Genomic DNA, 57671 nt, shown 5'->3' on the forward strand with positions numbered 1-57671 from the left:
AAAGGTGGACAAATACAGAAAGCTGAGTACCCACAGGTGCATTTGCTTCAACACTGGCAACTGTTTGCGTATCGATGCATTAGCCGTCGACAGATCGTTCATGCCAAACCAGGCAGCGGTTGCAGCAATAATCAAAAACGGTACCCACATCCAGGCAGCATGGTGCAGCCAAATCTGGTGACCGTCGGGCTGAACCACACCATTACTGGAGAAACCCAAAAGCGGCAGGAAGATCACCACTGGCACCAGCAGTTGCATCACGCTCACACCGAGGTTGCCCAATCCGCCGTTAATGCCTAACGCACTACCCTGACGTGCTTTGGGGAAGAAGAAGCTAATGTTCGCCATGCTGGACGCGAAATTTGCCCCCGCGAAACCACACAGCAGAGAAATCGTAACAAAAACGCGGTAAGGCGTTTGCGGATTCTGTACGACAAACCCGAGCCAGATACACGGGATAACCAGGATAAGGGTACTCAGCGTCGTCCAACGGCGGCCACCGACCAGCGGGATCACGAAGGAGTATGGAATCCGCAACAGCGCGCCAGAGACGGAAGGCAGCGCGGTAAGCAAAAATAACTGGTCTGTGGTAAAACTAAACCCGACCTTATTTAGGTTAACCGCCACGGTACTGAAAATCATCCAGACACAAAACGACAACAGCAGGCACGGTACGGAGATCCAAAGATTACGCTGTGCAATCCGTTGTCCACCAGATTGCCATAATGTTGCATTTTCAGGATTCCATTCCCTTATCAGCGTGCTTTGCGATACTTGTTCGGGTGATGAAGGCTGCGTCATAAAAACCTCGATAAATAAAAACGCGGTAGAATTAAGGCGCAACATTAGGGATTACACAGCAGGTAAAATTGATGCAAATCAACGTGCTGTGAGGTAAAAAAACCGGGTAAAAATAACCACACTCCTTAATGAGTAATAAAAATAGAAAAATAAGCAACGATAATTCAAGCGGTTATCTCTCTCTCTTTTCTTACTGCCATACCCACTTTCAAGGCATGGATATTCAGTGGTACTCACTAGTAGGTATAGGGTTATCACGTAGGATCGGGAAAAATGCCAAAAGGGTTATCCTTCTCGGTACTGGTTTTCTACTCCTCCAGCAGAGGTCGCTTTATTATGTTGAAACGTTTCCTGCTGCCGCTGTCGCTCGTCAATCAGGTTGCACTATTGATGCTGCTACTCGGTTTGCTGGGTATTGCTGGCATGTCGGTTTCCAGTTGGATGTCACAAAGCATCCAAGGGAACGCGCACGCCATTAATAAAGCAGGTTCACTGCGTATGCAAAGCTACCGTTTGCTATCGATGGTGCCGCTCTCTGCCGAGAATGAAATTTATCTGCAAGAACTGGAAGAAGACGAAACCAGTAGCGACCTTCAGCAGGCTGTGCGCCGGGAAGGGCTCAGTGAGCAATTCACTGCGTTGCGCGTTTTCTGGCTGGAAAGCCTGCAACCCCATCTGCGGCAAGCAACGCACTCCGCCGATGCCTCAGCCGATGTCGCCCGTTTTGTACAACAACTGGACGATCTGGTTTCCGCCATCGACCACAAAACCGAACAACGCCTGATGATGGTCACATTGGTGCAGCGCATCTTCATCGGCATCATGTTTATCCTGCTGGTCACCACATTCTTTTATTTGCGTCGTCGTCTATTAACCCCGTGGCAACGTCTGGTTTCGATGGCGCAGGCCATCGGACACGGCGATTTCACCCAGCGAGTGGCGATCAACGGTCACGATGAAATGAGCACGCTGGGACAGGTGCTTAACAGCATGTCGGATGAGCTTTCCGCGATGTACCACAGTCTGGAGCAGCGCGTAGCCGAGAAAACGGCTGACCTGCAACAAAAAAACGAGTTGCTCTCTTTTCTTTATCGCGCCAGCCGACACCTGCATACCGGTGCGCCGCTGTGCAGTCGATTGATGCCGATCCTGAACGAACTGCCCTCGTTAACACCGCTGCGCAATATTCAACTGCGACTGTATGAAGATAATAATCAGGAACAGTTTCATCAGTTTAGCGACGACAGTCAGTTACAGCCGGATCACTGCCCAGATAACAGTTGTCAGAGCTGCGGTGTGCAACATAAACAGGAAGAGCAGCCGGGTCACCCCCACTGCTGGGATCTGCACGATAAGCACGGCCAATATGGCGTCGTGTTGGCCACGTTGCCAGACCATACCGTGCTGAGCCACGATCAGAATCAGTTGCTAAACACGTTATTGGAACAGTTGACCAGCACGTTGGCGCTGGAGCGTCAGTCTACCCATCAACAACAGTTGATGCTGATGGAAGAGCGCGCCACCATTGCCCGCGAGCTGCACGACTCTATCGCACAGTCCCTCTCCTGCCTGAAAATTCAGGTGAGTTGTCTGCAAATGCAGGGCGGCGATTTGCCCCCTACGTCACAGCAGTTGCTGACAGAAATGCGCGAAGAGTTGAACACCGCCTACCGCCAACTGCGTGAACTGCTGACGACTTTCCGGCTGAAGCTTTCGGAATCCGGCTTACTTGCCGCGCTGCGGGCATCGGTCGATGAATTCGGTAAGCGGCTAGGGTATCCCATCGAGCTGCATTACCGTCTGCCGCCACAGTCGGTCTCTGCTCATCAAGGCATTCACGTTCTGCAAATTGTGCGTGAAGCCCTGAGTAATATTTATAAACACGCACAGGCCACGCAGGTCGATATCACGCTACAGCTGCGGCAGGGTTATATCGAACTTAGCGTGGCGGATAACGGCATCGGCATTCCTGATGATGCCAGCCGCGCCAACCACTATGGACTGATTATCATGCGCGACCGTGCTCGGGGTTTGCACGGCGAATGCATTGTTCGACGCCGGCCGCTGGGGGGAACAGAAGTGAACGTCAGCTTCCTCTCTGAATACCGTCACCGGCTACCATTAACAGGAGAAACACATGATTAACGAAGACGCCGCCACTCTACTGCTGATTGATGACCACCCCATGTTGCGCAATGGCGTTAAACAACTCATCAGTATGGACCCAGAATTACAGGTGGCTGGTGAAGCCAGTCACGGCGAACAGGGTGTCGAACTCGCGGAGCAGTTGGATCCGGATTTGATTCTGCTTGATTTGAATATGCCCGGCATGAACGGTCTGGAAACGTTAAATCGTCTGCGGGAAAAATCACTGTCCGGCCGCATTGTCGTTTTTAGCGTATCTAACCATGAAGATGATGTGGTCAATGCCTTAAAAAATGGTGCCGATGGTTATTTGCTAAAAGATATGGAGCCGGAGGATTTATTAGCCGCGCTGCATCAGGCGGCATCAGGGAAAATGGTGCTGAGTGAAACATTAACACCGATTCTGGCCGCCAGCCTGCGTGAAAGCCGCCACAGTAGTGACCGGGATATTCAGCAGCTCACCCCACGCGAACGCGATATTTTGAAATTGCTGGCTCAGGGACTCTCCAATAAAGTGATTGCCCGTAAACTCACCATTACCGAAAGTACCGTTAAAGTTCACGTCAAACACCTGTTGAAGAAAATGAAGCTAAAATCGCGCGTTGAAGCGGCCGTCTGGGTATTGCAAGAAAAAGTCATTTAATCAAAGCGTAAAATCGGCAGTGATGATCAGCGGTAAGGATAAGGCGCTCAGGCGCCCCTCCCATCGATATCATCCTCGAGCGAACGAGGGTGCAGCAGAAGTTGATGGAAATACCACCGCCATCTCACTAAGTTAAACAATTGTTAAACGACACCATCATTTATAGCTATTATCCTAATTAATATGACGTTACTCTCGTCTAAACTAGTTCGTAATCGCATTTTTCGGCTTTTACACCGAGTTTAACGTTGAGGAACAATATGAAGAAGGTCAGTAAGGAGCGATTTATCGGCCTGGAATGGTTACGATTTTTGCTCGGCTGCTATGTGATGATTTATCACACGGTTCACATTTATCCCCAGCGTGAACGTATTCCGTTCTTGAGCGAACTCACCAGTATGGGATTCTTCGCCACCAGCACGTTCTTTGTCCTGTCTGGCTTTTTGTTAGCGCATGTCTACATTAAGGACGGACGTCTACGTGAGCCTGTTCGCCAGTTCTGGGCTAAACGCTTCTTTAATATTTACCCTATCCATATCATTGCCCTGCTGTCTTCTATTGCCGTCGTCACGCTCATGCAGTGGCTGGCAGTGCCGCCAGAAGGACAAGTCGCCAGTGCGCGTTTCGTCATTTATGATACCAACGACCCCGCAGCCGACCCCGAAACGCTGCGCCATTACATGACAAATGCACAACTGGCATTCAACGGGTTATTGCAGGTACTGATGTTGCAGGCATGGAATCCTTACTTCCTCACCTTCAATGCCCCGTTATGGTCGCTTTCTACGCTGTTCTTTTTCTATCTGGCCTTTCCGCTGCTGGCTCCGCGTCTGTTGAACAGCCGTCATCCGTGGCTGTGGATGGGCATCGTCTGCTTGCTGTATCTGTTACCGCCGATTTGGGTGATCTGGCAGCAACAGTTCGGCATGCCGTACACCGGGCTGTTGCAACGTGGGCCGATCTTCCGTTTGCCGGAATTTTTGGCCGGGATTTTAGGCTATGCGCTGTTCCGTCATTATCGCCAGAAAGATCGCTCACCGTTAAGCAAGGGCCAACGTCACAGCGTTGCCCTGTTTATCGGTATAAATTTCCTCGTCGCGACCTGGCTATTCACGAAAGGTGACGCTTATTGGTATTTTCTGCTGCACAACGGTTTGCTGTTGCCCGCTCAGGTCGGTTTAGTGTGCCTCAGCGCATTGGCGCGTGAGCCTAACAGCGAGTGGCTGCGGCATTGGTCACCGCGACTGGGGGCGGCATCACTCTCCATCTTTGCGCTACATGTTCCGCTCTTCAATCTTTTCCGCACGTTGGAACAGCTGATACGCGGTAATCCGATGGCCTGTTTCAGCGATTGGGATCAGTGTATTGCCGCTGCCGGCCAAGTACAGCTGTCCATGACGGGCTATATCATTTTCCTGATCAGCACCGTGACGCTATGTGTTCTGTTCCAGGAACGAATCGTGTTCCGCGTAAGAACGTTCCTGACCTCACGTTTCCTTAGCAGTAAAACATCCCGCACGCAGCGTACCGCGTAGCACGATCATCGCACACGATCTCTGGCCTGAAATACGCGGGGCCAGAGATTTACCGCCCCACATCAACGTTCTCCGCTACTGCTAAAAACGTGACAGACATCGCGTTATAGCGGTTAATCATCAATAGCAACTTTTATAACTATTTACATTCTAATCAATTATCGTTTTCGGGTAGAGCATCACTCTAATTCCTGTTAATGTTTGCCGTTCCGGGCTAAACCGGTTCGTTATCAACGGCTGCACGTCTTTGTCTCTGACGGGCGTCTCACTACATGTCACCACGGTTTATTTGGCAATAATGACACTATCCAAACACGCAATCTCTTCCCTCAGCTTGGTCATCGCCCTCTCCGCAGGCATTACGCAAAGCCGCGCTGACACCATTTGGCTGAACAATGGCGACAAAGTCACCGGGAAAATCACGCTGCTTGACGGCGGCAAACTCTTTGTCAACACCGACTATGCTGGCTCCATCTCTGTAGCCTGGGATCAGGTGAAAACCTTTGAAAGCGATCACGGCCTAGTGATTCAGGGTGAACGCTACGAGAAAGGCGTACTGTACCCAGCGGTGAAAGCCGGAGAAAACCGCGCCATCGTCGCGAGCCCGTCGCTGGCTAACGAAGCAACAGGTCCGCAAACCTTGCCACTTTCCGAGATCACGTCCATCGTGGCGCAGAAGCCACTGGTGACCGATTTCGCCTGGAAAGGCAACATCGATGCTGGCATGTCACACAAGAAAAGTTCGACAGAAACCGATAATTACGATGTGGCGCTGAACACGAAAGCGCGTCACGATACGTGGCGACACAACCTTGATGCCAGCTACCATTTGGCAAAAGAGGATAAAGTCGAGAGCACCAAGAATGCGGCTGGCGAATATGCGCTGGATAAATTCGTGGATGAAAATTGGTTCTGGCAGGGTCGTTACCAGTACAAACGTGACTGGATTGAAAGCATTAAAATCAACCGCTCTTTCGGTCTCGGTCCTGGTTATCAGTTCTGGGATAACGACTTAGGCGCGTTCTCACTGACGTCGCTGGTCAACTCCCAAACCTTTGTGTACCGCGATCAGGGCGATGATAATTTCTACTCTGGCGCGATAAAGTGGGCATACAACCGCTATGTGTTCAGCAAAACCGTTGAAGCCTTCACCAACGGTGAATTGGGACGTTCATTTGATGGCACGGCACCCATCTATCTGAAAGCGGATGCGGGCCTGCGCTTCAAGCTGACCGACTGGTCTTCTATGACCATGAAAGTGTCACGTACCCGTATCGAAAGTAATCAGGGAAATGTTGACGACACGCTGTACACCATGGGTGTTGGCGTCGGCTGGTAATACGGTCACTTCCACATCATTTCACGGTGAATGGTGATATCGTCGTTCACCGTGAATCTCTCCACTTATTTACCGCTACTGACCATTCCCCGCTGACTCAGCACTCGATTGTTGTAGAATACGCACCCGCTGCGCCAATTCGCTCACGCGTTCATCTTCTGTTCCATGATTCTTCAGTTCTTGCTCAAGCGCAAAGAGATATTGCGCATTGGTGCCGAGTGGACCGCTAGCGCACGCAATCAGCGGTGCGACGCTCTGAATGCAGGTATCATTTTCGTTCAGAGGATGCTCCGGTTCGGAAACAAACACCAGCGCCGTCAGCGGTGCGCCGTTTTTGCGCTGTAATTCGCACCAGAGCGGACGATAGCAGCCCGTCAGCATTTCTCGCTTCCAGAGCAGTTCCAAATCTTCACGTAATGATGTTTCCGTCAGGCGGAAAGCCAACCCCGTCGTTTGGCCGCCGGGTTGCAACGCCAGCATCCGCCCTGGCTGTGTTGACGTGCCACGACCAATAGTGAGGCGCAGGCAAAAAGCACGCTGCCACCCCGCCAACGTTGCCAGACAGATTTCTTCAGCGTCAAAAATCGGGTTCCACATCAGTGAACCGTAGCCAAAGACCCAGACAGGACAGCTATTTGGTCGTAGCGCCAGCGTCCTATCCAGCGAATCAGCCCGCTGTTGCGGCGTGAGCAGTAAGGTTTCTTCAATACATCCAAAAGACGTTCTACAATCTGCTTTTTGCAAAAAATCGCGTGTTAACACTACTTACCACCCCCAGCCCTACTCTTTTTCTGCTCGTCAGATCGGCTCTCGCCCTGCGTTTAAAAACCTAACTGCTTTATCTGTTTAATTTTACAACACTATAGAACCTGAGGTTATTCATTTATGGCTTTGCGATCAAGCTTGATGCGGGTCACAAAACCGGAAAAAGTTCGTGATAATGTTTCATTCACACATCATGCAGCTTTTATATATACCAACTTAATCGGTAATACGACGTCAGACTTGACGTCTTGCTGATATAAACGCCATTTTTGTGACAAAAGCGGTCTACTTTATGCTTTTTGCGTAATGTAAAAGCCCCAACAACGTATTTATTTCGATAAAAACAACAACGAAGGGACGAAATGATAATAATTATCATCTCGTGTTACTATTATCCCTACACTGGAATTGACTACCACGGAGACACTGAATGGCAACGCCGCGTCAGCCTGTTTTAGTTCAGGTGAAACAAATTCACGATATTTCCCCTCATTTACGCTGTATTACATTCCATCATGACGCGTTGCGCGATTATCCAACCGAGCGATATGGCGCGCATATCAAACTGTTTCTGCCTCAGGATGGGCAGCAAAAACCGGCTTTGCCTGTCATCGGTGAACGCGGCCCGCTCTGGCCAGAAGGCGAAGCCCGCCCCATCGTTCGAACCTATAGCGTCCGGGCGTTGCGCCCAGAGGATGCAGAGCTGGATATCGTTTTCGCCCTGCATGAACACGTTGGCCCTGCCGTCAACTTTGCTCGTCAGGCCAAGCCCGGCAACTGGGTAGGTATTTCGCAACCCGGCAGCCCACTCCCGATGCTGCCTCCCGCCTCTGCATATTATCTGGCAGCTGACCCATCCTCACTCCCCGCGCTCATGGCGCTGTTGGAGAACCTGCCCGATGACGCTCAGGGACATGCCGTGATCCGTGTCGACAGCGAAGCAGATAAACTCGATATAGCGAAACCATCACAGCTTCAACTGCATTGGGTCATCGGTGGGACAGCAATGACCGACGCGCTGTTGCAGCATTTTCAGGCACTCCCAGTAGCTGATAATGCATTTTACTGGTTAGCCGGTGAGGATCGTATCGTGGTTCAGCTTCGTCGCTATGTGCGTCGCGAACGCGGGGGGGAAAGAAATCAGATGTATGCAGTACCTTATTGGCGAGAAGGGTTAAATGAAGAGGATTATCATCATAAACGTCACGATATCATGGATAACCCTGACGAATAACCGTAAAAAATACATTTGATATTATAATCATAGGGAGAAGATAGGCAGATTCTCCCTTTTCATTTAAATTTACGCTCAAAGCGTAAAAATCCGTAAACTCCCCCGTACCAATACAACAATCTGTTATCATATTGTTCGTTTTATTACGTTATAACTACTTTTTAGTCACCTTTTGCGATTTATTATTGTGTTACGGCCATGAATAACTGGCTTATGCGCTTAATAAATTGCTTTATGCCCCGAGTCATGCGAGTTATCCGTGCCTAGCTTGAAGTATGACAGGGATATTTTGCCGCATCATTCCTCTGGATAAGGAGAACACCCACAATGAAGTCTCATGCTGAGGTGGCCAAAACTCGCCATCATGAATACTCACTCATTTTTCCTGTTATTGCGTTGGCCGTACTCTACATGTGGGGCAGTTCACAAAATTTTGTCACTATTCTTGGTATCAATGCCGTCGCGTTAGCCGGTATTCTTTTCAGTGCATTTAGCGTAGTACGCCATGCTGACGTGCTCGCACATCGCTTGGGTGAACCTTACGGTTCATTGATTCTCAGCCTGTCCGTCGTGATTCTTGAAGTCAGCCTAATTTCGGCGCTGATGGCCACGGGCGACGCGGGTCCGGACCTGATGCGAGATACACTCTATTCCATCATCGTGATCGTCACTGGCGGCCTGGTGGGCTTTGCCCTCTTGCTCGGTGGCCGTAAATTCGCCACACAGTATGTCAACCTCAGTGGCATCAAACAGTATCTAATGGCGATATTCCCCTTGGCGGTGATTGTGCTGGTTTTCCCCAGCGCCTTACCCAACGGTAACTTCAGCGTAGCGCAATCGCTGATTATTGCTGCCATTTCTGCGGCGATGTACGGCGTTTTTCTGTTGATTCAAACGCGTACGCACCAAAGTCTGTTTGTCTATGAACATGAAGACGAAGGCGACGATCCACATCACGGTAAACCGTCCGCACACAGTTCGCTGTGGCACACCGGCTGGCTTCTGGTCCATCTGATTGCCGTTATTGCCGTGACCAAGACTAATTCAATGCCGCTGGAAACGCTGCTGACCGACATGAACGCACCGACACAGTTTACGGGTTTTCTGGTCGCACTATTAATTCTCTCACCTGAAGGGCTGGGAGCTATCCGTGCTGTCCTGAAAAATCAGGTACAGCGCGCCATGAACCTGTTCTTTGGTTCCGTATTGGCGACGATCTCACTGACAGTGCCTACCGTCACGATCATCGCGATGATAACGGGTCGCACGCTGAACTTCGGCCTGGATATACCGCATATCGTCGTGATGCTGTCTGTGTTGGTGCTGTGCCACATTACGTTCTCCACAGGGAGAACGAACGTATTGAGCGGCAGTGCGCATTTAGCACTCTTTGCCGCCTATCTGATCACCATCACGCTATAACCTCTCAGTTGACGCGGTTTTCGCCGCGTCAGCCTCACCAAACTGCACTTATCTTGATGTATCTCTGGATCTTCTGAGCGTCTCCAGCGTATCGTAAGGCTGTCGTCGACGGACCGGCAGGCCCGCCATGTTGATTTACTTCCTTACTTTGGTTTCTGCTTAGATGAAAACGCACGGAATTAACGGCGTCAGGCCGTTCAGCGCGCTGATTGACGCGTGCTGGCGCGAAAAATATACGCTACAACGTTTTATCCACGACATTATCGCTGGCGTTACCGTCGGCATCATCGCCATTCCGTTGGCGATGGCGCTGGCGATTGCCAGCGGCGTTCCCCCGCAGTACGGGTTATATACCTCGGCGATTGCCGGGATCGTCATTGCGGTCAGCGGCGGTTCACGCTACAGCGTATCGGGCCCGACAGCCGCTTTTGTCGTCATTCTCTATCCGGTGTCACAGCAGTTTGGATTATCCGGCCTACTGGTCGCCACCTTGCTTTCCGGCGTATTTCTACTGCTGATGGGGCTCTGCCGCTTCGGCCGACTGATTGAATATATTCCGCTCTCCGTAACGCTGGGGTTTACCTCAGGGATCGCCATCACCATCGGTACGATGCAAATCAAGGATTTCTTCGGCTTGCAGATGGCCGTAGTCCCCGAGCATTACGTCGAAAAAGTATCGGCACTCGCGCAATCACTGCCAACCTTCCATCTTGCCGATACGTTGATCGGCGCAACAACGCTGTTGGTTCTTATTGTGTGGCCCAGACTCGGTATCCGCTTACCCGGTCACTTGCCTGCACTGCTGGCAGGCGTCGCGGTGATGGGAATCATGTCGCTACTGGGTGAAAATGTGGCCACCATTGGTTCCCGCTTTAGCTACATGCTGGCGGATGGTTCGCAAGGGCAAGGTATTCCGCCCATTCTGCCGCAACTCATTTTACCGTGGGACATCCCGTCGCCGGATGGAAAGACGATGACGCTGGATTGGCAGAGCATTTCCGCTCTGCTGCCTGCCGCATTCTCGATGGCGATGCTGGGGGCAATTGAGTCACTGCTGTGCGCCGTCGTGTTGGACGGGATGACGGGCAAAAAACACAATTCTAATGCAGAGCTGGTGGGACAGGGTTTCGGTAATATCATTGCGCCATTCTTTGGCGGGATCACGGCGACCGCCGCGATTGCACGCTCTGCTGCCAACGTGCGTGCGGGGGCAAACTCGCCAATTTCCGCCGTGATCCACGCGCTGTTAGTGTTGTTGGCATTATTGATACTCGCGCCGTGGTTGTCTTATCTGCCGTTAGCCGCGATGGCATCACTATTGCTGATCGTCGCCTGGAATATGAGCGAAGCGCACAAGGTGGTGGATTTGCTACGTCACGGGCCAAAAGACGACATTATCGTGATGCTGCTCTGTATGTCGTTGACTGTGTTATTCGATATGGTGATCGCGATTACCGTCGGCATTGTGCTGGCATCGTTGCTCTTCATGCGACGCATCGCACAAATGACCCGACTGAGCGAATTGCCGGACACAAAAATACCCGATCATCTGGTGTTGCGCGTTAACGGTCCGTTGTTTTTCGCCGCAGCAGAACGTATCTTCAACGAGTTAACCTTGCGCAGCGAAGGCTATCAAAATATCATTTTGCAGTGGGATGCAGTGCCAGTGCTGGATGCTGGCGGGCTCAATGCGTTCCTGCGCTTTAGCGAAATGCTGCCCGAAGGCAAGCAACTTATCGTCACCGACATTCCCTTCCAGCCGCTAAAAACGCTGGCGCGGGCAAAAGTCCACCCGATTGAGGGACGACTGAGCTTCTACGGTTCATTGGCGCAGGCCATTGAGGCGACGACGCCCCCTTCTGCGTAGCAGAGAGGCCACGGGATATGTGGGTTCAGGGGATGTTTCCATCGTCCCCTTCTCTTTTTCGCCAATGATTTGCTACGCTCACCCTTGCCGGGTATAAAACCATACTCGGCAAGGTCGTTAATTCAGGTATATTGTCACGGTTCGCCCCCCTTTAACTAGCGTGTTGAGGAGACCTCATCGTGACAACGTTTTCTTCTGCTCCCGTGTTAATTACCGGCGGCGCGCGGCGTATTGGGCTGGCGCTGGCGCGTTCGTTTCTGGCACAGTCGACCCCGGTCATCATCAGCTACCGCACACCTTACCCCGAACTAGAGACGCTACGGCAAGACGGCGCAATTTGCCTGGCCGCTGATTTTTCCACCACGGAAAATATCTATGCGTTTGCGGAGCACGTTCAATCGCTTACGCCGCAGCTACGCGCCATTATTCACAACGCCAGCAGTTGGGCACCAGAAAAGCCCGGCACGCCATTAGAGCAGACACTGAGCGATATGCTGCAAATTCATGTTTATGCCCCCTATTTACTCAACCAACTGCTGGAACCTTGCCTGCGCGGGCAAGGTATTGCGGGAGCGGATATTATTCACCTGACAGATTACGTGGTAGAAAAAGGCAGCGAGAAACATATCGCTTATGCTGCCAGCAAAGCCGCGTTGGATAACATGACGCGATCATTTTCCCGCAAGCTGGCACCGGACGTGAAAGTAAACGCCATCGCCCCCAGTTTAATCCTGTTTCAGGAACAGGATGACAACGACTATCGCCAGCAGGCGCTGGAAAAATCCTTGATGAAAATTGCGCCCGGCGAAGAGGAAATAGTCCAACTAGTGGACTATTTGTTCAAGAGCCGCTATGTCACTGGGAAGACGCTGGGTGTTGATGGCGGGCGGGCCTTACGTTAAAGCCCCGCGACGTTCCCAGTGGAATAATCGATAATTATGGCGTGATCGTTCTCGATAAACAGCAAGAATCGCCTAAAAAAACACGCACCGCAGCTTATCTAATTTTGTAAAATAAACAAATAGTTAACACCCATTTACGCTTCGCTTCTCGTTTATCTTCTCCCATCAGGCTATGCTATCAACAGAGAGATAGGGATAACGTAGATACCATGCATAAGATTGTTTTTATAGAAGATGATACCGAGGTGGGAAAATTGATCGCGGCCTACCTCGGCAAGCATGACATTGATGTTCAGGTTGAAGCTCGCGGCGATCAGGCTCAAGCCTTCATTGAACAGCAGCAGCCCGACCTTGTGCTGCTGGACATTATGCTACCCGGCAAAGACGGGATGACCATCTGTCGGGAGTTGCGACCACAGTACAGTGGCCCGATTGTGCTGCTGACATCGCTGGACAGCGATATGAATCATATTCTGGCACTGGAAATGGGTGCCGATGATTACATTCTGAAAACCACGCCACCCGCCGTCTTGCTCGCCCGCCTGCGCCTGCATTTGCGGCAATATGCCACCGCGCCACAGCCTGTGGCAGAAAATACCGCGCCCGCAGCGTTGCAGGTGCATAAATCACTGCACTTCGGCCTGCTCTGTATCGACCCGGTCAACCGGGAAGTGACATTAGGACAAGAGCACATCGTGTTATCCACCGCAGATTTCGATCTCCTCTGGCAGTTGGCGACCCATGCTGGCCACATTATGGATCGGGATGCATTGCTGAAAAATCTGCGCGGCGTGACCTACGACGGCATGGATCGCAGTATTGATGTGGCAATTTCCCGCCTGCGTAAAAAACTATACGACAACCCGCTGGAGCCATTTCGTATCAAAACCGTGCGTAACAAAGGCTATCTGTTTGCCCCCAATACCTGGGAGAGCGTGACGCTATGAGAAAACTGTTCGTCCAGTTTTTTCTCTTGCTGTTCGCCTGCTTTGTCGTCATGACACTACTGGTCGGGCTGGTCTATAAAGTCACCGCTGAACGTGCCGGGCGTCAGTCCATGGACGACCTAATGAAAAGTTCGCTGTACCTCATTCGCAATGAGCTACGCGCGATCCCTCCCCGCGAGTGGCATAAAACCATCAGCCAGCTCGACTTAAACCTCTCGTTCAAGTTGCATATCGAACCCGTGAGCAAATATACGCTCAGCGCCAAGAATCGGCAGCGTCTGAATCAGGGGGAGATTATCGCGCTGGATGACGAGTACACATTCATCCAACGTATCCCCCGGAGCCACTACGTTCTCGCCGTCGGCCCTATTCCTTATTTGTTCTTCCTGCACGAAATGCGGCTGCTGGATTTGCTGCTGGTGATGCTGATCGGGCTGTCGCTAGCGTTGCCGGTTTTCTTGTGGATGCGGCCACATTGGCAAGCCATGCTAAAACTGGAAAATGCCGCGCAGCGTTTAGGGAATGGTCATCTGGAGGAACGTATTCACTTTGATAGCACGTCAAGCCTGTTTCGGCTCGGCGTCGCCTTCAACCGGATGGCTGATAACCTGAACCAACTCATCAACAGTAAAAAGCAATTGATTGACAATATCGCGCATGAACTGCGTACACCGCTGGTCAGGCTGCGCTATCGTCTGGCGATGAGCGACAACCTGACGGAAGACGAGCAGCAGGCATTAAATCGAGACATTGGTCAACTTGAAGCGCTGATTGACGAACTGCTGACGTATGCCAGGCTCGATCGCCCACAGGTCACGCTGCATCTTGCTGATATTGATATTCCTTCATGGTTACAGGCAAAAGTTGACGATTTTCGTCTTATTCATCCTGACAAACAGATTTCACTGGAAATGCCCCTTTCGGCACAAATTGGTGCGCTTGATTTACGCCTGATGGAACGAGTCCTGAATAACCTGATCGGCAATGGGTTACGCTTCTGCCACCGCCAACTGCGTATCAGCCTGACGTCCGATGCCGCACATATCGCCTGTCTGCAAGTCGAAGATGACGGACCGGGTATTGCACCAGAAAGCCGCGAAAGCATTTTTGAGCCGTTTATTCGTCTGGAAGCGGGGATCGAGAACAGCAGCGGTGGATGTGGGCTCGGATTAGCGATTGTTCATGCCATCGCGCGGGCTTACGAAGGCAGCATTACCGTGGATGAAAGCGCGCTCGGCGGTGCCCGTTTCCGTTTTTGCTGGCCGGTAAAAACCGCGACAACACAGGCCGCCATCGCCATTCAGCCTTAACACCAAAACCGCGGTGCTTCCGCTGTCTTTCAATTGGTTCTTCGCTTTCCCCCGGCTTGTACATTAAGTTACACGCCGAAACCAATCACTCACTGAAGCCCCCCGCTGTTTCTTCTATTCTCTTTTCACCGGCCCAACCGAGGGCTACGAAACGTGAATGAGATAACGAGGAAATGATGATGAATAAAGTATTAGTGATGATCGCAGGTGCAGCTCTGGGTCTGTCCTCTGTCGCATTTGCTGCGGATACCGTCACCAGCGCACCAACTCAACCTTCTGTGGCGGCCACCACCTCAGCTCCAGCTAAAGCAGTGCACCATAAAAAGCAGGTGAAGAAAGCGAAGCCAGCAGCTGAACAGAAAGCGCAAGCAGCCAAGAAACAGGTGAAGAAAGCAAAATCCGCTCCTGCACAGAAAGCGCAGGCGGCCAAGAAACATGTGAAAAAAGCGAAACCCGCTCCTGCACAGAAAGCACAAGCGGCTAAGAAACATGTGAAGAAAGCAAAATCCGCTCCTGCACAGAAAGCACAAGCGGCTAAGAAACACGTGAAGAAAGCGAAAACGGTAAAACCCGCTGATACCACGCCAGCGGCGTAATTGACCAGTCCGGTTTAACTCTCGCCACGAAAAGCCGCTGTAGAGTCATCATCAAACACCCGGTTCCCCGGGTGTTTATTTCATGGGGGAAAGGGAACATGATGCGACGCTACTCATTCGAAATTATGCTATCCCTCGTTCTACTCTGTGGAATGATCACTCTGAGTTTTTTTCTCTAGTTATCAACATTTCTCAGCCACACCGCTACCTACGCATTCTCGCGATGAGTAAACACCTCAACCTATCCGCCAAACACGGCCACCCGAAGATAGGCGTAATAATCTGATTTAAAAATAACTATTTAATAATCTCTCGGATTGCTAAACCAAGGTTTAGGCACAGTAAAGTTTTATCACGCGATGCCGTTTATATCATTACACACCAGGCAACACCGAGATAATCATAATGATAAAAATCCTGCAACCATCAGCCCTATTGCTCTGCATGATGGCTGCCACACCATATACCTTCGCCTCATCATCTTCATCGACAGGTATCATTCGCTTTGTGGGTGCCATCGTCGAACCCGTCTGCGATGTTACCGCACTGTCAAGCAATGTGACCGTCAGTTGCGCACGACAAGGGGAAGTGCAAACGCTGCAAGTTAAAAACGGTTTGCATACGTTGCCACAAGGCATCGGTTCTGTGAGTTCAAAGAACCTGAGTTCACAGGTACGTATCGTGACGGTGAGTTACGAATAAAACCGATGAAACGAAAGCGCTCACCACAATGCTTCGTTTATGCTGGTTCAAGGGCGCGATGCCACGCAAGATCGCGGCGCCGCACTCATCACATAGCGAACAGGGCTAATCATCCATAAAATAGACACCTTTTACACTCGATAACATTTTAATTTCCCGCGCCACACCAACAATTACATCTATAGTTAAGGCAACACGCTATATTTAGCGCCTCAGAATGACGTTCATCATAAGGTCCATTGACGACATGCGCCTATCAGCCTGGTTGCTATGTTCATTATCCTTCATTGCCCCATTAAGTTGGGCTGAATCAGTATCAACAGACGCCGCAACACAGCAAAAAATTTTATTTTTTAACCACGACGATCGGGATATCGTTCCCGACACGACAGTCTGGCCATGGCAAGCCATTGGGCAATTGGAAACCGCCAGTGGCAATCTCTGTACCGCTACGCTTATTTCCCCCCATTTGGCGCTGACAGCGGGGCATTGCGTGGTTACGCCTCCGGCCGGCGAAATAGATAAACCCATCGCGCTGCGCTTTCTCGCGACAAAAAATGGATGGCGTTATGAAACAACGGAAATTGAAGCGCTGGCGAATAAAACGCTCGCCAAAAAATTGAAAGCTGACGGCGAGGGATGGATCGTTCCGCCGTCAGCCGCACCGCTGGATTACGCCCTGATTCGGCTAAAGCAAACACCGCCAGGAATTCGCCCGCTTCCCCTATGGCAAGGTAGCCGTCAGGCATTAATGCAGGCATTGCGAGACAGCGGTCAGCACGTCACACAAGCGGGTTACCCAGAGGATCACCAGGACACACTTTATCGTCATCAGGATTGCTTAATCACCGGTTGGGTTCAAGCTGCCGTTCTGGCACATCAGTGCGATACGCTGCCTGGCGATAGCGGTTCCCCGCTCATGTTAAACTCAGCGACAGGTTGGGTGTTGATGGGAATCCAAAGCTCAGCCCCCGACGCCAGTGAACGCGATCGGGCCGATAATCGTGCGGTTTCCGTTACTGCCATTCGCCAACAGTTAGAAACGCTGGCAAAACAGCGCTAACGTCCATGGCGTAAAGGCCTCCGTCAGGGGAAACACGATTCAGGATACCGTCTGACACCGTCATTTCCCCGCCTGCTTTATGGTATAAAAAATATCTGTTCTATTCTTATCAGAGTAAATAAGAGAAGCTAACGCACATGGGGTTTGAAAGTATGACGGGAATATCATCCATATTGTTGTGATCCACAGCAGGCATGACAATTATCAACATTCTATTTTTACCCCATGGAAAATGTCTTTTTTATAATTAGATTATTATTTATTCGCAGAGCACGTCCTCAGTTAACACGCTCATTCCCCGTTCAATCCATTGAAAAAAATCAAAAATTTATACTGTGCACTAGGCGTCGAAAACAGCGATTAAGTCAAATAATCCTTAGGATCTTAACTGAAAGATAAAAGTGGTATAATAAGTTACCTCAACTTTTAACCTCTATGTTATTGTGTCGCCGTTAAATTAAATTGATGTCGTCGCGATTATTATTGCGGAAAGGAAGAGTTTACATGTTAAAACATTTGAACCACGATGAAAAAAAACGCATGCAGACTCTCGACGAATTACAGAAATCCGATATATCTCAAGATGATATTCTTCATAAACTCACGAAACTCGCCTGCGAACTGCTCGAAACCCCGACAGCGCTTGTGACGCTCACTGGCACTCATTCTCTACATATTAAAGCAAAAAACCATTTTCCTCTGGATGATATGGATAAAATCGGTTCTTTTGATCATTTCATCGTACAAACAGGACAACATTTCGTCTGCCCCGATGCCACTCAAGACAACCGCTTTAACGATAGTCCCTATGTAACCGGAAAGCCTTTTATCCGTTTCTATGCTGGCGTTCCACTTAAGACTAAAGAAGGCTATTCCATCGGTACGTTCTGCGTCATTGATTATGTTCCGCGCACGTTCAGTAAGATTCAACTGCGTTTACTGCATGACTTAGCCGCGATTGCCTTGGTTTTAATCGAATACCGTAACGCGATTGGGCTGATTGATGGCGTCACCCTATTACCCAACCGCCAGCGTCTGATTGACGACATTAGCCACATTACCGACATTCACGAACGCTACCTGCTTATCCTGATTGATACTATCGATATTTCTTACGCCTATGAAATGGGATGTGCGCTAGGTATGCCGACCGTAGAAGGCCTACTAAAAGATATCGGCACCTTCCTGCGTCTCAGTTTAAGTTCATCAGATAGCCTTTACTGTGCAGCCGTGGGCCGATTCGCTCTGCTAGTGAAGGCAGATAAAAAAGCACAGATTCTGGCAGAGCTCGATGCCTGCGCAGAGCGGATTCATGAAAGCATCGCCAGCCATATCCCGCTTAAACTGGAATTTTTCGTCGGGTACACTGAATTCCAGGTTCCGACCAGCGAACCGCAACGTATTTTGCGTGAATCCATGAGTGCCCTACGCGTCGCCATAACCAAAAACATTCGCCAGTTCGCTTATGAACCCGAGGCCGATAAAGCCCAACAAATCGCGTTTACCCTGCTCAATGAGTTAGCCGACGTGGTACAGAATAATAAGCCGGGTCTTTATTTGGTGTACCAGCCGAAGTTGAGTATTAAAACCAATACCGTTATTGGTGCCGAAGCGCTGATTCGCTGGCGTCATCCCGAACTGGGCGAAATTTACCCCGACCAGTTTATTCCGCTCGCGGAAGGAACGACATTGATGCGCCCATTAACTGACTGGGTTACCCGACAGGCAGCAAGCCAGGTGAAACAGTGGCGTCAAGAGGGAGTAAACTTCCCGGTATCAATAAATGTCTCTGCCAGAAATTTTTCTGAGAATGACTTCATCCCACGTCTTGTCGCCATTCTGGACAGCCACGGACTCACTCCTCAGGATATTGACATCGAGTGTGTCGAAACGCAGAAAATCATTGAAAGTGCGGAAACACTCGCCACCATCCAAACGCTGAAACAGATGGGGTTTACGATCGCTCTCGATGATTTTGGCACGGGGTATAGCAACTTAAGCTACCTGCGCAATATCCCCTCGACGGTGATAAAGTTAGATAAGTCACTGATTAAAGATATAAAAACTGACCGTAAAAGCCGCGTCATTGTGCAATCTATTATCAGCATGTTGCACAAACTGGATTATATCGTGCTGGCTGAAGGCGTGGAGAATAAGGAAACGCTCGAACACCTGGCTCGTTTTGGCTGTGATGAAGTACAAGGTTATTATTTTTCCCGACCGATCCTACCAGAAGCCTTCATTACCTGGATGGATGAGTACGCCTCACGCACGTCAGAATAGCATCATCCGTACTAATAACATCGCCGCCAAAGCAAGATGTTGCAGTCGGCAGCCAATGCCGCCGACCTGCACACCAGAGACATTACCCTTCCACCTGCTCCATCGCCTGTAATACGCGCTTATCCGAGATCGGGAATGGTGTCCCTAGCTGTTGAGCAAAGTAACTGACGCGCAGTTCCTCAAGCATCCAGCGCACCGCTTTCACATCATCATCGTCGCGTCGCTCCGCAGGCAATTTATTCGACCACTGCTGCCATGCCTGTTGAACCAGTTCAACTTTCAACATTTGCGCTCTGTCACGGTGGACATCCTGCGCCAATTTCTCCAGACGGCGCTCTATCGCATGCAGATAACGCAACACATCCGGCAGACGTTGCCAACCGTTTTGGGTCACAAAACCACGGAACACTAAACCGCTCATTTGGTTCTTGATATCACTTAATGCCAGTGCCATCGCCATGTCTACACGCCCTTTCAGACGCTTGTTGATGGCGAAGACCGCCGTTAAGATTTGCTCAACCTGCTTGGCGATCTCTACCACCGTTTCGTTCAACTCTGCGCGTACTTTTTCATGCAACTGCTGGAAAGCGTCTTCCTGCCAGACCGGACCGCCTGATGACTCAATCAGTTTGTCTACCGCACAGGCGATACAATCATCGATGAGATCCAGCACTTTGCCGTACGGATTGAAATAGAGACCGAGCTTTGCCTTGTTTGGTAATTTTTCATGCAAATATTTGATCGGCGATGGAATATTCAGCAGTAACAGACGGCGTAACCCGTGCCGCATAACCTGTTGCTGCTGGTGTGGCGTATCAAATAAGCGAATCGCCACGCTATCTTTTTCATCCACTAATGCAGGATAAGCTTTGACAGAGTAGCCGCCTCGTTTCTGCTCATAACAATCCGGCAGCGCACCGAAGCTCCAGACGTGCAGACCGTGCTGCTCCAAACCATCATCCACCACGGATGACAGCGTTTGCTGGACTTTATCCTTGAGCTGATCTTTCAGCGCGTTGAGGTCTTTACCTTCGCGCTGCGTACGATTCTTGTCATCGATGACACGGAACGTGATTTTCAGATGATCGGGCACCTGATCCCACTGCCACGCCTCACGCGGCACCGTCACACCCGTCATCAACCGCAGTTCTCGTTCCAGCGCATCCAATAACCCTTTCTCTAAGGGCGTGGTACGCGCCAGAAACGCCTCGGCATAGTTCGGCGCAGGGACAAAGTTACGGCGTAACGGCTTGGGCAACGATTTAATCAGCGCAATCGTCAGTTCGCGTCGCACGCCGGGAATCTGCCATTCAAAGCCCTCTTCACGTACCTGATTGAGAATAGGCAGCGGAATGTGCACCGTTACGCCATCCGCATCCGCGCCCGGTTCAAACTGATAGGACAAGCGTAATTTCAGGCTGCCCTGATGCCAGAAATTCGGGTAATCCAGCGCACTCACCTTCTCCGCGCCGTCTTTGATCAACATGCTCTTTTCAAAATTAAGCAGGTCGGCGTTATCCCGGCTGGCCGTTTTCCACCATGTATCAAAATGACGTGACGACACTACATCGTGCGGCAAGCGCTGGTCATAGAAAGCGAACAGTGTTTCGTCATCCACCAAAATGTCGCGGCGGCGTGATTTATGTTCTAAATCTTCCACCTCCGCTAACAGTTTGAGGTTGGCGCGGAAAAAAGCGTGATGCGTTTGCCAATCGCCTTCCACCAGCGCGTGGCGGATGAACATCTCTCGTGCCAGCGTCGGATCGATTTGGCTGTAATTCACCTTGCGTGCCGCGACAATCGGCAGCCCGAAGAGCGTCACCTTCTCCTGCGCCATCACCGTGCCCTGCGCTTTCTCCCAGTGAGGATCGCTGTAGCTCCGCTTAATCAGGTGCTGAGCCAGCGGCTCGATCCATTCGGGTTCAATACGCGCGGCAATGCGTCCCCACAGGCGGCTGGTTTCCACCAGTTCAGCCACCATCGTCCATTTTGGCGGTTTTTTGAATAACCCAGAGCCAGGGAAAATCGCAAACCGGGCGTTACGCGCACCGCTGAATTCTTGTTTCTCAATATCTTTCTGTCCGATATGCGACAACAAGCCAGTGAGCAACGAGCAGTGAATGCTCAGATAATCGGCCGGTTCACTGTTGACCGGCAGCCCTAATTCTTTCACTACCTGACGCAGCTGCGTGTAGATATCCTGCCATTCACGCACGCGCAGGTAGTTAAGAAAATCGGTACGACACTGACGGCGGAATTGGCTGGAAGACAGCGCCTTCTGCTGTTCACGCAGATAGTCCCACAGATTGACGAAGGCCAGAAAATCAGAGTCTTTATCGGCAAAGCGACGATGTTTTTCATCCGACGCCTGCTTCTTATCCATCGGCCTTTCACGCGGGTCCTGAATCGACAGCGCGGCAGTGATCACCATCACCTCACGCACACAGCCGGTTTTACGCGCTTCCAGCACCATTCGCGCCAAACGTGGATCGATCGGCAATTGCGCCAGCTGTTGCCCCTGCGGCGTCAGGCGATAATGTCCATTCTCCGCCAGATTAATTGCGCCTAACTCTTCCAGCAACCGCACGCCGTCCTGAATATTGCGCTTATCCGGTGCTTCAACAAACGGGAACGCGGCGATATCACCTAGCCCCAACGACGTCATTTGCAAAATAACGGAAGCCAGATTGGTGCGAAGAATTTCGGGATCGGTAAATTCAGGTCGAGACAGGAAATCCTGTTCGGAATAGAGGCGGATACACACCCCAGCGGCGACACGGCCACAGCGTCCTTTACGCTGATTCGCCGACGCCTGAGAGACAGGTTCAATCGGCAAGCGCTGTACCTTGGTGCGGAAGCTATAGCGGCTGATACGCGCCGTACCTGGATCGATCACGTAACGAATCCCTGGGACGGTGAGTGAGGTTTCCGCCACGTTGGTCGCCAGCACAATGCGGCGCCCATGGTGTGACTGAAAGACGCGGTTCTGTTCCTGATTCGACAAACGGGCATACAACGGCAAAATTTCGGTATGCGGCAAATCCAGACGGGTCAGCGCCTCTGCGGTATCGCGGATTTCACGTTCGCCGCTCATGAAGACCAGAATATCACCCGGCCCTTCGCGCGTCAGTTCATCGACCGCATCAAAAATGGCCTGTAGCTGATCGCGCTCGCTGTCGTCAGCGTCTTCCACCACCGGACGGTAACGGACATCTACCGGATACGTCCTGCCGGACACTTCGATGATCGGTGCATTATTAAAGTGGCGAGAGAAACGCTGCGGATCGATGGTTGCCGACGTAATAATTACTTTTAAATCAGGGCGTTTTGGCAACAGCTGTCGCAAATAACCCATGATAAAATCGATATTCAGGCTGCGCTCGTGCGCCTCATCGATAATCAGCGTGTCGTACTGCATCAACAGGCGATCCTGCTGAATTTCTGCCAGCAGAATACCGTCGGTCATCAGTTTGACCAGCGTATTGTCACCGACCTGATCGTTAAACCGGACCTTATAACCCACGCTGCCACCCAGTGGCGTTTCCAGCTCGGCAGCAATGCGGTCAGCAACGGTTCTGGCTGCCAGACGACGCGGCTGCGTGTGACCGATCAGGCCGTGCACGCCGCGCCCCAGTTCGAGACAGATTTTCGGCAGTTGCGTGGTCTTACCCGATCCCGTTTCACCTGCGACGATAATCACCTGATGATGACGCAGCGCCTCCAGTATCTCGTCTTTTTTCTGGCTAACAGGAAGCTGTTCAGGATAGTGAATCGCCGGACAGCTTGCCCGCCGATTCTCGACTTTCTGGCGCGCCGCAACAATTTCCCCCTCAATTTCCTGAGCGATCGCCGCCTGAGCTTGCGGGCTGCTGACCTTCGCCGCGCCCTGCAAACGGCGGCGCAGACGTTGCCGATCGCGAAGCATTAGCTCACTTAACTGCGTAGATAATGCACTGAGAGGTGATTTCACGTTGCTCTTCCTTAATCGTTTCTCTAATTCTTCTCTGCCGGGACGAGACTCGCCGCCGAATCTGGCTCGATTGAGCCTAACCTGATTTAAGGTCTGGAATTTTTAAGTCGTGGATAGTAGCACATTGTCATAACTGGCTCTAATCGCGCGGTTTTGTCTTATTCAAGAAAATCGAATAAAGACCTCGAATATTTGCACTTTTCACTTTCCAAAGCACCGCATAAGATGTGACACATCAAAGGGCGTTATGTTGTCGCCCACTTCAATCACTAAAGGAATTGGCAATGAGCAAAGTATTGGTTCTGAAATCAAGTATTCTGGCAGGTTATTCTCAGTCAAACCAACTGGCCGACCACTTTACCGCACAGTGGCAATCTGCCCATCCAAACGATAGCATCACCGTACGCGACCTGGCCGCTCAACCGATTCCGGTTCTTGATGGTGAGTTAGTCGGCGCACTGCGTCCGTCTGATGCCGTCCTGACCCCACGCCAGCAGGAAGCGCTGAAATTGTCCGACGACTTAATCGCTGAATTGCAGGCACATGACGTGATCGTGATCGCTGCGCCAATGTATAATTTCAACATTCCTACCCAGTTGAAGAACTACTTCGACCTGGTGGCTCGTGCGGGTGTAACCTTCCGTTATACCGAGCAAGGTCCTGAAGGTCTGGTGAAAGGTAAACGCGCTATCGTATTAACCAGCCGTGGCGGTATTCACAAAGGCACACCAACCGACCTGCTGGAACCGTACCTGCGTGTGTTCCTGGGCTTCCTTGGTCTGACCGACCTTGAGTTCGTATTCGCAGAAGGCTACGGCTACGGTCCAGATGTGGCGCAGAAAGCAACCGAAGACGCGAAAACACAACTGTCTCAGTTGGTCACCGCATAACGAATCATCGTTACTACCCTTGCCATCTATATTGATTTAATTGGCTTAATTATTGCGCGCCCTCCGGCGCGCTTTTCTTTATCGCATCACCTGCGGCATTGTCCGCTCGTTCCAGCAGTTGCGTTGCTTCTTTATCGGCTTTGATGTGAATCTCATGCTCGATCTTCACATTCATATTGATGGTGATCGGCTCTTTGGGGGCAGCAACTTCGATACGCGGCACACATCCCGTCAGAAAGGCCACTGTGCAACACATCAGCACGGTCTGGTTTTTATTCATTATTCTGCCTTGAGTTTATTCATTCGCCTGCCGTTCCAGCGTATCCAGCACGTTATCGCCAAAGCGCAGACTTCGCCAGAGCTGGAAGATATTCTCCTGATGCCGATAGTTAAGAATGACCTGCCGCTTTGCACTGATCTGCGGATTTTTCCCCTGCACACGCGACGTTAATGTCAGTTCTCCCTGATTATTCAGGTCAAGTGTGGCATAGGAACGTCCGATCTCCAGATAACGCAGCCAGCCAATCGCCGCACCACCCGCCATATTTTTACTCGCTAACTCATCTGCCAGTTGATCATCCAGCCGCAGCGTCAGGAAGCCCTCGTTGGTAATACGTCCGCGTTCAATCAACATAGTCGGGTGATTGAAATTCAGCGGTAACGTACCACTCACGCGTCCTGACAGCGCGAACTGCTTTTGTTTCAACACCGTTGTCAGCTCGCTGAGTTCGACGCGCTTAACGGTGAACAACGCGGGCTCCCGCTGCGGCCAGCGTAGCGTAGACAGGCCGACATGCCCATTCAATACATCCATGTCAGCCTGAGACATAACCAGCGGCCGTCGCTCACTGTAGGGATAAAAGCCCTGTAGATCGACACGGATATTGCTCATCCTAAACAGGTTATCCAGCACGTCAATTCGTAGCGTGACCGGTTGCCTGACGCCCAGTTGCCAGCGTTGATCTTTCAGGCGATAAGGCAGGACAAAATTTACCCCGCTGACTTCACCATCCTGTAGCCACAGCCCGCCATTTTTCACTACCCAGTGTCCGCCAGCACTGAACCCTTCTTTACGCGCGGCAGAAAATGCGGCTTGAGCATAAAACTGCCCAGCACGGATATTCATTTTCAACAGAGGGGAAAGCAGAGGCTGAAACACCTTAAGTGGCTGTGTCGGCCACCATGCACCACCGCGTAACCGTTCGCCATCCCAACGCCCACGCAGCTTGACTGGTCCGATATCTTCAGCCTGTAACTGTCCCTGTAGTTGGAAGTCATCCGGGCTGCGCCCCTGCATCACCAGCGTTAGCAATGAAGGCGGCAAGTAGCCGCCGTTACTGAAGTTTGTCCGCTCTGAGGCGAATTGCAGCGCCCCTTGAAAATGTTCGCCTGAACGGGCGCGTTGCCAACGAAGCGGCTCAGTAATCGTCAGGCGAGGCTGGTATACCGTCACCATGCCATAACCCAGTTGGTCTAACCCACTCGACAGTTGGCTGACTTCTATCAGAGTATCCTGCCAGCGCCCCCGTCCAGCCACATCCCATTGCCCTTTCAGCGGAGGCAGATGACCGTTGCCCCAATAGCGCCATTGCCACTGCCCTTGATCCGGCCAGAAATCCTGTGCCTGACCGTCAAGGTGCAGGTTAAAACGCCCCCAGTATGCTTCCCGTGCCTTAACAATCGCCTGTAGTCGCCCATTCACACCCGTCGCGCTCACCCGAACGCCCGCCAGAGGCCAGCGAGCCTCTTCAAGATACATTTGCGGCGCGGGCGTCCCCCAGGCACGTAGCAGTGCGCTCGGTAAAAGAGAGAGTTCGGGATTAAGAATAGAGCCCTGTAAAACCCCCGGTAGCGTCGCCGTCAGGGAGAGTGCGGGTAAATTAGCTTGTCCGGTAAGCTGAAAGCGCAGTTCGCTGTTAAGCAGGCCGATATTACCCGGTCCGAGTACCAACACAGCGTTAGCTTTGCCGTTATGCCCCTGCGTCAGCATATTCAAACGCGCGTTAATCGTGGTGGCATCCAACCCTTGTCGCCAATGCTGTAATGTCATCGCCACTTGCCCAGAGAGTGACTGATCCGCATAAGGCCAACGCCAGGTGCCGTCAGAGATCTGAATCACTTCATCCGTCAATTGCCACGGCAGCGATATCAGCGGCGTATCATCATTCGCCGCATTCAGCACCAGGTCACCTTGTTGATTATGCCAATTCAGCAAGAGCGAAAGTGGGTCCGGCGTCTGACCTGAATCCAATTTCCCAGTGAGCCGCCCCTGCACTGGTGCGGCATCAAGTGTGTCGGCAAGTTCCATCTCGCCACTGACTTGCAGGCGCGCGAACCCCGCTGGCGTTGTGAGCATGCCCTCATGCAGAGTCAGACGTTTATCATTCAGCGCTGCCCTAAACGCCAGTTGATCGCCCTGATAATCGAGCATTTGTTGCTGTTTGCCATTGCTGCTGAACCGCACCTGTCCGGCATAGTCCTGCCAGGGTTGTAGCGTAAATTTTTTCACCTGAATAACGCCAGCAGGCAACCATTTTTGCCACTGCGACAGTTGCGTGGAAGGCTCAGTGCTATGGCTCGCTGGCACATATTGTAGGCAGTCGCTGTTTAACGTCACAGCATCAATATCAGCTTGCCACTGCCAGCGATGCCAACCCAGCGTGATATTCTGCACATCGAGCAATACACACTCTCCAGCCTTAATGCTGAAACCTTTGCTATGTAACCCGCTACTCTGCCAGCCCAACGACGCCTTTACAGCCAAAGACATGTCAGGCGGTAGCCAAATATTGGCAAAGCGCGGCAACCACTGCGGCACCGCCCGCCAGGAAACCACTAGCAAAGTGACCAGCAGCAACACCATTGGAAATGCATATTTTTTGATCATTAGCGAATGTTAAGCATCCCGTTAACTATTTGTAAAAACCTGTGCGGTATTGACCTGTCGATTATTTATTCACAAATCGCTCTTTTTTTTAACAAATAATTCTATACACCTCACATTTGCCCCATTGTGCGTACAGGCTTATTCCCCTTTCGTGGTAAAATGTTTAATTGAGGTTATATTTTGTAATAAATTGCGTTATCTCATCATGAACAAAGCGTTCCCGGGCAAATATCAGTATTGTCTCCTTCTGCCCGACTCGCCGTAAAAAACCATGAGCAACCTGAACCATTACCGCTATCCGCTGATTCGTCTTCGTGGGTATGCCTCATGTTAAATCAGCATTCGGACACAGCATATCAAGGACTGCTTTATGCGTAATAACACCCCTGTAACCGATCATCAACACCCTCTTTCTGAAAAAACCAGACTTATGTCGGTCACCACGCCGGAAAGCCATATTACTTACGCAAATAAAGACTTTATTGATGTTAGCGGCTATAGCATGGATGAATTGATGGGGCAGCCCCATAATCTTATCCGCCACCCAGATATGCCACCAGCCGCCTTCGCGGATATGTGGAAAACGCTGCGTGCAGGTAACATCTGGACAGGAATTGTGAAAAATCGGCGTAAAAATGGCGACCACTATTGGGTAAAATCCAGCACCACGCCGCTGAGAAAAGGCGGTGAGATTACCGGTTATATGTCCGTACGAACCGCAGCATCAGCCGAAGACATTCATCAAGCAGAGGCGCTCTACGCCAGAGCGAACAACGGTAAATTAAAATACCGCACATTCCACCATGGTCTGCTCATTTATACTGGGCCATTGCGCTTCCTGAGCCTGTTTAAAACTATGTCGCTACGCTGGCGCATCCGCAGTTATTTCTTGCTTTTTAGCCTGCTCCCACTCGTCGCCTCCTATACGCTGTTAGCGGGGACAGCATTGGCATCCGTACTCTTTCCGCTGCTCATTGCCTGTTGTTTTATCAGTGGTGAACTTCTGGTGCACCATGTCGCCCGCCCTATTGAGCAAATTTTGGCTCAGGCTATGCGCTCTGCCGCCGGACAGGCAGACAACCTGATACAGCTTAATCGCGTGGATGAAATTGGCATGTTAATGCGCGCGGTAAACCAGTCCGGCATGAATTTCCGCACCTTTGTGGACGATGTGAACACCAATTTGAGCGAGTTGAAAAACGCCTGTAATGAAATCGCACAGGGTAACCACACGCTGGCACGGTGCTGTGAGGAGACTGAAGAAAGCCTGCAACAAACAGCGGCGTCCGTGGAGCAACTGACAGAAACCATCAAAAGCAACGCGGAAGCCTCGCTTCAGGCTTCAATCTATACGCAGGATGTGAATCAGGCCGTCAACTCTGGCGAACAGGCCGTGAGCCAGGTCTCTGATACGATGGAGACCATCACGCGTTCCAGTGAACGCATTACGGATATCGTCAGCGTCATGGATAACCTCGCGTTTCAGACCAACATTCTGGCCGTTAATGCCGCCGTCGAAGCAGCGCATGCGGGAGAACAGGGTAAAAGCTTTGCGGTCGTCGCCAGTGAAGTTCGCTCTCTGGCACAGCGTAGCGCCACCTCTTCCAGCAATATTTCAACCATCATTGACGAAACGCTGAACAGCATTCGCACCGGTGAACAGCAGGTCTCACACACGCACAAATCCATGAGCAATATTCTACTTCAGGTCCAACATGTCACCCATTTAATGAATGAGATTAGCCTCGCAACGCAGGAACAATCTCAGGGCCTGGAACAAATTAATGAAGCGGTAAACCGCATTGATGAACTCACGCATCAAAATACTGCGCTGGCTAGCCAATCGCACTCGGCTACCGATCATCTGCAACAGCAAATATCAAGCATGGTACAGGCGGCCTCAGTCTTCAGCCTTTCCCGATAACCTCCTTTTCACGGGCGCTCACCTCTGAGCGTCCATCACCTTATCCCCATCATTTAACATACGTGGCCTACAGTGCAAATTCGCAGAGTCATAATATACTTAACGAATGAATGCTTTTCGCCATCGGCACGAGCGCTTACAGCGGGTCGAGTCAGGCAACTAATTTCCTGAAGAAAAAATAACAGCAGAAATTAGTGAAAATACATAAGTCTCCTCGCTAATTATTTCGTAAATATTGCCGTTAATTAAAGAGCATTAATCGCTTTTCCGTTCGCTAATAGATCTAAAAACATCACATCTATACCCTAAATAATTCGAGTTGCGTGAAGGCGGCAACTGAGCGACAAATCGGTTCATTCCGATTTGAACAGCGCTAGCGCTGGCCCAAAGGGTGAGCCTCAGGAATGAGGTTCATTAATCCCCAGGAGCTTACACAGGTAAGTGACTGGAGTGAGTAAGGGCAGCCAACGCACAAGCAGCTTGAAGTATGACGGGGATATGCTTGCTTATACTAAAAGGATCAATAAATGCGTAAGAATTTTCCTGTCAGTGATATTCAGTATTTATTAGATGAAAAAGCCAAGCTAATGTCGGTTACGACCACCGATAGCCATATCACTTATGCAAATGACGATTTTATTGATGCCAGTGGTTACGGCTTTGAGGAGATTCTCCATCAGCCCCACAATATCGTGCGCCACCCGGACATGCCCCCACAGGCATTTGCCGACATGTGGGCAACGCTGAAGGCGGGTAAAATCTGGACAGCCGTCGTCAAGAACCGCCGCAAGAGTGGCGATTACTATTGGGTAAAAGCCAGTACGACACCGCTGATGAAGGAAGGGAAAATAACCGGGTATATGTCGGTACGAACGCGCGTTTTACCGGAAGAGATTCGGCAAGCAGAGTCGCTTTACCGCCGCATGAACGAGGATAAATTAAAAAACCGTCGGCTCTATCAGGGATTATTGATTTATAAAGGGCCATTAAAACTTCTTAGCTTATTTAACGTCATCCCCGTACGTTGGCGGATACGAAGCTACATTTTCCTTTTCATGCTCTTCACGCTGCTTTTCTTACTGACGACGCTTCCTGTTACCACACCGCTACTCGTTTTTGTTTTGGTGCTACTCACTGGCGCGACAATAACCAGTGAATTATTAATTCAACACTTGGCAAAACCACTAGAAAAAATTCTATGCCAAGCCATTAATTCTGCATCCGGGCAAGCGGATAATTCGTTTCAACTTAATCGAGTGGACGAAGTCGGTATGCTATTACGCGCCGTCAATCAATCCGGTATGAATTTCCGCACGTTTGTCGATGATGTCAACGGCAAGCTGGCTGAACTGCGCCACGCCTGCGGCGAGATTGCGTCTGGGAATTACACGCTAAGCCAGCGCTGTGAAGATACCGCGCAAAGCTTACAGTCCACCGCGTCATCAATGGAAGAACTCACGGCGACGATCCAAAGTAATGCGTCTGCCACACAGTTAGCGACACGTTGTGCGAATGATGCCAATCAGGCCGTCAGTGCAGGAGAGAAAGCTGTCAGTCAGGTCACGGACACGATGGCAACCATGACCCGTTCCAGCAAAGAGATCACTGACATCATCAGCGTGCTGGATAATCTGGCGTTCCAGACCAACATTCTGGCGCTCAATGCAGCAGTAGAAGCGGCTCATGCGGGAGAACAGGGAAAAAGTTTCGCCGTCGTAGCGGGGGAAGTCCGTATTCTGGCGCAGCGTAGCGCCGCCGCCGCGAAAGACATTGCGGCGATTATTGATACAACCATTACCAACATTCACACCAGCGATAAATTGGTCAACCATACCAGTCAGTCAATGAACAACATTTTGGCTCAGGTACAACAGGTCTCGCAGCTTGTGAATCAAATCAGCCTGGCGACACAAGAGCAATCACAAGGACTGGGGCAGATTAATTCTGCGGTGAATAACATTGATGAATTGACGCGCCAGAACACCATTCTGGCTACGCACTCCAGTTCTGCCATTAACAGTCTGGAACAGCAGATCTCCACGATGTCTGAGGCCGTATCCGTTTTCAGTACGTCTCGATAAACCCGCTCTTACGCTGTTATTGCCTCTCAATTTCAAACCGTTACTGTCAGTCAGGTAATGGTTTGTCACTGCCCGATTTTCTGATAGCTTAATCTGAGGATTTTTCGGAGAAACGATTAATGAAACTGGCAATTTACAGCACTAAGCAATATGACCGTAAATATCTGGAACAGGTCAATCAACAGTTTGGCTATGAGCTGGAATTTTTTGATTTTATGCTGACATCGCGTACCGCCAAAACAGCTGCTGGCTGTCAGGCCGTTTGTATCTTCGTAAACGATGACGGCGGCCGCGAGGTGCTGACCGAGCTGGCAGAGTTAGGCATCAAAACGCTGGCGTTACGTTGCGCAGGTTTTAACAATGTCGATTTAGAAGCCGCTAAGGAACTGGGTATCAGCGTCGTACGCGTTCCTGCCTATTCCCCTGAAGCCGTGGCCGAACACGCAGTGGGTCTGATGCTGACGCTTAACCGTCGTATTCACCGCGCCTATCAGCGTACCCGCGATGCAAACTTCTCTCTGGAGGGGCTGATTGGGTTCAACATGCATAACCGGACGGCGGGCATTATTGGCACCGGAAAAATCGGCGTTGCCACCATGCGTATTTTGAAAGGTTTTGGCATGCGCCTGCTAGCCTTCGATCCCTACCCGAACCCGCAGGCATTGGAACTAGGCGCGGAATATGTCGATCTAAAAACGCTGTATGCCAATGCGGACGTCATCTCTCTGCATTGCCCGCTGACGCCGGAAAATCATCACCTGCTTAATCAGGCAGCCTTTGCACAAATGAAAAACGGCGTCATGATCGTCAACACCAGCCGTGGTGGATTGATCGACTCGCAGGCGGCTATCGACGCGCTGAAGCAGCAAAAAATTGGCGCACTGGGGATGGACGTTTATGAAAACGAGCGCGATCTCTTCTTCGCCGATAAATCCAACGACGTGATCCAAGACGATGTGTTCCGCCGCCTATCGGCGTGCCACAACGTACTGTTTACCGGACATCAGGCGTTCCTGACCGAAGAAGCACTAATCAGCATTTCCCAAACCACGCTACAGAGCCTGAAAGACATCAGCCAGAACGCACCTTGCGCGAATCTGGTGACATCTTAATTACTCTCTGCAGGGTGATTGCCGCAACACTCACCCTGCCGGACAACTGCCATTCATCAGCGATTGCTCACTACAGCGCTTGCCATTGGCTAACTGACAGGCTCCTACGCTTGCACCATCAAGCTGCCTGGAAACCGCCATCGTCCCACCAATCAGCGTACAGTTAACGTCAATCGGAGAACTGCTTTTCAATAGCACAGCGACATTTTCACCATCATTCTGCGTGGCTTGTTGCTGGGCAGCCGTCGTACTTTCACTATGATTGCTGCATCCCGCCAGCAACAATGCAGCAGCAGTACATAACCATGGCAATAATTTCATGTTTTGGCCTCGGTTTGAGTGGGCTACCGCTTCAGCCATTACGCTTTACACCATAACCCAGAGAATGTTTTTCAGACAAAGACTATATCCATCAGACCCCACGTCGGCAACTACGATCGTGAAGTAAAAGAGATGCCTCTCTTACTCCCGCCCCAAGAAGACGACAAAATCCTCACTCACGAGCCGAAATGCGGTATCGAATGCCGTGTTTTGTTCACGTTAAGTCCTCTTCTACGCATCGATCTTTAAGATGGGTAATAACAAAGATAACTTATTCTAGTTTTATTAAAAAAATGGCACGATAACATCTACAAATGCACCGTTAATAATTGTAAAAATCCATATTTATGAGCCACTCATTGGCGATACGAACATGACTAAGATTGAAGAAATTCTACCGCAATAATATATAAAAGCAGATGACATTACGGCTGGATTAGAATGTATATTGACTCACAATATATTCATCTATTAATGGAACATTTATCAAAAAACGATGTACTCAGACCATCAGTAACGCAAAGACGATAGCCAGCCCATTAAAGATCGCCGAGATTCCCACAATCACACAACCCGCAGCCAAAATGCGCAGCAGAAATGTCTTAACCTCTCCTGAGAGCGTCCGCGCCAGACGCCAAAATCCCATGCCAATATTCGCGACATAAATGCCATAGAAAACTATCGCAGCGATCACAAGGTATCCTCCCCAAACGCTACCGTTCACAAAATAGGGGAGTAAAAAATAATTAATAGCAACAAGCAGAACCGCAACAGCAAGATGCATCGATGTTATCCGCACGCCGTAATCGCCACGCGCTATCTTCGCCAACCAGTGGTTACTTTTGATGTTTTCTGAACGAACAAAAATCATAACTCTTCCTTAAGTTCATAACGCTATAAACCAATCTAAACGATGCTTATACACCGAAATATCTCTTATTTTCAACAGCAAAGAGCACATAGCGCCAACATGAAACGCACGGTGAGACATAACTTCACAGCATGAAACCATCGGTGCCGAACACGAAGTAATGACACCGCCGTAAAACGATCTGGCATTCGTCGCCGTAATCCGTACCATACACGCCATGATCGTGCAGAGCGTGTTGGCGTCTGCACTGAACCGTTTTCCATCCGCAACGCCTTTTGCAACGAGCACAAATAAAATGCAAGAAAATCAACAAATTAACCAGAAGCAACAATACAATCTTAACAAGTTGCAAAAGCGCCTGCGTCGTAACGTTGGCGAAGCTATCGCTGATTTCAATATGATTGAGGAAGGCGATCGCATTATGGTATGCCTGTCCGGCGGGAAAGATAGTTTCACCATGCTGGAGATTCTGCGCAATCTGCAACAGAGTGCGCCGATTAATTTTTCTCTGGTCGCAGTGAATTTGGATCAGAAGCAACCAGGGTTCCCAGAGCACGTTCTGCCGCAGTACCTTGATGGTATCGGCGTGGAGTACAAGATCGTCGAAGAAAATACCTACGGGATTGTGAAAGATAAGATCCCAGAGGGTAAAACCACGTGTTCACTGTGTTCACGCCTGCGTCGCGGGATTTTGTACCGTACCGCGACGGAACTCGGCGCGACAAAAATCGCCCTTGGTCACCACCGTGACGATATTCTGCAAACGCTGTTCCTGAACATGTTCTATGGCGGAAAGCTAAAAGGCATGCCACCGAAATTGATGAGCGACGACGGCAAACATATCGTCATCCGCCCTCTTGCCTACTGCCGTGAAAAAGATATCGAACGCTTTGCTGAAGCACGCCAATATCCGATTATTCCGTGCAACCTGTGCGGTTCGCAGCCAAATCTGCAACGTCAGGTGATTAAAGATATGCTACGCGACTGGGATAAACGCTACCCAGGCCGTATTGAGACCATGTTTAGCGCCATGCAGAACGTTGTTCCTTCACATCTTGCCGATCATGCACTGTTTGATTTCAAAAACATTCGCCACGGTAGCGACGTGGTGGATGGCGGTGATTTGGCTTTCGACCGTGAAGAGTTACCGTTGCAACCTGCCGGCTGGCAGCCGGAAGACGATGACGAGGCGCCATCAGTGACCCGCCTTGACGTGCTGGAAATAAAATAAGTACAGGATATTCGATGCCCTGTTTCATGCTCGATACTATCGCCTAAGGTATAATGATGGAACAAAAAAGGACAACCGTTGAACGGTTAGAAAAGGAATTACAGGGAAACATAAAAGTAAAACCGTGGGTATTTCTTGGTGGCGTTTCCACCGCACTGTCCGCCTTGTTAGAGTTTTATTCCAATCCATATGGCGATAGTACCTATCTATATGCTCAAGTGCTTTTGGCTGTGGGTTGTTTAGGATATGGCGTATCTTTGTTTTATAACCAAAAAAAGCTGGAAGCGGCTGTAGCCGCCTTGCGTTCTGAAGCAGGAGAAATGGGCGATACACCAAAATAGCAAAAAAAAAGCCGACAAAACTGTCGGCATGGTGTGAATCAATTGTGCTATGCAGTAATTCAAAAAAGGAAGTAAGACAATATGGAGCGCAACGCCCATCGCTTGACGTTGCATTCACCTGCGGGAATGATAGTGCCGCACAATAAGGTAAAAAATGTTGATATTGCTCAATTTACGCGTGGTTTTTTAGCCCTTCGCGACAGTTTGTGATTATCGACGCCCCCACTCACCGTGAGTCGCTATAGCCATTTACTACGCTTTAACCACCATGCAACACCGCCAACCAATATCATTAACATCAGACAAAAAGTGAAAAAACCAAACGGCGCATCGCCGCCGGGAATTCCCCCTAAGTTGACGCCAAATAGCCCGGTTAAAAACGTCGTCGGCAGAAAAACCATCGCCAAAAGCGACATCGTATAGGTACGGCGGTTCATCGCTTCGGTCATCAAGGCGGTGATTTCATCCGAAAGTACCGTGGTACGCGCAATACTGGCATCCAGATCTTCCAGCCCGCGCCCTAATCGATCGGCAATTTCCTGCATTCTACGGCGATCGTCATCCTGCATCCAGGGCAGTTTCTCGCCGGAAATACGCGAGAATACATCGCGCTGTGGCGTCATATAGCGGCGTAGCACGATAAGCTGTTTGCGGATCAGCGCCAGCTCACCGCGCGGTGGAATTTTTTGCTCCAGCAAATCCTCTTCCAGATCGATGATTTTCTCATGCAAATCATCAATAAACTCGCTGGTATGATCGGTCAACGCTTCCGCAATGGAGACCAACCAGCTTCCGCTGTCCGTCGGGCCATTGCCTTCCTTCAGGTCGGTAAGAATTTCGTCGATAGCCAGAATCTTACGACGTCGGGTAGAAATGATCAGCTTGTCGGTAATGAACACGCGAACGGCCACCAGTTGATCTGGCCGCGCATTGGCATTCAAGTTGATGCTGCGTAGCGTGATCAGCGTGCCTTCACCCAAACGAGTGACTCTAGGCCGGACACTTTCCCCCGTTAACGCATTGCGTACGCTATCCGGCACCAGGATCGTTTTATTCAACCAGCGAGCACTAGCAGGCAATGTAGAGTCGAGGTGTAGCCAACAGGGTTTCTCGCTGTTGACGACGTCATGCTCGCCTATCGGGGTGATCCCGCCCTTTCCATCCAACTGATACGCATGAACCGCACCGCTGTGTTGCAACTCTTTTCCTGCAAAGGATTCCACGTCTTGCCTCCAACGGTTTTTGCTATCAGCTCTTTTTCTATCCGCTCTGCGATTTTCTAATCGGCATGTGTCAGTACGGGATCTAATGCTTTTCGATGTAAAGCATGTGGCTATAGGCCACATCTTCGGGGTTAGTAATGGGATAGCCCTTCACCCACGGTTTAATCAGGCGCCCGTTGGTATATTGATAGATCGGCGCAATCGGTGCTTCATCCATCAAGATCTGCTCAGCTCGGTTGTAATCCGCATTCAGCGCCTGCGGGTTAGTCTGGTTACCTGCCTCATCTAGCACGCGATCGTAATTTGCATTTTTAAAGCGCGCGATATTGCCGCTGTGGTGTGATGTCAGCAGTGAAAGGAATGTTGAGGGTTCGTTGTAATCACCAACCCAAGACGCCCGCACGACGTCGAAATTACCGCTATTACGGCTGTCGATGTAGGTTTGCCACTCTTGGTTGGACAAACGTACATCAACGCCCAATGTCTTCTTCCACATAGATGCCACAGCAATCGCGATCTTCTGGTGGCTTTCTGATGTGTTGTACAACAGCGACAATTTCAACGGATTATTTGGGCCGTAACCTGCGGCTGCCATCAACGCTTTGGCCTGCGCATCCAACTCATCTTGAGAATATTGCTGCAACAGGCTTTCCGTCGGTTTGAAGCCTGCCGTAACATCCGGCGTAAAGTGCCAGGCTGGTTTTTCCCCCGTGCCCAGAACTTTTTCGGCAATCACTTTACGATCGATGGCGTAAGACAGCGCTTTTCGTACGCGGACATCATTGGTCGGTGCACGCTGCGTGTTAAACGCGTAATAATAGGTGCCAAGCTGATCCGGCGTATAAACCTGACCGGGTAAGTCTTTTAGCAGCTTTTGGTACAGGTTTTTAGGAAATGACTCGGTGATATCGATATCCCCGGACAGATAGCGTTTTGTCGCATTCGATTCCTGATTGATGGGAACAAAGGTCACTTTCGTCAGGCGCGTATTAGCGTTATCCCAATAATATTGATTCTGCGTAAGCACCAGCTTTTCATTAACGACGCGCTGATCCAGTTTAAACGCCCCATTTCCGATCAGATTTCCCGGTTTCGTCCAGTCGTTTCCGAATTTCTCTACCGTGGCCTGATGTACCGGAAACAGGCTGAAATTTGCCGTCAAGCTGACAAAATAAGGTACAGGTTTGCTGAGCTGCACTTTCAGTGTGTGGTCATTAACGGCTGTCACGCCAAGCTGATCGACTGGCATTTTGCCTGCAAGAATCTGCTCAGCGTTCTGAATCCCCGCGAGTCGGGCAAACCAGGAGAATGGCGAACTGTTTTCGGGCGTGACCAGACGACGCCAGCTGTAGACAAAGTCCTTCGCCGTGACGGGCTCACCGTTAGACCAACGGGCATTATCACGCAGGGTAAAGATAAACGTGCGGTTATCGTTCGTCTGCCAGCGCAGCGCTACGCCGGGGACGATGTTTCCCTTGGCGTCCTGATTGACCAGGCCTTCAAACAGATCGCGCGCCACCTGAGCTTCCATCAGCCCGACCGCTTTTATCGGATCGAGAGAAGCCGGTTCATCTTTAATGTGGCGGACGATTTCTTGCTTTTCAGCCAGAACCGTTCCCGCCGGAACCTGCGCCGCGACAGCATTGCCTGTCATGGCCGCCATCAACGCGGCATAAAATGCAGAATATCCATAGTGCATGATGATTTGACCTGAAAGCATAATGAGTTGATTGAAGAATATAATAGTCAGAAATCAGCGCTATCATCCAGCGATACCCCCGCAATTTGTCCGCCGGCATCGTCGTTTGCGTCTCCGGGCCGATTTTTTTATGATGAAACGCATAGGTAACCACAGGGCGATATTATGGAAAACACAATCATTCCTCTTCAGGCACGCCAGCAACGCGGTAATTTGCCGTCGTTGGGCGAACCGTATGGGAAATCGTTGCTGGGCGCACCATTACTGTATTTCCCAGCCGAATTAACGCCATCGGAAAGTGGACTGATTATTGCCGGAACACACGGCGATGAAACTGCGGCGGTGGTAGCACTTTCCTGCGCGCTGCGTACCCTCTTTTCAGGGCAGCGTCGCCACCATGTGATTCTTGCAGTGAACCCGGATGGCTGTCAGTTGGGCCTGCGTGCCAACGCTAACGGTGTTGATCTCAATCGCAATTTTCCAGCCAGCAACTGGCAACCGGGGAAAACGGTATACCGCTGGAATAGCGCCGCAGATGAACGCGATGTCGAGCTATCTACGGGGGAAACCGCAGGTTCAGAGCCGGAAACCAAAGCCCTTTGCACGCTGATTGAGAAACTTAATCCTCGCTGGGTTGTCTCTTTTCATGAGCCGCTCGCCTGCATTGAAGACCCGCAGCGTTCCGAATTGGGTCACTGGTTGGCGCAACAATGCAGGCTGCCACTCGTTTCGAGTGTCGGTTACGACACACCCGGCTCTTTCGGAAGTTGGTGCGCTGATCGTTCGCTCCATTGCATTACCGCTGAGCTTCCGCCAATCTCGGCAGATGCCGCCAGCGAATGCTACCTTAACGCGATGCTCTCGTTGCTAAGCCAGCAATTTTAATCGTAATTTTTATACCAATGTTGCTAATGTTGCCCTAAACTGAGCAGCGTGTTAATCACCTGTAATTAAGGACGCAAACATGTCACAGAACGTACATTTTCAAGGCAATCCTGTGCCAGTAGCAGGGTCATTCCCGGCTAAAGGAAGCAAAGCACCAGCATTTACTCTGGTGGCTAAAGATCTGTCTGATGCTTCACTCAGCAACTATGCTGGCAAACGCAAAATCCTGAACATTTTCCCAAGCATCGATACGGGTGTTTGTGCCGCGTCCGTGCGTAAATTCAACCAGTTGGGTTCTGAACTGGATAACACAGTGGTTCTGTGTATTTCTTCCGACCTGCCGTTTGCGCAGTCTCGCTTTTGCGGCGCGGAAGGTCTGAACAACGTCGTTGTACTGTCTACCCTGCGTGGCGGTGAGTTCAAAGAAAGCTATGGCGTCGCTATCGCCGATGGCGCGCTGAAAGGTCTGACCGCTCGCGCGGTTGTCGTACTAGATGAAAACGACAACGTGCTGCACAGCGAACTGGTGAACGAAATCACCACTGAACCAGATTACGATGCTGCACTCGCTGTACTGAAGTAAGCGATACTGGCATTACGTGAAAAACGGCTGCGCGAGCAGCCGTTTTGTTATTTTGACTAAGGCCGATGGGAATTAGCAATCCATTGATAACGTACTGGCCGATTGTGTCTTTTAATAACACCTTCATCAGCAGCCTGCTGTAACCAAACGGTAAGTTGCGATTTGTGTAGCGAGGTGCTGTTTATGAGTACGTCCAGACTTACCGCTTCTACCGCCAGCCGACTGAGCTCCCGCAAAAACAATGCATAAAAATCGATGGATTTATCTTTCAGAACATTCATTTCGGTTTCTTCTGCTGTAACAAGGCTTTCCTCGCTCGTCGAAGTGATGTTTTCAGCACAGATTTTTTGCGAGTCAGGCTGCTCCAACAGTGCTGTTTGCGGTTCCTCGCGTAAAACTAGGCTACCTTGACCTCCCGGAGCAACGGACGTCGACACGGAGTTAACCTGTTCGAGTAATCCGGCAACACTCAAAGATCGCCAGTCCATATCACACCAGCGTCCCCCTGCAGCTACCAGATCTGCGTTACCCGCAGACGCTTCGTCTGTTGGCTTTACCCACAGCGGTACCCAGCCTTTCTTCAGGTTTTCCTGCGCACCGCTGAACGTCCCCCCATTTTTACCTGAGTGAACGGCTAAGGCACTTTCAGCAAGGCAATAAATGTATTTATTCCGCGCCATCGCATTGCCTGTACTGAAACCAGCTTCAGGGTGGAAAGGAGATACCAGCACCGCCAGCCCTTCCATCAATCCTTTACGCCATTTTGTACTTGTACTCGCCTTAAGCAAGCTATCGGCCATCACACCGATGACAACGCCCCCTTGACTCATGGCACCCAGCATCGCTGTTTCATCCACGCCTCTGGCCCCGCCAGAAACGATGGCAATATTTTCAGTGGCGGCCTGTATACCGACCTGACTTGCAAACGATAAATCCATGGCATTAGCATTACGCGAACCGACTACCGCCAGCCCTCTGGCATTTAATAGCGCACGGTTGCCACAGCCAAATAATACGGGGGGAGAATCACTTTTCAGCTGCTGTTTTAGGCGTTTGGGATAATCATAATCCGAGCGCGTAACGACCCATAATCCTGCCCTTTGCCACTTTTCAATTGCCAGAGCCAGACTATGTCCTCGGCTCAGCAGTTGAACAATTCGGGCAACACTCACGCGTGAATCATGCCAACCACTGAGCAGAGTCGCAGAGTCTGGCACAAGGAGATCCGCAGGGCTCAGTGATTTTTCTTTCAACCACAATGCAAAGCGCCCCCACTCCGTATTGGTGAGTGGCTTGAGATCGCCAGCACTTGCCTTGCTGAAATAGCAGGTCAAAAGCAGTGTCGCTTGTGCCATGGGGGATAAATTCATGCATTACTCACCGAAGCAGACGCGAGCGCGGCCGGATAAACACAGCCACTGCCCGCTTGTTGTAATAAGGCGGCAATCACCGCCAACGTCCAGCCAGAATCAACAATATCATCAATCAGCAACACCGCACCTTCTGGTATCGAGGGGATGACGGCAAACGCACCGTCCAGATTGCGGCACTGATGGAAGCGGTTTTGTTGACCTTTCTGTGGCTGATTGTCACGTATTTTATGAATAGCATCCACAAACGGTAGGTTCAACCGTACTGCCAGACGCCGGGCAAAATCAGGCACTAATGCAGGATGATTACGTGAAGGGACACAGCAAACCCATTCAGGTGCAGGTTCGGGCTGCCAGCGTTGCTGAATCATCTCCGCCATCGCTGCAACCAATTCGTCACTAAAATGGCCCGCATATTTATTGTCTGCCACCCCCCTTCCCCATCCTGCATCCCCCCAGCGGGACAAGACACGCCCTTCTTGAGCACGCAAGTTCTGCGCCAGATTTCCGCGAAAACCATATTCAGTAAAAGCATTAGCGGCGACCTGTATATTTGGCCGAATAATAGTTTCCGTCTGTTTGATAAACGTTCCAGCCCGATGAATAAGCTCAGTATTAGGCGAAATAGCGACCACCGGACGTCCAAGGCAGGAAGTACACTGACCACACGGCGCCGTATCTCGATCATCCAGTGCGTGACGCAAAAACGTCATCTTGCAGCCAGTCTCCGCCAAATACGCTTGCATTTCCTGCCATTCCCGTTCCCGTTGCCCAGTCAGATGTGCAATACGGGCACGATCCATCGCATACGGAACGGGTGTTCTGCGCCACTTCCGGTCAACGTTTATCACTGGTGTGGGGCTCTCGACGCTGAGAAATTTCAAGACCTTCTCAATCTGCCCATGACGAAGATTGGTTTGTTCTTCAATGCCTCGCAATGTCAGGCCATCGGCATTGGCAAGCGCCTGCAAAATTTCAGTCACTTGCGTCTCTGCGGGAAAAGCCGACCCCCTGAAGAATTCGTGAATCTCTCTATCTTCAACGCCAGACATCAGAATACCAACAGCATGATCGATACCGCGCCCAGCACGACCCACCTGCTGGTAATACGCGACTATCGATCCCGGCATCTGATAATGAATCACAAAGCCCAGATCGGGTTTGTCATAACCCATCCCCAATGCGGTCGTTGCCACTAACACTTTAATTTGGTTATTCAGCAGCAATGACTCAAGGTGTTGGCGATAACCATCTGAATCAGCCGTCCCAGATGATGTGATAAAATCGTCATGCGTTACACCGCTGTAATAAGGCCGCGCCACGATGCCTGAGCGATTCAACCAGCGAGAAACCATCTCCGCATCACGCTGCGTCAGCACATAAACAATCCCCGTACCTGACAAGGTTGGAATGGCCTGTGCCAGCCATGCCAGACGCGATGATTGATCAGGCAATCTCATCGTCTGTAACGACAAGCTTTCACGAATAAGCGGGCCACGCTGAATGCGGATATTGCCTAGCTGTGCCTGAATATCCTCAATCACGCGATTATTGGCCGTGGCCGTCGTACCCAGAACAGGGGTATTCGCAGGCAGTTGACGCAAAATATTCACAATACGCCGATAATCTGGCCGGAAATCATGCCCCCAATCCGAAATACAGTGTGCTTCGTCAATCACCATCAGGGCAATACGATCGGCAATCGGCTGCAATACCGTTTCAACAAATGAATCATTCGCCAGACGCTCAGGTGAGATCAATAAACAATCAACCTGATTGCTAATGATACGTTGCGCCACGCTATCCCAATCATCTCTATTGGTAGAGTTCAGCGTTTCCGCCACAATCCCTAATCGCCCGGCAGAATCTATCTGGTTGCGCATCAACGCCAACAAGGGTGAAACAATGATAGTTGGCCCCATGCCTCGATCGCGGAAAATTTTCGTACTGATAAAATAGACCGAACTCTTTCCCCAGCCAGTACGCTGTACTACCAGTAATTTCTGCTGGCGGTTAACCAGCGCGTCAATCGCTTCCCACTGCCCGTCGCGAAACTGTGCGTCAGGGTCGGCTAATGCCGTCTGTAACAGTTGCAGAGCCTGTTCTTGATCCATATTCACTCCTTTGATTAACCGAGCCACAGCGCATATATCAAGCGCCGCCATTACTCCTCGTCATCCCCCGCCGGTTTGCGTTGGCTGAGTCCATATTCCCGTAGTTTATTCGCGATCGCCGTATGCGATACCCCTAGCCGTTTCGCCAGTTTGCGTGTACTTGGATAAGATTGATAAAGTCGAGTCAGCACAGAACGTTCGAAGCGTTTGTTGATGTCGTCTAGCGAGCCATCAAGCAGAGTTTCATCTTGTGGCACATCAATCGAAAATGCAGGAAGATCGATATCCTGCATATGTAATTCATTTCCTTCCAACCGCGTTAGCGCCCGATAAATGGTATTTCTCAACTGTCGAACGTTACCCGGCCAGCCGTACTGTGGCAGGAAATGTTCGACATCTGCCGCTAATTTGGGGCGAGGAATGCCCTGCTCGTCAGCAAAACGTGCCACGAAGAGTTCAGCCAGCGGCATAATGTCTGCCGGACGCTCACGCAGCGGTGGTAGCATTAACGTAAGCACATTCAGGCGATAATAAAGATCCTCTCGGAACTCACCGCGCTGTACCAGTTCCAGCAGATTTTTCTTTGTTGCACAAATCACCCGCACGTCCACATGCACTTCGTGATCTTCGCCCACGCGGCGGAATGTGCCGTCATTCAGGAAACGCAGCAGCTTAGTCTGCATCTGTGCCGACATTTCACCGACTTCATCCAGTAAAACCGAGCCGCCATTAGCCTGCTCGAAGAACCCTTTCTTGCCTTCCTGCGCATTGAGATACGCACCGGGAGCATGACCGAACAGCTCACTTTCCATCACGTCGTCGGGTAATGCGGCACAGTTCAGCGCCAGGAAAGGACGCTTGCCACGCGGCCCACGCAGGTGGCAGGCACGCGCCAGCATATCTTTGCCCGTCCCTGTATCGCCGACGATCAACAACGGCGCATCCAGCATCGCTAGCTTGCGCGCCTGCTCCACCACCTGACGCATTTTCGGACTAGTAGAAACGATGTGATCAAACTCATTTTCATCGTTCACAGCAAGGTTCTGTAACTGTCGCCCCATGCGAGCAGCCGATTTCAGCATCACCAATGCTCCCGCCGTTGCCACTTTACCGGCATCATCCTCCAGACGGACAGGCGTCATTTCCAGTAGAAAATCCTGACCACGAATCACCACGCGTTCCGCCACAACGGAACTGCTCTTTTCCAGCCAACTGGCAAAATTGAAACCGGGGATCATCGTGGAAATCGTCATTTCGCTGATGGCCTCTGCCGATTGTTCAAACAGCGCCAGTGCGGCGGGGTTAAACAATTCGGGCTTCCCTTTCATGTCCAGTGAAAACACCGGCTCAGGCATAGATTCTAATAGCGCATTCAGCGCCCGATGTTCGCGTTCAGACGGCATAAACGCCACGGTGCGCACATCGCTAACGCTGTCAATGCGGCGAATTTCCGACATCAGAAGGCGGAAATCATCAAAGTCGAGGGTGGCAAAATTGAGGTAAATACGACCAATAGACGCAATTTCAATGCCGCGTAAATCAATATTGCGTGACGCAAGCAGATCTAACAGTTCACGGACCATACCAATGCGGTCTTCACAAATCACTTCCAGATGCATCAACGGCTACCTTCTTCAAGAGACACGACATGGCTATTGCTACTGATAATACCCTTTCGTTTGCACCGGATGAAGTCAGGTGGCAGCAAAAGTTGACACATCTGTACGTTTTTTCCACGTCAATAACGATACGGGGTTAAGATAGTGGCGTGGTTACCATCGCGACAAGGGTTCGAATACCTTCCGATAGTGACCAAAACATACGTTTTCATCAAAAAGCAACGACAAATGACGAGGGAGCACACCATTGTCTTCACCTCTACCGCCCTTTTTGCAGTGTTTCTTTCACCTGGCCGATGAGTTCACGACGGAAATCCCCCAAGCGTGGTTTGTCATCCAGCCACGGCAGCGGACGGCACAGCTCCATCGCTTTAATCCCCAGACGTGCGGTCAGTAAACCTGCACCAATACCCTGCGCAGCGCGGGTCGATAGCCGTGCCGCAAGATCCTGCGACATCCAATCCATGCCAATTTCCCGCACCAGCTCCGATGCCCCGGCAAACGCGATATTCACTAGCACCAGACGGAACAGGCGAATACGGCTGAAATAGCCAAGTTCGATGCCGTATAAGGCGGCAATACGATTAATCAGTCGCAGGTTGCGCCAGGCAATAAAGGCCATATCGACCAGCGCCAGCGGGCTGACGGCGATCATCAAGGTGGATTCCGCCGCCGAGCGGCTGATTTCACGCCGTGCCTGTGTGTCCAACACGGGCTGAACCAGACGCGCATACAGCTCCAGCACTTCACGGTCATTGTGGGTTTCGTGGAGTGAAGCCTGCCAACGCTGTATTGCCGGATGACCGCTATCCAACCCAGCCTGCTGCGCCAGTTTTTCACAGAATTCGCGCCCGCGTCCCACACCGTGACTGTGCAGCAGATCGCGAGCCACATCGCGTTCTTCCGCACGTTCCCGCAAGCGATAAAGGCGTCGCCACTCGACAGCCAACGAGCCGACGCCCGCCGCCACAATCAGGCTGCCTGCGGTAATGCCGCCCAGCGTGATCCAGTCCTGCTGTACCCAGGCGTTATGCAGCGACTGCACGCCCTGCGCTAGCGCACTGACGCCAAACAGCCCGATGCCTGCCATCACCATACGCCGCCACAGGCTGCGTTTAGGCCGCAATGCCGCACTGATCGCCTCTTCCGCTGCGCCTTCTTCCAGCACTTCTTCTTCACGGCTGATCGGAGAAAATGGCGTGCCGCTCTGCTCATCAAATGCCAACCCGGCCCGTAGCTGCGGCTGAGGCTCTTGTGGTGAAATATCGTCGAACGTGACGCGGGGTTTTAATGGCTCGTTCATCGCAATTTATCCTTTAGCAGAAAGTCCATGACCGTATCCAACCGGATATGCGGCAACGGCGTGTCTACCGTCATTTCTCGCGGACGAAATTGATCGAAATGGAAGCCCTGCGTTTGCCAGAATGCTGCACCCGGTAAACGCGCAGGCACTTCACCGGGGTAGACCGTCAATGGCTGGCCGTCGCTGAGCCGATGCCCTTTCAGCGCCGGAATTTTCTGCCCCTGATGATCGACTACGCCACTCTGCGTTGACTGGATCGACGCAATGCCTTCGCAGCGCATATCGATGCCTTCAAACGCGGCGTTCTGCCACGCCTCTTGCACCAATTGCTGAAGCAACGACACCAGATTGGCGTGCTGGTCGGCGGTAATGTGATCCGCTTTACTCGCCGCAAACATCAGCTTGTCGATGCAAGGCGAGAACAAACGCCGGAACAGCGTGCGCTTCCCATAATGAAAACTTTGCATCAGTTGGGTCAGCGCCAGCCGCATATCGTTAAACGCATGAATGCCGCTATTAAGCGGTTGCAGACAATCGACCAGCACAATCTGTCGGTCGAAGCGCACGAAGTGATCCTTATAAAATCCTTTGACAACCGACTGACAGTAATAGTCAAAACGCTTGCGCAGCATGCCGATGTTGGTTTTCTCATCCGCCTGCGCCAGCCTGGTTTCACCGATGTTATTCACCTGCGGCCAGGGGAAAAATTGCAGCACTGGCGCCCCTGCCAGATCGCCCGGCAGCACAAATCGACCCGGCTGAATAAAGTGCAGCCCTTCCTGCTTGCAGCGGTGCAAATAGTCAGTGTAGGCCTGCGCCACCTCGGCTAACTGATTTTCATCGGCTGGTGCCAGCGGATCGATTTTCTCACACAGCGCCAGCCAGGGTTTCGCCCATTCACTGCGCCCCCCTTGTAGCAAGCCGCTCATCTGCTGTGACCAGCTTAGATAGGTTTGCTCCAGCAGCGGCAGATCCAGCAACCACTCGCCGGGGTAATCGACAATTTCCAGATAGAGCGTCGAGGTGTCTTTAAAGTGACGCAGCAGCGAATCCTTAGAGCGATAGCGCAGCGCCAGACGGATCTCACTCACGCCGCGTGTCGGTGTCGGCCAATCCGGCGGTGAACCATACAGCGCCGCCATGCCTTCATCATAGGCAAAGCGCGGCACGCCCAGATCGCGCTGTGGCACACGTTTCACACCGAGCAAACGCTCTTCGCGCACAGGAGAAAACATCGGCAAGTGTGCCCCGCTGTGGGTGTTCAATAATTGATTAACGAACGCGGTGATAAACGCGGTTTTGCCGCTGCGGCTCAACCCGGTGACGGCAATCCGCAAGTGACGATCCACGCCGCGATTGACCAGTGAGTTAATTTCGTTCTGTAGTCGACTCATTGAATAAACCATCACTCCTGTCGTTGCGTTTAGTTGCGTTGCAAAAGCACATTCAGGCTACCGCATTGATCGCGGAGAAAAAAGCAGCGCGACGCTATCCACTGTCGATTCAGATCGAACGGTAGATAGCATCCGCGAAAGAGTATAACCGATGACAGATTACAGGTGGCGAAAGCGGTTCTGAACGCCAAAGGTATCCGAGGTGACATAGCGTTCAATGTTACGCAGGCGCTGTTCGCTGGCCTGCAAGGTCGCATCAGCCTCATTCAGCAGTTGACCAGGTGTGCGGCGCGTTTTTTCATCCTCAAATCTCATTCCTGCCGGAGCGGGATCGAGCATAAAGGTCAGAATGATGTACGCCACGATGGTGAAAAAGAACAGGCCGAAAAACATCGACAACACCGTAATCAGCCGTACGAGTTTCACCGGCACGTCAAAATAACGTGCTAACCCAGCGCAAACCCCTTTCAGCATGCCTTCTTCCGGTAAGCGGTATAACGTTTTACCTGACCACGTATTTTTCATTACGATTTTCTCCAGTCCGGGTGTTCTGCATCCAGAATGTCTTCCAGCGCTCTGATACGCTCACGCATATGGTTGGACTCTTCCGTTAAATGCGTCAAACGTTGCATCTCGTTTTGTCCCAGTTGAGCACTGTTTTTACGCTGGTTGTAATGTAGCCAAAGCCATATCGGTGCCACAAACAACATGAAAATGGTCAGCGGAATGGCAAGAAACAACGCACTCATTGTGTCTCCTTAGTTATTATTTACACGCTCTATGGCGGCTGCCGTTTTCTAACGACAGCCATCCGATGGCGTTTACGCTCTAATTACTCTGCTGGCTTAACTTTAGCTTTAAGTGCCGCCAGTTGCGCGCTGATTTCATCGTCTGCTTTTAGCTCGGCAAACTGCTGATCCAGCGATTTTTGTTTCCCCAGCCCGTGGCTTTCCGCTTCCGCTTCCATCGTGTCGATACGGCGTTCAAACTGATCGAAACGCGCCATGGCTTCATCCAGTTTACCGCTGTCCAACTGACGGCGTACATCACGTGACGATGCCGCAGCCTGATGGCGCAACGTCAGCGCCTGCTGGCGAGCGCGGGTTTCGCTTAATTTATTTTCCAGCTCGCCGATTTCACGTTTCATACGCTCCAGCGTTTCATCCACGCTTTCGGCTTCATGCTGTAACACGGCAATCAAGTCGGTCAGCTTCTGTTTCTCAATCAGCGCCGCACGAGCCAGATCGTCTTTGTCTTTGCGTAGCGCCAGCTCGGCTTTTTCCTGCCACTGATCTTGCTGGCCATGCGCTTGTTCAATGCGGCGGGCAATCTGTTTCTTTTCTGCCAGCGCCCGCGCTGAGGTTGAACGTACTTCAACCAGCGTATCTTCCATTTCCTGAATCATCAGCCGCACCAATTTCTGCGGATCTTCCGCTTTATCCAGCAATGAATTGATGTTGGCGTTCACGATGTCGGCAAAACGAGAAAAAATACCCATAATTACATCCTCTTCATGATTTCCAGCGTCTGATTACGCCTGATTTATCATCGTGACCAGCCAAGCCAGCCGCGATCTCACTGTAGATATATCAATAAGCATGCCAATTTTTAATTTTATTTAACTCACTGAAAATAAAAGAATAGATAATTTTGACTATTTTTCTCTTTTCGTTAGATTAGTCAAATACGCTAATAGTTAGTAAAAATAACACGGTGAAACATCATGCTTCAGGAAAAAGAGAATCTGCTAGGCGAAGCCAACAGCTTTTTAGAGGTACTGGAACAGGTGTCACAGTTAGCACAGTTGAATAAGCCTGTGCTGGTGATCGGCGAACGCGGGACGGGTAAAGAGCTGATCGCCAGCCGTCTGCACTACCTTTCCCCGCGTTGGCAAGGGCCGTTCGTTTCCCTCAACTGTGCGGCGCTCAACGAGAACTTACTCGATTCCGAATTATTTGGTCATGAGGCGGGGGCTTTTACCGGGGCGCAGAAACGCCATCTGGGGCGCTTCGAACGCGCCGACGGCGGAACGCTGTTTTTGGATGAACTGGCCACCGCGCCGATGCTAGTGCAGGAAAAATTACTGCGGGTGATCGAATACGGCATGCTGGAACGCGTCGGCGGCAGGGATCAGCTTCAGGTTGACGTGCGTCTGGTGTGCGCCACCAATGACGATCTGCCTGCGCTGGCTGCCAGCGGTAAGTTCCGAGCGGATCTGCTCGACCGCTTAGCCTTTGACGTTGTACAGCTCCCGCCGCTGCGCGAACGCCAGCAGGACATTATGCTGCTGGCCGATCACTTTGCGATTCAGATGTGCCGCGAATTGCACCTGCCGCTGTTTCCCGGTTTTACGCCTGCCGCGCGCGAGACACTGCTGAATTACCGCTGGCCGGGCAATATTCGTGAACTGAAAAACGTGGTTGAACGCTCAGTGTATCGTCACGGCGATAGCGAACAGCCTCTCGATACCATTATTCTGAACCCTTTCAGTCGGGCTACCGCCGTTCAGGAAAAACCGCAGGCAGCATCGGGTCAGCCGGATTTACCGTTGGACATGAAGCCGTGGCTGCTGGAACAAGAAAAAGGCTTGATCGATCGGGCGTTAAATCAGGCAAAATTTAACCAGCGCAAGGCCGCAGAACTGCTGGGATTAACCTATCACCAGTTGCGCGGATTGCTAAAGAAACACGATATTGCGGTGAATGAGTAAGAAGCTAGCGAGAAAATGCGGGCGAATTAACGCCCGCAGAGCAAGTCATGTCGATCGCTTAAGGATCGAGAGACATGAGGGCGATTACGGCTCAACACCCCAGACTAGCGTGCCTTTATCATGCACGGTGATCTTATCTCCGTTGGTGTAACTCGTGACGTTAGCGCCATATGAATAGTCATTCGTTTCATTCACATTACTCCAGTCGCCCGCGTGGATACGCACCTGCACTTCGCCCGTTTCCGCGCCCGGCTGTAGAGAACCGGCTCCGCTGCTGAAGGTCACCAGAACATAGCGATTGGCTTTATCGGTGCTGGCGGCTGGCGTTCCTGTGCTGGTCACGATGTTGTTAGGACCGACGTTCGCCCAGTCAACAAAGAGGTTTGCGCCTGGCTTACCGTCATCATGGAAGTAGTAGCGAACTTGCAGATCGCTCAGTTTGATCGGCGTACTTCCGGTATTTTTGATGTTGAAAGCCAGACGAATCGCATCATCGGAAGGATTGTTATCCACATTGCGATATTGCAACACGATGTCACCCGTGGTTCCGTTACCTGAGTTAGTCGGCTCTGTTGGCGTTGTGGGTGCCGTCGGCGTATCGCCACCGCTCAGATCTGCCCCCACACGAATCTGCTCTCTGACAAATTTGCCTGACGTTGACAGATTTTGCTCCGTCCAACCACCCGATTTGCTTGCCCCCGGTGCCAACGCCGCCGATGCCTCTGACTTATCGGTAAGCGACCAGTTCACCCAGCTTACGCCACGGTTATTCAGGAAATCGATCCAGGTTTGCGACTCTGGCAGGAAGGGGCCACCATTGCCGGAGGCATCGCTGGTTCCCCACTCAGTGACAAAAATCGCCGCGCCGCGGCTTTGCGCATAGTCAATGCGATCGCGCAGGAACTGCCCGTGCGTACCGGCATAGAAATGCAGCGCGTATAGGGTATTCGGATCGGGCAACTGATTGTCCGCTGCATCATGGATATCCTGACTCCAGGTGCCTGTACCAACGATAATGAGGTTATCGGGATCTTTGCTGCGGATAGTGTCAGTCACTTCCAACGCATAAGGCCGAATCTGTCCGTTCCACGTCACGCCGCCGTTGGGTTCATTGGCGATTTCATAAATCACGTTCGGCGAACTGCCATACAGTCCCGCCATTTCAGCAAAAAAGGTCTTTGCCTGTGCTTTATAAATATTGGGATCGTTATCCGACAAGATGTGCCAGTCGATGATGATATAGACGCCGAGACTTTGTGCTGCCGCAACGGCCTCTTTTACCTTATTGGCAAGGGAAGGATTGGAAATATAGCCATCCGCCGCCGTGTACATGGCGACACGGAATACGTTAATCCCCCAATCGTCACGCAGCCATTTCATCGACTCTTTGTTGACATAATCCCCAAACCACTGCAAACCGTGCGAACTCATCCCGCGCAGTTGTACCCTCTTTCCCTGTTCATCCACCAGCCGCCCGTTTTCAATAGACAGCTGGCCATGCGTTTCCACCGGGGTGGCAGATAATGCGGAGAAACTGAGCGACATACCCAGTACCGTGGTTACCACACCTAACGTCAATTTCCTGACGATTTGCTTCCTTCTGAGCCACATATTCCTTATCTCCATTGTGAACACCCATGATCTTGGGTATAGGCATGATAAGGGAGATTTTCGCTCCCGCAAATAATTTAAAAAATATCCCAATCAATTTGATTTTATTAATTATTTACAGAGAAATAGAAAGCAAGATAAGCATATGGCAATGTCATTTTTCAGACAAAAAAAAGCCAGCACGTAGGCTGGCTAAAATAATACTGGAAGCAATGTGAGCAATGTCGTGCTCTCCTTCAGTGCCTGCGAGAAGCCACTGCCGAAGTGCGAAAGTGATGATAATAGTTATCAGTATCATCTGTAAAGCACTTTGTTGAGAATTTTTCTCATTTCCGTACTGATTATGGGGTTCCTCACCGCCTCGGTGCCGCCGATAACACACGTAATGCCGGATATCGCCTTGACCTTCATGATAACGCGTTCAATCCATCATCCCGCCACTCAAACGGTTGGAAAGTCGCCAGACGCACACAACAAGAGTGGGGAGGATGCCAAGAGTGCGATACACTCTCTCTATAACCGTCTTAACTGAAAAATCCCGTATGTTCGGAAAAACCTGTTTCGCACTGGCACTCACCTGGCTGGCTTTACCTGCACTGGCCGCACCGCAACCCGTGCTAACGCCGCCTGCTCCGCTGGAAAACATCCACCAGAGTGGTTTTGTCTATTGCGTCAATGATGTCCTGAACACGTTTAACCCACAGATGGCACGCAGTGGCATCACGGTCGATACGCTGGCGGCGCAACTTTACGATCGCCTGCTGGACGTCGATCCTTATACTTATCGGTTGATGCCAGAACTGGCGCAGCGCTGGGAAGTCTTGGACAACGGTTCGACGTACCGTTTCTTTCTGCGCCACGATGTGCCATTCCAGAACACCAACTGGTTCAGCCCGACCCGCAATATGAATGCCGACGACGTGATATTCAGTTTCCAGCGCATGCTGGATAAAAAACACCCGTATCATGATGTCAACGGCGGTGAATATCCCTATTTCGACAGCCTGCAATTCGCCGATTCGGTGCAAAGTATTCGCAAATTGGGCGAATACAGTATTGAAATCCGCCTGAACAGCCCTGATGCCTCTTTCCTGTGGCATCTGGCTACACATTACGCGCCGATTCTGTCCTCTGAGTATGGCCAACGTCTGGCGAAAGAGGACAAAAAGGAACTGCTGGATCGCGAGCCAGTCGGCACTGGCCCTTACATGCTCAATGAATACCTCACCGGACAATATATCCGCCTGACGCGCAGCGCCAGCTATTGGCGCGGTTTACCACGCATGCCGCAGGTGGTTATCGATCTTGGTTCTGGCGGTACAGGCCGTTTATCCAAGCTGCTGACGGGCGAATGCGATGTGCTCGCGTATCCGGCCGCCAGTCAGTTGACGATTCTGCGTAACGACCCACGTCTGCGTCTGTCGCTACGTCCGGGTATGAACGTCGCCTATCTGGCTTTCAACGTCCGAAAAGCGCCGTTGGATGACCGCCGCGTGCGGGAAGCTATCGCGCTGGCGATCAATAACGACAGGCTGATGCAGTCAATTTATTACGGCACGGCGGAAACGGCAGCCTCTATTCTGCCTCGCGCGTCGTGGGCGTATGACAATGAATCGCAAATTACGGAATATAATCCGCAGAAAGCACGACAAATATTGCAGGAACTGGGACTGACTAGCCTGAACCTGCGCCTGTGGGTGCCGAGTGCCTCACAATCCTACAATCCTAGCCCGCTGAAAACGGCTGAACTGATACAGGCCGATCTGGCACAGGTTGGCATCACCGTCACCATTATTCCAGTGGAAGGCCGTTTTCAGGAAGCCCGGTTAATGGAGCTTAGCCACGATTTAACACTGGCGGGCTGGGCAACGGACAGTAATGACCCAGACAGTTTTTTCCGCCCTTTGCTAAGCTGCGCAGCGATTCGTTCCCAGAGCAACTATGCCCACTGGTGCGATCCCACCTTTGATGACGTGCTGCAAAACGCGCTCTCGTCACAGCAGCTTTCTAAGCGGATTGACTATTATCAGCAGGCACAGCGCATTCTGGCAGAACAGTTACCTGTTCTCCCACTGGCATCGTCATTACGTCTGCTGGCTTACCGCTATGACATGAAAGGGTTGGTATTAAGTCCGTTCGGCAACGCCTCGTTCGCGGGTGTCTTTCGCGAAGATCAACAGACGCAGCAGAAGCCCTCTGCACCAGAAACCGTGGAGGAAGCACAGCCGTGATTATTTTTACCTTGCGACGCCTGGTGTTATTGGTAGTGACATTGTCACTACTGACGCTGGTTGGCTTTAGCCTCAGCTACTACACACCCAACGCCCCGCTCAATGGCGCGGCGCTGTTTGATGCCTATCATTTCTATCTCTCTAGCCTGCTTCAAGGCGATTTTGGCCGTTCCAGCATTAACGGGCAGGCCATCAGCGAGCTGCTGAAAGAAGTGTTCCCCGCCACGATTGAACTTTGTCTACTGGCCTTTGCGCTCTCGTTGTTGGTCGGGATTCCACTGGGGATTACCGCCGGTGTGATGCAGAATCGCGGCGCGGACATTGTGATCAGCACGCTGGCGCTGATCGGCTTTTCTCTGCCTGTGTTTTGGCTGGCGCTGCTGTTGACGCTGTTCTTCTCGTTGCATCTCGGCTGGCTGCCGGTTTCAGGCCGTTTCGATCTGCTCTATCAGGTGAAAACCGTGACCGGTTTTGCGCTGATTGATGCCTGGCTGTCCGATTCGCCCCATCGCGGCGAAATGATCGTCAGCGCCATCCGCCACCTGATTCTGCCGATTACCGTGCTAGCCGTCGGGCCGACGACTGAGGTGATCCGCCTGATGCGCGTCAGTACCACGGAAATTATCAGCAAAAATTACATTAAAGCCGCGGCAACCCGTGGGCTATCACGCTTTACCATCATTCGTCGTCACCTGATTCACAACGCACTGCCGCCAATTATTCCCAAGCTGGGGTTACAATTTTCCACCATGCTGACGCTGACAATGATTACCGAAGTGGTCTTTAACTGGCCGGGTATCGGTCGCTGGCTGGTAAATGCCATTCGCCAGCAGGATTTCGCCGCGATTTCTGCGGGCGTGATGGTGGTCGGCGCGATGGTCATCACGGTCAATATCCTGTCTGATATTTGGGGCGCGATGGCAAATCCGTTGAAACACAAGGAATGGTATGCCCTACGATAACGTCTATAGCGAAAAACGGCTGCCTAGCCGACTGGGCGATACCTGGCGGGCATTCCATCAGGATATGCTGGCAATGATCGGGCTATATGGCTTTTTGATCCTGATCGGCCTGTGCCTGTTCGGCAAATTTCTCGCACCTTATGAAGTTGATCAGCAATTTTTGGGCTATCAACTGCTGCCCCCTTCCTGGTCGCATTACGGCGAAGTGTCGTTCTTTCTCGGCACCGACGATTTAGGACGCGACCAGCTAAGCCGCTTATTGAGCGGTGCCGCCCCCACCGTCGGTGCATCGCTCATCGTCACCTACGCGGCGGCGCTGTGCGGCATCGTGCTGGGCGTCTTTGCGGGCGTCACGCGCGGACTGCGTTCGGCGATGCTCAACCATATTTTGGACACGCTGCTATCGATTCCGTCGCTGTTGCTGGCGATTGTGGTGATTGCCTTCATCGGTCCGAAGCTTGAGCACGCGATGCTCGCCGTCTGGCTGGCGCTGTTGCCGCGGATGGTGCGCACCATCTACAACGCGGTGCACGATGAAATGGACAAAGAGTACGTGATCGCCGCCCGCCTTGACGGCGCTTCCACGTTTTATCTGGTCTGGTACGTCGTCTTACCGAACATTGCCGCGCTGCTGGTTTCAGAATTTACCCGCGCGTTGTCGATCGCCATTTTGGACATCGCCGCGCTGGGCTTTCTCGATTTGGGTGCACAGTTGCCCACCACCGAATGGGGTGCCCTGCTCGGCAACTCGCTGGAATTGGTTTATGCCGCGCCGTGGACCGTGATGCTGCCCGGTGCGGCTATCGCACTGAGCGTGTTAATCGTCAACCTGCTGGGCGACGGCCTCCGCCGTGCGCTCGTCGCGGAAACGGAATAAGAGGCGACAACTCCCTATGCCATTACTTGATATCCGTAACCTGACGATTGAATTTCTGACCGCCGACGGTGCGGTAAAAGCCGTCGACCGCGTCAGTATGACACTTAGCGAAGGGGAAATTCGCGGGCTAGTGGGCGAGTCCGGTTCAGGCAAAAGCCTGATCGCCAAAGCCATCTGCGGGATCACCAAAGAGAACTGGCGTGTAACCGCCGATCGCTTCCGCTTTGATGATATCGACCTGCTGCAATTGTCATCACGTGAGCGACGTAAACTGGTCGGCCATAACGTCTCCATGATTTTCCAAGAACCGCAATCTTGTCTCGATCCGTCAGAAAACATTGGTCGGCAGTTGGTACAGGCAATTCCCAGTTGGACGTATAAGGGCCGCTGGTGGCAGCGATTTAACTGGCGCAAGCGCCGCGCTATCGAATTGCTGCACCGCGTCGGGATTAAAAATCACAAAGACATCATGGGTAGCTATCCCTATGAGCTGAGCGACGGTGAGTGTCAGAAGGTGATGATTGCCATCGCGCTGGCGAATCAGCCGCGTCTGCTGATTGCCGATGAACCGACCAATGCAATGGAATCCACCACGCAGGCGCAGATTTTCCGCCTGCTATCACGCCTGAACCAAAACAATAACACCACGATCCTACTCATCAGCCATGACCTGCAAACCATGAGCAAATGGGCTGACCGCATCAACGTGCTTTATTGCGGACAAACGGTGGAGAGTGCCACCTGTGAAGATTTGATCACCGCGCCGCATCATCCTTATACCCAGGCGCTGATCCGCGCGATGCCCGATTTTGGCCGCTCACTGCCGCACAAAAGTCGGTTAAACACGCTGAACGGTGCGATTCCCTCGCTGGAACACTTACCGATTGGCTGTCGGCTCGGTCCACGCTGCCCTTATTCACAAAAACAGTGTATGCAAACACCACCGCTGCTTTCCGCGAAGAACCACTTATATGCCTGCCACTTCCCGCTCAACATGGAGGAACCATGATGGTTGAGATGCTGCTTGAAGCCCGCAACCTGACCAAGACGTTCCGCTACCGGACTGGGCTTTTCCGTCGTCAGCATGTTGAAGCGGTAAAATCCGTCAGCTTTACGCTACGTGAGCGCCAGACGCTTGCCATCATCGGTGAGAACGGTTCGGGGAAATCGACGCTGGCGAAAATGCTGTCAGGTATGATCGCGCCGACGTCCGGTGAACTCGTTATCGATGATCACCCGCTGCATTACGGCGATTATGGCTACCGCAGCCAGCGTATCCGCATGATCTTTCAGGATGCGAGCAATGCGCTCAATCCGCGTCAGCGTATTGGGCAACTGTTGGATGTTCCGCTGCGGCTGAATACCGACCTCAGCGCCGAAGCGCGTGAAAGAGCGATTAATCAGGCGCTACAGCAAGTCGGGTTACGTCCCGATCATGCTTATTACTATCCGCATGCGCTCGCGCCGGGGCAAAAACAGCGCGTCGGTCTGGCGCGAGCGCTGATTCTGCAACCGAAAGTGATTGTCGCCGATGAAGCGCTGGCTTCGCTGGATATGTCTATGCGGTCACAGATTATTAATCTGATGCTGGAATTACAGGAAAAGCACGGTATCTCTTATATTTACGTGACGCAGCATCTGGGCATGATGAAGCACATCAGCGACCAGATTCTGGTGATGCAGGCAGGCGAAGTGGTCGAACGCGGCAGTACCGCCGATGTGTTGTCCGCCCCGCTCCATGACCTGACGAAACGTTTGATTGCCAGCCATTTCGGTGAAGCACTCAGCGCGGATGCCTGGCGACGCGACGGCGCACAACGCTAATCTCCGCGCACCACGGTGGCCACTGGACTGTGGAAAAAGACGGATACTGCTCGGAGTACCCCTACCGCCCCCAACATGGTAGAA

At 51.4% G+C, this 57671-nt stretch carries 46 protein-coding genes (1 of these 46 cut by a window edge); 28 read left to right on the plus strand and 18 right to left on the minus strand.

All coding sequences use genetic code 11. The annotated features are described in order from the left end of the window. Positions 1–801: the 5' portion of a NarK family nitrate/nitrite MFS transporter gene (locus tag AACH44_RS11180; protein WP_261848641.1), read on the minus strand. The gene continues 588 nt to the left of window position 1, outside the view; only the first 801 of its 1389 coding nucleotides appear in the window; its start codon is at positions 799–801; its stop codon lies off the left edge, out of view. Between the two features lie 336 nt (positions 802–1137). On the opposite strand from AACH44_RS11180, the gene narX reads away from it, so the two are divergent. From narX to AACH44_RS11200, 4 genes are all read left to right on the plus strand, one after another. Next, positions 1138–2946 (plus strand): nitrate/nitrite two-component system sensor histidine kinase NarX, encoded by a 1809-nt coding sequence (gene narX / locus AACH44_RS11185; protein WP_261848711.1) that lies wholly within the window; start codon positions 1138–1140, stop codon positions 2944–2946. Further along, entirely contained in the window at positions 2939–3589 is a 651-nt protein-coding gene (narL, locus tag AACH44_RS11190) for a two-component system response regulator NarL (RefSeq protein WP_010276892.1), read from the plus strand. The genes narX and narL overlap by 8 nt, the downstream gene beginning before the upstream one ends. A 260-nt stretch (positions 3590–3849) precedes the next feature. Next, a complete protein-coding gene (locus AACH44_RS11195) occupies positions 3850–5124 on the plus strand; it encodes an acyltransferase family protein (RefSeq protein WP_261848642.1) in 1275 nt (424 codons plus the stop codon). A 298-nt stretch (positions 5125–5422) separates the two neighbouring features. Further along, on the plus strand, positions 5423–6463 hold the full coding sequence (locus tag AACH44_RS11200) for a DUF481 domain-containing protein (RefSeq protein ID WP_261848643.1): 1041 nt from the start codon (positions 5423–5425) through the stop codon (positions 6461–6463). 75 nt (positions 6464–6538) lie between these two features. Here the strand turns inward: AACH44_RS11200 and AACH44_RS11205 are convergent, their stop codons facing one another. Next, positions 6539–7225, minus strand: coding sequence for a gamma-glutamylcyclotransferase (locus AACH44_RS11205; RefSeq protein ID WP_261848644.1), 687 nt, complete (start codon positions 7223–7225; stop codon positions 6539–6541). A 433-nt stretch (positions 7226–7658) separates the two neighbouring features. Between AACH44_RS11205 and AACH44_RS11210 the strand changes: the two genes are divergently transcribed. From AACH44_RS11210 to AACH44_RS11255, 10 genes are all read left to right on the plus strand, one after another. Further along, complete coding sequence (locus AACH44_RS11210; protein ID WP_261848645.1) at positions 7659–8462, plus strand: siderophore-interacting protein; 804 nt, start codon at positions 7659–7661, stop codon at positions 8460–8462. Between the two features lie 327 nt (positions 8463–8789). Continuing rightward, on the plus strand, positions 8790–9884 hold the full coding sequence (gene chaA / locus AACH44_RS11215; RefSeq protein ID WP_261848646.1) for a sodium-potassium/proton antiporter ChaA: 1095 nt from the start codon (positions 8790–8792) through the stop codon (positions 9882–9884). A 163-nt stretch (positions 9885–10047) separates the two neighbouring features. Next, positions 10048–11751, plus strand: coding sequence for a C4-dicarboxylic acid transporter DauA (dauA, locus tag AACH44_RS11220; protein ID WP_261848647.1), 1704 nt, complete (start codon positions 10048–10050; stop codon positions 11749–11751). Positions 11752–11930: 179 nt separating this feature from the next. Continuing rightward, the gene (gene folM, locus AACH44_RS11225) at positions 11931–12653 is read left to right on the plus strand and encodes a dihydromonapterin reductase (protein ID WP_261848648.1); all 723 of its coding nucleotides are present in this window, start codon (positions 11931–11933) and stop codon (positions 12651–12653) included. Positions 12654–12862: 209 nt separating this feature from the next. Then, positions 12863–13600 (plus strand): two-component system response regulator RstA, encoded by a 738-nt coding sequence (rstA, locus tag AACH44_RS11230; RefSeq protein ID WP_261848649.1) that lies wholly within the window; start codon positions 12863–12865, stop codon positions 13598–13600. Next, positions 13597–14910, plus strand: coding sequence for a two-component system sensor histidine kinase RstB (gene rstB, locus AACH44_RS11235; RefSeq protein WP_261848650.1), 1314 nt, complete (start codon positions 13597–13599; stop codon positions 14908–14910). The genes rstA and rstB overlap by 4 nt, the downstream gene beginning before the upstream one ends. A gap of 179 nt (positions 14911–15089) precedes the next feature. Then, positions 15090–15506: an acid resistance repetitive basic protein Asr gene (gene asr, locus AACH44_RS11240; RefSeq protein ID WP_261848651.1), complete on the plus strand. Its 417-nt coding sequence runs from the start codon at positions 15090–15092 to the stop codon at positions 15504–15506. A gap of 405 nt (positions 15507–15911) precedes the next feature. Next, the gene (locus AACH44_RS11245) at positions 15912–16208 is read left to right on the plus strand and encodes a type 1 fimbrial protein (protein ID WP_261848652.1); all 297 of its coding nucleotides are present in this window, start codon (positions 15912–15914) and stop codon (positions 16206–16208) included. A 247-nt stretch (positions 16209–16455) separates the two neighbouring features. Next, a complete protein-coding gene (locus tag AACH44_RS11250; protein WP_261848653.1) occupies positions 16456–17271 on the plus strand; it encodes a trypsin-like serine peptidase in 816 nt (271 codons plus the stop codon). 504 nt (positions 17272–17775) lie between these two features. After that, positions 17776–19554 (plus strand): sensor domain-containing phosphodiesterase, encoded by a 1779-nt coding sequence (locus tag AACH44_RS11255; RefSeq protein WP_261848654.1) that lies wholly within the window; start codon positions 17776–17778, stop codon positions 19552–19554. Between the two features lie 82 nt (positions 19555–19636). Here AACH44_RS11255 and hrpA read toward each other — a convergent pair whose 3' ends face one another. Further along, entirely contained in the window at positions 19637–23524 is a 3888-nt protein-coding gene (gene hrpA, locus AACH44_RS11260; protein WP_261848655.1) for an ATP-dependent RNA helicase HrpA, read from the minus strand. Positions 23525–23808: 284 nt separating this feature from the next. Here hrpA and AACH44_RS11265 point away from each other — a divergent pair, with 284 nt between their 5' ends. Next, positions 23809–24414, plus strand: coding sequence for an FMN-dependent NADH-azoreductase (locus AACH44_RS11265; protein ID WP_261848656.1), 606 nt, complete (start codon positions 23809–23811; stop codon positions 24412–24414). Positions 24415–24463: 49 nt separating this feature from the next. Here the strand turns inward: AACH44_RS11265 and AACH44_RS11270 are convergent, their stop codons facing one another. Together AACH44_RS11270 and AACH44_RS11275 are read right to left on the minus strand one after the other, a co-directional pair. Then, positions 24464–24694, minus strand: a complete 231-nt coding sequence (locus AACH44_RS11270; protein ID WP_261848657.1) for a YnbE family lipoprotein — start codon at positions 24692–24694, stop codon at positions 24464–24466. Between the two features lie 15 nt (positions 24695–24709). Further along, positions 24710–27301, minus strand: coding sequence for a YdbH family protein (locus tag AACH44_RS11275; protein WP_261848658.1), 2592 nt, complete (start codon positions 27299–27301; stop codon positions 24710–24712). Between the two features lie 370 nt (positions 27302–27671). Here AACH44_RS11275 and AACH44_RS11280 point away from each other — a divergent pair, with 370 nt between their 5' ends. From AACH44_RS11280 to AACH44_RS11290, 3 genes are all read left to right on the plus strand, one after another. Beyond that, positions 27672–29225, plus strand: coding sequence for a methyl-accepting chemotaxis protein (locus tag AACH44_RS11280; RefSeq protein ID WP_261848659.1), 1554 nt, complete (start codon positions 27672–27674; stop codon positions 29223–29225). 527 nt (positions 29226–29752) lie between these two features. Next, entirely contained in the window at positions 29753–31306 is a 1554-nt protein-coding gene (locus AACH44_RS11285) for a methyl-accepting chemotaxis protein (RefSeq protein WP_338659241.1), read from the plus strand. A 119-nt stretch (positions 31307–31425) separates the two neighbouring features. Further along, complete coding sequence (locus AACH44_RS11290; RefSeq protein ID WP_261848661.1) at positions 31426–32418, plus strand: 2-hydroxyacid dehydrogenase; 993 nt, start codon at positions 31426–31428, stop codon at positions 32416–32418. A 30-nt stretch (positions 32419–32448) separates the two neighbouring features. On the opposite strand, the gene AACH44_RS11295 is transcribed toward AACH44_RS11290, so the two are convergent. Continuing rightward, on the minus strand, positions 32449–32739 hold the full coding sequence (locus AACH44_RS11295; protein WP_261848662.1) for a putative hemolysin: 291 nt from the start codon (positions 32737–32739) through the stop codon (positions 32449–32451). Positions 32740–33241: 502 nt separating this feature from the next. Then, a complete protein-coding gene (locus tag AACH44_RS11300; RefSeq protein ID WP_261848663.1) occupies positions 33242–33610 on the minus strand; it encodes a hypothetical protein in 369 nt (122 codons plus the stop codon). 295 nt (positions 33611–33905) lie between these two features. Here AACH44_RS11300 and ttcA point away from each other — a divergent pair, with 295 nt between their 5' ends. Together ttcA and AACH44_RS11310 are read left to right on the plus strand one after the other, a co-directional pair. Further along, positions 33906–34841, plus strand: a complete 936-nt coding sequence (gene ttcA, locus AACH44_RS11305) for a tRNA 2-thiocytidine(32) synthetase TtcA (protein ID WP_261848664.1) — start codon at positions 33906–33908, stop codon at positions 34839–34841. A gap of 53 nt (positions 34842–34894) precedes the next feature. Then, positions 34895–35182, plus strand: coding sequence for a hypothetical protein (locus AACH44_RS11310; protein ID WP_261848665.1), 288 nt, complete (start codon positions 34895–34897; stop codon positions 35180–35182). Positions 35183–35421: 239 nt separating this feature from the next. On the opposite strand, the gene zntB is transcribed toward AACH44_RS11310, so the two are convergent. Beyond that, positions 35422–36405, minus strand: coding sequence for a zinc transporter ZntB (gene zntB, locus AACH44_RS11315; protein ID WP_261848666.1), 984 nt, complete (start codon positions 36403–36405; stop codon positions 35422–35424). A gap of 82 nt (positions 36406–36487) precedes the next feature. Further along, positions 36488–38104, minus strand: a complete 1617-nt coding sequence (locus tag AACH44_RS11320) for a peptide ABC transporter substrate-binding protein (RefSeq protein WP_338659242.1) — start codon at positions 38102–38104, stop codon at positions 36488–36490. Between the two features lie 165 nt (positions 38105–38269). On the opposite strand from AACH44_RS11320, the gene mpaA reads away from it, so the two are divergent. Both mpaA and tpx read left to right on the plus strand, forming a co-directional pair. Further along, positions 38270–38989, plus strand: a complete 720-nt coding sequence (mpaA, locus tag AACH44_RS11325; protein WP_261848667.1) for a murein tripeptide amidase MpaA — start codon at positions 38270–38272, stop codon at positions 38987–38989. Between the two features lie 79 nt (positions 38990–39068). After that, a complete protein-coding gene (gene tpx, locus AACH44_RS11330) occupies positions 39069–39572 on the plus strand; it encodes a thiol peroxidase (protein ID WP_005972398.1) in 504 nt (167 codons plus the stop codon). Between the two features lie 56 nt (positions 39573–39628). On the opposite strand, the gene AACH44_RS11335 is transcribed toward tpx, so the two are convergent. The 8 genes from AACH44_RS11335 to pspA all read right to left on the minus strand — a co-directional run bounded on the left by AACH44_RS11335 (position 39629) and on the right by pspA (position 48870). Beyond that, on the minus strand, positions 39629–40942 hold the full coding sequence (locus AACH44_RS11335) for a DNA-processing protein DprA (protein WP_261848668.1): 1314 nt from the start codon (positions 40940–40942) through the stop codon (positions 39629–39631). After that, a complete protein-coding gene (locus tag AACH44_RS11340) occupies positions 40939–43056 on the minus strand; it encodes a RecQ family ATP-dependent DNA helicase (protein ID WP_338659243.1) in 2118 nt (705 codons plus the stop codon). The genes AACH44_RS11335 and AACH44_RS11340 overlap by 4 nt, the downstream gene beginning before the upstream one ends. Before the next feature lie 50 nt (positions 43057–43106). Next, the gene (gene tyrR / locus AACH44_RS11345; RefSeq protein ID WP_261848670.1) at positions 43107–44675 is read right to left on the minus strand and encodes a transcriptional regulator TyrR; all 1569 of its coding nucleotides are present in this window, start codon (positions 44673–44675) and stop codon (positions 43107–43109) included. 259 nt (positions 44676–44934) lie between these two features. Beyond that, a complete protein-coding gene (locus tag AACH44_RS11350) occupies positions 44935–45978 on the minus strand; it encodes a YcjF family protein (protein ID WP_261848671.1) in 1044 nt (347 codons plus the stop codon). Further along, positions 45975–47372, minus strand: coding sequence for a YcjX family protein (locus tag AACH44_RS11355; RefSeq protein ID WP_261848672.1), 1398 nt, complete (start codon positions 47370–47372; stop codon positions 45975–45977). Before AACH44_RS11355 ends, AACH44_RS11350 begins: the two co-directional genes overlap by 4 nt. A gap of 159 nt (positions 47373–47531) precedes the next feature. Continuing rightward, the gene (gene pspC / locus AACH44_RS11360) at positions 47532–47897 is read right to left on the minus strand and encodes an envelope stress response membrane protein PspC (RefSeq protein WP_261848673.1); all 366 of its coding nucleotides are present in this window, start codon (positions 47895–47897) and stop codon (positions 47532–47534) included. Beyond that, a complete protein-coding gene (gene pspB / locus AACH44_RS11365) occupies positions 47897–48121 on the minus strand; it encodes an envelope stress response membrane protein PspB (protein WP_261848674.1) in 225 nt (74 codons plus the stop codon). Before pspB ends, pspC begins: the two co-directional genes overlap by 1 nt. A gap of 83 nt (positions 48122–48204) precedes the next feature. Then, positions 48205–48870 (minus strand): phage shock protein PspA, encoded by a 666-nt coding sequence (gene pspA, locus AACH44_RS11370; protein WP_010276756.1) that lies wholly within the window; start codon positions 48868–48870, stop codon positions 48205–48207. A 225-nt stretch (positions 48871–49095) separates the two neighbouring features. On the opposite strand from pspA, the gene pspF reads away from it, so the two are divergent. Further along, positions 49096–50082, plus strand: a complete 987-nt coding sequence (pspF, locus tag AACH44_RS11375) for a phage shock protein operon transcriptional activator (RefSeq protein WP_261848675.1) — start codon at positions 49096–49098, stop codon at positions 50080–50082. Between the two features lie 84 nt (positions 50083–50166). Here the strand turns inward: pspF and AACH44_RS11380 are convergent, their stop codons facing one another. Beyond that, positions 50167–51693, minus strand: coding sequence for a cellulase family glycosylhydrolase (locus tag AACH44_RS11380; RefSeq protein WP_261848676.1), 1527 nt, complete (start codon positions 51691–51693; stop codon positions 50167–50169). A gap of 542 nt (positions 51694–52235) precedes the next feature. On the opposite strand from AACH44_RS11380, the gene sapA reads away from it, so the two are divergent. From sapA to sapF, 5 genes are read left to right on the plus strand one after another with little or no spacing between them, the layout of a single operon-like run. Further along, complete coding sequence (sapA, locus tag AACH44_RS11385; protein WP_261848677.1) at positions 52236–53924, plus strand: ABC transporter substrate-binding protein SapA; 1689 nt, start codon at positions 52236–52238, stop codon at positions 53922–53924. Beyond that, on the plus strand, positions 53921–54886 hold the full coding sequence (gene sapB, locus AACH44_RS11390) for a putrescine export ABC transporter permease SapB (RefSeq protein ID WP_261848678.1): 966 nt from the start codon (positions 53921–53923) through the stop codon (positions 54884–54886). The genes sapA and sapB overlap by 4 nt, the downstream gene beginning before the upstream one ends. After that, entirely contained in the window at positions 54873–55763 is an 891-nt protein-coding gene (gene sapC / locus AACH44_RS11395; protein ID WP_010276734.1) for a putrescine export ABC transporter permease SapC, read from the plus strand. The genes sapB and sapC overlap by 14 nt, the downstream gene beginning before the upstream one ends. 16 nt (positions 55764–55779) lie before the next feature. Beyond that, positions 55780–56772 carry a putrescine export ABC transporter ATP-binding protein SapD gene (sapD, locus tag AACH44_RS11400; protein WP_261848679.1) on the plus strand — a complete coding sequence of 331 codons (993 nt, stop codon included), beginning with the start codon at positions 55780–55782 and terminating at the stop codon, positions 56770–56772. Next, positions 56772–57587: a putrescine export ABC transporter ATP-binding protein SapF gene (gene sapF, locus AACH44_RS11405; protein ID WP_005972439.1), complete on the plus strand. Its 816-nt coding sequence runs from the start codon at positions 56772–56774 to the stop codon at positions 57585–57587. The genes sapD and sapF overlap by 1 nt, the downstream gene beginning before the upstream one ends. Positions 57588–57671: the final 84 nt, after the last annotated feature.

Origin of the sequence: Pectobacterium araliae (genome assembly GCF_037076465.1) — a bacterium.
Taxonomy (GTDB): domain Bacteria; phylum Pseudomonadota; class Gammaproteobacteria; order Enterobacterales; family Enterobacteriaceae; genus Pectobacterium; species Pectobacterium araliae.

Bases quoted from the DNA above. Each gene is read 5' to 3' on its own strand.
- chaA (WP_261848646.1), top strand. From the start codon at position 8,790: ATGAAGTCTCATGCTGAGGTGGCCAAAACTCGCCATCATGAATACTCA.
- AACH44_RS11335 (WP_261848668.1), bottom strand. From the start codon at position 40,942: ATGAATTTATCCCCCATGGCACAAGCGACACTGCTTTTGACCTGCTAT.
- sapC (WP_010276734.1), top strand. From the start codon at position 54,873: ATGCCCTACGATAACGTCTATAGCGAAAAACGGCTGCCTAGCCGACTG.
- AACH44_RS11295 (WP_261848662.1), bottom strand. From the start codon at position 32,739: ATGAAATTATTGCCATGGTTATGTACTGCTGCTGCATTGTTGCTGGCG.
- dauA (WP_261848647.1), top strand. From the start codon at position 10,048: ATGAAAACGCACGGAATTAACGGCGTCAGGCCGTTCAGCGCGCTGATT.
- asr (WP_261848651.1), top strand. From the start codon at position 15,090: ATGAATAAAGTATTAGTGATGATCGCAGGTGCAGCTCTGGGTCTGTCC.
- AACH44_RS11210 (WP_261848645.1), top strand. From the start codon at position 7,659: ATGGCAACGCCGCGTCAGCCTGTTTTAGTTCAGGTGAAACAAATTCAC.
- narL (WP_010276892.1), top strand. From the start codon at position 2,939: ATGATTAACGAAGACGCCGCCACTCTACTGCTGATTGATGACCACCCC.
- tpx (WP_005972398.1), top strand. From the start codon at position 39,069: ATGTCACAGAACGTACATTTTCAAGGCAATCCTGTGCCAGTAGCAGGG.
- narX (WP_261848711.1), top strand. From the start codon at position 1,138: ATGTTGAAACGTTTCCTGCTGCCGCTGTCGCTCGTCAATCAGGTTGCA.
- AACH44_RS11195 (WP_261848642.1), top strand. From the start codon at position 3,850: ATGAAGAAGGTCAGTAAGGAGCGATTTATCGGCCTGGAATGGTTACGA.
- tyrR (WP_261848670.1), bottom strand. From the start codon at position 44,675: ATGCATCTGGAAGTGATTTGTGAAGACCGCATTGGTATGGTCCGTGAA.
- AACH44_RS11350 (WP_261848671.1), bottom strand. From the start codon at position 45,978: ATGAACGAGCCATTAAAACCCCGCGTCACGTTCGACGATATTTCACCA.
- AACH44_RS11310 (WP_261848665.1), top strand. From the start codon at position 34,895: ATGATGGAACAAAAAAGGACAACCGTTGAACGGTTAGAAAAGGAATTA.
- pspB (WP_261848674.1), bottom strand. From the start codon at position 48,121: ATGAGTGCGTTGTTTCTTGCCATTCCGCTGACCATTTTCATGTTGTTT.
- sapD (WP_261848679.1), top strand. From the start codon at position 55,780: ATGCCATTACTTGATATCCGTAACCTGACGATTGAATTTCTGACCGCC.
- rstA (WP_261848649.1), top strand. From the start codon at position 12,863: ATGCATAAGATTGTTTTTATAGAAGATGATACCGAGGTGGGAAAATTG.
- AACH44_RS11320 (WP_338659242.1), bottom strand. From the start codon at position 38,104: ATGCACTATGGATATTCTGCATTTTATGCCGCGTTGATGGCGGCCATG.
- AACH44_RS11340 (WP_338659243.1), bottom strand. From the start codon at position 43,056: ATGGATCAAGAACAGGCTCTGCAACTGTTACAGACGGCATTAGCCGAC.
- AACH44_RS11300 (WP_261848663.1), bottom strand. From the start codon at position 33,610: ATGATTTTTGTTCGTTCAGAAAACATCAAAAGTAACCACTGGTTGGCG.
- sapA (WP_261848677.1), top strand. From the start codon at position 52,236: ATGTTCGGAAAAACCTGTTTCGCACTGGCACTCACCTGGCTGGCTTTA.
- AACH44_RS11200 (WP_261848643.1), top strand. From the start codon at position 5,423: ATGACACTATCCAAACACGCAATCTCTTCCCTCAGCTTGGTCATCGCC.
- AACH44_RS11275 (WP_261848658.1), bottom strand. From the start codon at position 27,301: ATGATCAAAAAATATGCATTTCCAATGGTGTTGCTGCTGGTCACTTTG.
- AACH44_RS11245 (WP_261848652.1), top strand. From the start codon at position 15,912: ATGATAAAAATCCTGCAACCATCAGCCCTATTGCTCTGCATGATGGCT.
- AACH44_RS11250 (WP_261848653.1), top strand. From the start codon at position 16,456: ATGCGCCTATCAGCCTGGTTGCTATGTTCATTATCCTTCATTGCCCCA.
- AACH44_RS11280 (WP_261848659.1), top strand. From the start codon at position 27,672: ATGCGTAATAACACCCCTGTAACCGATCATCAACACCCTCTTTCTGAA.
- AACH44_RS11290 (WP_261848661.1), top strand. From the start codon at position 31,426: ATGAAACTGGCAATTTACAGCACTAAGCAATATGACCGTAAATATCTG.
- pspC (WP_261848673.1), bottom strand. From the start codon at position 47,897: ATGAAAAATACGTGGTCAGGTAAAACGTTATACCGCTTACCGGAAGAA.
- AACH44_RS11355 (WP_261848672.1), bottom strand. From the start codon at position 47,372: ATGAGTCGACTACAGAACGAAATTAACTCACTGGTCAATCGCGGCGTG.
- pspF (WP_261848675.1), top strand. From the start codon at position 49,096: ATGCTTCAGGAAAAAGAGAATCTGCTAGGCGAAGCCAACAGCTTTTTA.
- rstB (WP_261848650.1), top strand. From the start codon at position 13,597: ATGAGAAAACTGTTCGTCCAGTTTTTTCTCTTGCTGTTCGCCTGCTTT.
- AACH44_RS11285 (WP_338659241.1), top strand. From the start codon at position 29,753: ATGCGTAAGAATTTTCCTGTCAGTGATATTCAGTATTTATTAGATGAA.
- ttcA (WP_261848664.1), top strand. From the start codon at position 33,906: ATGCAAGAAAATCAACAAATTAACCAGAAGCAACAATACAATCTTAAC.
- AACH44_RS11380 (WP_261848676.1), bottom strand. From the start codon at position 51,693: ATGTGGCTCAGAAGGAAGCAAATCGTCAGGAAATTGACGTTAGGTGTG.
- AACH44_RS11265 (WP_261848656.1), top strand. From the start codon at position 23,809: ATGAGCAAAGTATTGGTTCTGAAATCAAGTATTCTGGCAGGTTATTCT.
- AACH44_RS11270 (WP_261848657.1), bottom strand. From the start codon at position 24,694: ATGAATAAAAACCAGACCGTGCTGATGTGTTGCACAGTGGCCTTTCTG.
- pspA (WP_010276756.1), bottom strand. From the start codon at position 48,870: ATGGGTATTTTTTCTCGTTTTGCCGACATCGTGAACGCCAACATCAAT.
- sapF (WP_005972439.1), top strand. From the start codon at position 56,772: ATGGTTGAGATGCTGCTTGAAGCCCGCAACCTGACCAAGACGTTCCGC.
- mpaA (WP_261848667.1), top strand. From the start codon at position 38,270: ATGGAAAACACAATCATTCCTCTTCAGGCACGCCAGCAACGCGGTAAT.
- AACH44_RS11255 (WP_261848654.1), top strand. From the start codon at position 17,776: ATGTTAAAACATTTGAACCACGATGAAAAAAAACGCATGCAGACTCTC.